Annotated in this window: 53 protein-coding genes and 2 tRNA genes (1 of these 55 cut by a window edge); 28 read left to right on the forward strand and 27 right to left on the reverse strand. The window is 55.1% G+C overall.

All coding sequences use genetic code 11. The annotated features are described in order from the left end of the window. Positions 1-35 precede the first annotated feature (35 nt). Positions 36-111: transfer RNA gene (locus FHC51_RS07190), tRNA-Phe, on the reverse strand. A gap of 172 nt (positions 112-283) precedes the next feature. Between FHC51_RS07190 and FHC51_RS07195 the strand changes: the two genes are divergently transcribed. After that, a complete protein-coding gene (locus FHC51_RS07195) occupies positions 284-1126 on the forward strand; it encodes an AraC family transcriptional regulator (protein WP_220435195.1) in 843 nt (280 codons plus the stop codon). A gap of 36 nt (positions 1127-1162) precedes the next feature. Beyond that, positions 1163-1753, forward strand: a complete 591-nt coding sequence (locus FHC51_RS07200; protein WP_220435196.1) for a LysE family translocator — start codon at positions 1163-1165, stop codon at positions 1751-1753. On the opposite strand, the gene FHC51_RS07205 is transcribed toward FHC51_RS07200, so the two are convergent. From FHC51_RS07205 to aspA, 5 genes are all read right to left on the reverse strand, one after another. After that, the gene (locus tag FHC51_RS07205) at positions 1750-2325 is read right to left on the reverse strand and encodes a transcriptional regulator (protein ID WP_103822969.1); all 576 of its coding nucleotides are present in this window, start codon (positions 2323-2325) and stop codon (positions 1750-1752) included. The two genes, FHC51_RS07200 and FHC51_RS07205, sit on opposite strands and share 4 nt — an antisense overlap. A 47-nt stretch (positions 2326-2372) precedes the next feature. Continuing rightward, positions 2373-4076 carry a protein-disulfide reductase DsbD gene (locus FHC51_RS07210; protein WP_220435197.1) on the reverse strand — a complete coding sequence of 568 codons (1704 nt, stop codon included), beginning with the start codon at positions 4074-4076 and terminating at the stop codon, positions 2373-2375. After that, positions 4052-4375 (reverse strand): divalent cation tolerance protein CutA, encoded by a 324-nt coding sequence (cutA, locus tag FHC51_RS07215; protein ID WP_103822971.1) that lies wholly within the window; start codon positions 4373-4375, stop codon positions 4052-4054. The genes FHC51_RS07210 and cutA overlap by 25 nt, the downstream gene beginning before the upstream one ends. 112 nt (positions 4376-4487) lie before the next feature. Next, on the reverse strand, positions 4488-5789 hold the full coding sequence (locus FHC51_RS07220) for an anaerobic C4-dicarboxylate transporter (protein ID WP_103791334.1): 1302 nt from the start codon (positions 5787-5789) through the stop codon (positions 4488-4490). Between the two features lie 114 nt (positions 5790-5903). Continuing rightward, positions 5904-7340 (reverse strand): aspartate ammonia-lyase, encoded by a 1437-nt coding sequence (gene aspA / locus FHC51_RS07225; protein WP_103822972.1) that lies wholly within the window; start codon positions 7338-7340, stop codon positions 5904-5906. Positions 7341-7675: 335 nt separating this feature from the next. Between aspA and FHC51_RS07230 the strand changes: the two genes are divergently transcribed. Continuing rightward, a complete protein-coding gene (locus FHC51_RS07230) occupies positions 7676-8146 on the forward strand; it encodes an FxsA family protein (RefSeq protein ID WP_220435198.1) in 471 nt (156 codons plus the stop codon). 77 nt (positions 8147-8223) lie between these two features. Here the strand turns inward: FHC51_RS07230 and yjeH are convergent, their stop codons facing one another. Further along, positions 8224-9462 carry an L-methionine/branched-chain amino acid transporter gene (yjeH, locus tag FHC51_RS07235; RefSeq protein ID WP_220435199.1) on the reverse strand — a complete coding sequence of 413 codons (1239 nt, stop codon included), beginning with the start codon at positions 9460-9462 and terminating at the stop codon, positions 8224-8226. A gap of 177 nt (positions 9463-9639) precedes the next feature. Here yjeH and FHC51_RS07240 point away from each other — a divergent pair, with 177 nt between their 5' ends. From FHC51_RS07240 to FHC51_RS07250, 3 genes are all read left to right on the forward strand, one after another. Continuing rightward, positions 9640-9933 (forward strand): co-chaperone GroES, encoded by a 294-nt coding sequence (locus tag FHC51_RS07240; protein WP_032616151.1) that lies wholly within the window; start codon positions 9640-9642, stop codon positions 9931-9933. Positions 9934-9977: 44 nt separating this feature from the next. Further along, positions 9978-11624: a chaperonin GroEL gene (groL, locus tag FHC51_RS07245; protein ID WP_103822975.1), complete on the forward strand. Its 1647-nt coding sequence runs from the start codon at positions 9978-9980 to the stop codon at positions 11622-11624. A 137-nt stretch (positions 11625-11761) separates the two neighbouring features. Further along, on the forward strand, positions 11762-12115 hold the full coding sequence (locus FHC51_RS07250; RefSeq protein ID WP_220435200.1) for a DUF4156 domain-containing protein: 354 nt from the start codon (positions 11762-11764) through the stop codon (positions 12113-12115). 85 nt (positions 12116-12200) lie between these two features. Here the strand turns inward: FHC51_RS07250 and yjeJ are convergent, their stop codons facing one another. From yjeJ to epmB, 4 genes are all read right to left on the reverse strand, one after another. Next, a complete protein-coding gene (gene yjeJ / locus FHC51_RS07255) occupies positions 12201-13058 on the reverse strand; it encodes a YjeJ family protein (protein ID WP_220435201.1) in 858 nt (285 codons plus the stop codon). A gap of 23 nt (positions 13059-13081) precedes the next feature. Continuing rightward, positions 13082-15208 (reverse strand): peptidase domain-containing ABC transporter, encoded by a 2127-nt coding sequence (locus tag FHC51_RS07260; RefSeq protein WP_220435202.1) that lies wholly within the window; start codon positions 15206-15208, stop codon positions 13082-13084. Beyond that, on the reverse strand, positions 15201-16487 hold the full coding sequence (locus tag FHC51_RS07265; RefSeq protein ID WP_220435203.1) for an HlyD family secretion protein: 1287 nt from the start codon (positions 16485-16487) through the stop codon (positions 15201-15203). Before FHC51_RS07265 ends, FHC51_RS07260 begins: the two co-directional genes overlap by 8 nt. Positions 16488-16748: 261 nt before the next feature. Next, positions 16749-17777 carry an EF-P beta-lysylation protein EpmB gene (gene epmB / locus FHC51_RS07270; RefSeq protein WP_114316099.1) on the reverse strand — a complete coding sequence of 343 codons (1029 nt, stop codon included), beginning with the start codon at positions 17775-17777 and terminating at the stop codon, positions 16749-16751. Between the two features lie 40 nt (positions 17778-17817). Here epmB and efp point away from each other — a divergent pair, with 40 nt between their 5' ends. The 3 genes from efp to ecnB all read left to right on the forward strand — a co-directional run bounded on the left by efp (position 17818) and on the right by ecnB (position 18835). Beyond that, positions 17818-18384 carry an elongation factor P gene (gene efp / locus FHC51_RS07275; protein ID WP_103822981.1) on the forward strand — a complete coding sequence of 189 codons (567 nt, stop codon included), beginning with the start codon at positions 17818-17820 and terminating at the stop codon, positions 18382-18384. A 93-nt stretch (positions 18385-18477) separates the two neighbouring features. Further along, a complete protein-coding gene (locus FHC51_RS07280; protein WP_371414038.1) occupies positions 18478-18582 on the forward strand; it encodes an entericidin A/B family lipoprotein in 105 nt (34 codons plus the stop codon). Between the two features lie 106 nt (positions 18583-18688). After that, positions 18689-18835 (forward strand): lipoprotein toxin entericidin B, encoded by a 147-nt coding sequence (gene ecnB, locus FHC51_RS07285; protein ID WP_114316097.1) that lies wholly within the window; start codon positions 18689-18691, stop codon positions 18833-18835. Between the two features lie 65 nt (positions 18836-18900). Here the strand turns inward: ecnB and FHC51_RS07290 are convergent, their stop codons facing one another. After that, positions 18901-19488, reverse strand: coding sequence for a LuxR C-terminal-related transcriptional regulator (locus FHC51_RS07290; protein WP_103822983.1), 588 nt, complete (start codon positions 19486-19488; stop codon positions 18901-18903). A 271-nt stretch (positions 19489-19759) separates the two neighbouring features. Here FHC51_RS07290 and sugE point away from each other — a divergent pair, with 271 nt between their 5' ends. Then, positions 19760-20077 (forward strand): quaternary ammonium compound efflux SMR transporter SugE, encoded by a 318-nt coding sequence (gene sugE / locus FHC51_RS07295; protein ID WP_014882209.1) that lies wholly within the window; start codon positions 19760-19762, stop codon positions 20075-20077. On the opposite strand, the gene FHC51_RS07300 is transcribed toward sugE, so the two are convergent. From FHC51_RS07300 to frdA, 5 genes are all read right to left on the reverse strand, one after another. Next, complete coding sequence (locus FHC51_RS07300) at positions 20074-20604, reverse strand: lipocalin family protein (protein ID WP_220435204.1); 531 nt, start codon at positions 20602-20604, stop codon at positions 20074-20076. The two genes, sugE and FHC51_RS07300, sit on opposite strands and share 4 nt — an antisense overlap. Positions 20605-20691: 87 nt before the next feature. Further along, positions 20692-21051 (reverse strand): fumarate reductase subunit FrdD, encoded by a 360-nt coding sequence (gene frdD, locus FHC51_RS07305; protein WP_039028426.1) that lies wholly within the window; start codon positions 21049-21051, stop codon positions 20692-20694. A 10-nt stretch (positions 21052-21061) separates the two neighbouring features. Continuing rightward, complete coding sequence (gene frdC, locus FHC51_RS07310; RefSeq protein ID WP_103822986.1) at positions 21062-21457, reverse strand: fumarate reductase subunit FrdC; 396 nt, start codon at positions 21455-21457, stop codon at positions 21062-21064. A gap of 10 nt (positions 21458-21467) precedes the next feature. After that, a complete protein-coding gene (locus tag FHC51_RS07315; RefSeq protein ID WP_103177955.1) occupies positions 21468-22202 on the reverse strand; it encodes a succinate dehydrogenase/fumarate reductase iron-sulfur subunit in 735 nt (244 codons plus the stop codon). Further along, on the reverse strand, positions 22195-23985 hold the full coding sequence (frdA, locus tag FHC51_RS07320) for a fumarate reductase (quinol) flavoprotein subunit (protein WP_220435205.1): 1791 nt from the start codon (positions 23983-23985) through the stop codon (positions 22195-22197). Before frdA ends, FHC51_RS07315 begins: the two co-directional genes overlap by 8 nt. A 309-nt stretch (positions 23986-24294) precedes the next feature. On the opposite strand from frdA, the gene epmA reads away from it, so the two are divergent. Continuing rightward, positions 24295-25272, forward strand: coding sequence for an elongation factor P--(R)-beta-lysine ligase (gene epmA / locus FHC51_RS07325; protein WP_103177957.1), 978 nt, complete (start codon positions 24295-24297; stop codon positions 25270-25272). Positions 25273-25357: 85 nt separating this feature from the next. Here the strand turns inward: epmA and mscM are convergent, their stop codons facing one another. The 3 genes from mscM to rsgA form a co-directional block, all read right to left on the reverse strand. After that, positions 25358-28681, reverse strand: coding sequence for a miniconductance mechanosensitive channel MscM (gene mscM / locus FHC51_RS07330; RefSeq protein ID WP_220435206.1), 3324 nt, complete (start codon positions 28679-28681; stop codon positions 25358-25360). A 17-nt stretch (positions 28682-28698) separates the two neighbouring features. After that, positions 28699-29667 (reverse strand): archaetidylserine decarboxylase, encoded by a 969-nt coding sequence (gene asd / locus FHC51_RS07335; RefSeq protein ID WP_220435207.1) that lies wholly within the window; start codon positions 29665-29667, stop codon positions 28699-28701. Positions 29668-29765: 98 nt separating this feature from the next. Beyond that, the gene (gene rsgA / locus FHC51_RS07340; protein ID WP_220435208.1) at positions 29766-30818 is read right to left on the reverse strand and encodes a small ribosomal subunit biogenesis GTPase RsgA; all 1053 of its coding nucleotides are present in this window, start codon (positions 30816-30818) and stop codon (positions 29766-29768) included. Between the two features lie 107 nt (positions 30819-30925). Here rsgA and orn point away from each other — a divergent pair, with 107 nt between their 5' ends. Together orn and FHC51_RS07350 are read left to right on the forward strand one after the other, a co-directional pair. Further along, the gene (orn, locus tag FHC51_RS07345) at positions 30926-31471 is read left to right on the forward strand and encodes an oligoribonuclease (protein ID WP_039028434.1); all 546 of its coding nucleotides are present in this window, start codon (positions 30926-30928) and stop codon (positions 31469-31471) included. A 189-nt stretch (positions 31472-31660) separates the two neighbouring features. Then, a tRNA-Gly gene (locus FHC51_RS07350) sits at positions 31661-31736 on the forward strand. A gap of 270 nt (positions 31737-32006) precedes the next feature. On the opposite strand, the gene queG is transcribed toward FHC51_RS07350, so the two are convergent. Further along, positions 32007-33146: a tRNA epoxyqueuosine(34) reductase QueG gene (queG, locus tag FHC51_RS07355; RefSeq protein ID WP_156237580.1), complete on the reverse strand. Its 1140-nt coding sequence runs from the start codon at positions 33144-33146 to the stop codon at positions 32007-32009. Between queG and nnr the strand changes: the two genes are divergently transcribed. The 13 genes from nnr (at position 33145) to rlmB (ending at position 48889) form a co-directional block, all read left to right on the forward strand. Further along, positions 33145-34671, forward strand: coding sequence for a bifunctional ADP-dependent NAD(P)H-hydrate dehydratase/NAD(P)H-hydrate epimerase (gene nnr, locus FHC51_RS07360; RefSeq protein ID WP_220435209.1), 1527 nt, complete (start codon positions 33145-33147; stop codon positions 34669-34671). The genes queG and nnr overlap by 2 nt on opposite strands. After that, the gene (gene tsaE, locus FHC51_RS07365; protein ID WP_103177963.1) at positions 34664-35125 is read left to right on the forward strand and encodes a tRNA (adenosine(37)-N6)-threonylcarbamoyltransferase complex ATPase subunit type 1 TsaE; all 462 of its coding nucleotides are present in this window, start codon (positions 34664-34666) and stop codon (positions 35123-35125) included. The genes nnr and tsaE overlap by 8 nt, the downstream gene beginning before the upstream one ends. Positions 35126-35141: 16 nt before the next feature. Continuing rightward, complete coding sequence (gene amiB, locus FHC51_RS07370) at positions 35142-36476, forward strand: N-acetylmuramoyl-L-alanine amidase AmiB (RefSeq protein WP_220435210.1); 1335 nt, start codon at positions 35142-35144, stop codon at positions 36474-36476. A gap of 9 nt (positions 36477-36485) precedes the next feature. Beyond that, positions 36486-38333, forward strand: coding sequence for a DNA mismatch repair endonuclease MutL (mutL, locus tag FHC51_RS07375; RefSeq protein WP_220435211.1), 1848 nt, complete (start codon positions 36486-36488; stop codon positions 38331-38333). Beyond that, positions 38326-39276 carry a tRNA (adenosine(37)-N6)-dimethylallyltransferase MiaA gene (miaA, locus tag FHC51_RS07380; RefSeq protein ID WP_103822994.1) on the forward strand — a complete coding sequence of 317 codons (951 nt, stop codon included), beginning with the start codon at positions 38326-38328 and terminating at the stop codon, positions 39274-39276. The genes mutL and miaA overlap by 8 nt, the downstream gene beginning before the upstream one ends. An 85-nt stretch (positions 39277-39361) precedes the next feature. Then, on the forward strand, positions 39362-39670 hold the full coding sequence (gene hfq, locus FHC51_RS07385; protein ID WP_032616179.1) for an RNA chaperone Hfq: 309 nt from the start codon (positions 39362-39364) through the stop codon (positions 39668-39670). Positions 39671-39747: 77 nt separating this feature from the next. Next, positions 39748-41028 carry a ribosome rescue GTPase HflX gene (gene hflX / locus FHC51_RS07390; protein WP_103177967.1) on the forward strand — a complete coding sequence of 427 codons (1281 nt, stop codon included), beginning with the start codon at positions 39748-39750 and terminating at the stop codon, positions 41026-41028. A gap of 116 nt (positions 41029-41144) precedes the next feature. Beyond that, the gene (hflK, locus tag FHC51_RS07395) at positions 41145-42398 is read left to right on the forward strand and encodes an FtsH protease activity modulator HflK (RefSeq protein ID WP_103822995.1); all 1254 of its coding nucleotides are present in this window, start codon (positions 41145-41147) and stop codon (positions 42396-42398) included. A gap of 2 nt (positions 42399-42400) precedes the next feature. Further along, a complete protein-coding gene (gene hflC, locus FHC51_RS07400; RefSeq protein WP_103822996.1) occupies positions 42401-43402 on the forward strand; it encodes a protease modulator HflC in 1002 nt (333 codons plus the stop codon). Positions 43403-43687: 285 nt separating this feature from the next. Next, complete coding sequence (locus FHC51_RS07405) at positions 43688-44986, forward strand: adenylosuccinate synthase (protein WP_039028486.1); 1299 nt, start codon at positions 43688-43690, stop codon at positions 44984-44986. A 201-nt stretch (positions 44987-45187) separates the two neighbouring features. Beyond that, positions 45188-45613, forward strand: a complete 426-nt coding sequence (gene nsrR / locus FHC51_RS07410) for a nitric oxide-sensing transcriptional repressor NsrR (RefSeq protein WP_103822997.1) — start codon at positions 45188-45190, stop codon at positions 45611-45613. A gap of 38 nt (positions 45614-45651) precedes the next feature. Beyond that, a complete protein-coding gene (gene rnr, locus FHC51_RS07415; protein ID WP_114316084.1) occupies positions 45652-48093 on the forward strand; it encodes a ribonuclease R in 2442 nt (813 codons plus the stop codon). Positions 48094-48157: 64 nt separating this feature from the next. Then, positions 48158-48889, forward strand: coding sequence for a 23S rRNA (guanosine(2251)-2'-O)-methyltransferase RlmB (rlmB, locus tag FHC51_RS07420; protein WP_103822999.1), 732 nt, complete (start codon positions 48158-48160; stop codon positions 48887-48889). Positions 48890-48980: 91 nt separating this feature from the next. Here the strand turns inward: rlmB and FHC51_RS07425 are convergent, their stop codons facing one another. Then, entirely contained in the window at positions 48981-50270 is a 1290-nt protein-coding gene (locus FHC51_RS07425; protein ID WP_220435212.1) for an MFS transporter, read from the reverse strand. A 182-nt stretch (positions 50271-50452) separates the two neighbouring features. Between FHC51_RS07425 and FHC51_RS07430 the strand changes: the two genes are divergently transcribed. Beyond that, entirely contained in the window at positions 50453-52075 is a 1623-nt protein-coding gene (locus FHC51_RS07430) for an isovaleryl-CoA dehydrogenase (RefSeq protein ID WP_220435213.1), read from the forward strand. A gap of 3 nt (positions 52076-52078) precedes the next feature. Here the strand turns inward: FHC51_RS07430 and FHC51_RS07435 are convergent, their stop codons facing one another. From FHC51_RS07435 to bsmA, 3 genes are all read right to left on the reverse strand, one after another. Beyond that, a complete protein-coding gene (locus tag FHC51_RS07435) occupies positions 52079-54004 on the reverse strand; it encodes a methyl-accepting chemotaxis protein (RefSeq protein ID WP_220435214.1) in 1926 nt (641 codons plus the stop codon). A 170-nt stretch (positions 54005-54174) separates the two neighbouring features. Further along, positions 54175-54462: a DUF1471 family protease activator YjfN gene (gene yjfN, locus FHC51_RS07440; RefSeq protein WP_304608133.1), complete on the reverse strand. Its 288-nt coding sequence runs from the start codon at positions 54460-54462 to the stop codon at positions 54175-54177. A 135-nt stretch (positions 54463-54597) separates the two neighbouring features. After that, on the reverse strand, positions 54598-54927 hold the full coding sequence (gene bsmA, locus FHC51_RS07445; RefSeq protein WP_114316081.1) for a biofilm peroxide resistance protein BsmA: 330 nt from the start codon (positions 54925-54927) through the stop codon (positions 54598-54600). A gap of 138 nt (positions 54928-55065) precedes the next feature. On the opposite strand from bsmA, the gene yjfP reads away from it, so the two are divergent. Beyond that, positions 55066-55797: an esterase gene (gene yjfP, locus FHC51_RS07450; RefSeq protein WP_220435216.1), complete on the forward strand. Its 732-nt coding sequence runs from the start codon at positions 55066-55068 to the stop codon at positions 55795-55797. Here yjfP and ulaR read toward each other — a convergent pair. Together ulaR and ulaG are read right to left on the reverse strand one after the other, a co-directional pair. After that, positions 55794-56549, reverse strand: a complete 756-nt coding sequence (gene ulaR, locus FHC51_RS07455) for an HTH-type transcriptional regulator UlaR (RefSeq protein ID WP_103177977.1) — start codon at positions 56547-56549, stop codon at positions 55794-55796. The genes yjfP and ulaR overlap by 4 nt on opposite strands. 108 nt (positions 56550-56657) lie before the next feature. Next, a protein-coding gene (gene ulaG / locus FHC51_RS07460; protein WP_103823006.1) for an L-ascorbate 6-phosphate lactonase crosses the window boundary here: on the reverse strand, positions 56658-57671 show its 3' portion. The gene runs 51 nt beyond the window's last position; the window shows 1014 of its 1065 coding nt (coding positions 52-1065); its start codon lies beyond the right edge, outside the window — the gene reads right to left on this strand; it ends in the stop codon at positions 56658-56660.

Below are 57671 nucleotides of genomic sequence, written 5' to 3' on the forward strand. Positions count from 1 at the left end.
CAAAAACCCGCCTTTTGGGCGGGTTCTTTAAATAGTGGTGCCCGGACTCGGAATCGAACCAAGGACACGGGGATTTTCAATCCCCTGCTCTACCGACTGAGCTATCCGGGCAACGAGGCGCATTAAACCGTAATCACGTACAATCGTCAACCTTATTTCGGGAATCGCTGTTCAACTGCTTAAGTTTGCGGCAATCTGTCGGTTTACGCGTCGATTTTGCACAAATCTTCCAGACAGAAAGGTCATCTCGGGCAATGCTGACAGCCAAAAAGGGGGCGCGACGGTGAAAGACTGGCTTGAGCTGCGACAGCATGCAGATACGGGAATAGAAACGATCAAGGCGCACTTTGAAGGGCATGCCTTTGATCCTCACTGGCACGACAGTTATTTGGTTGGCATCACCCTCAGCGGTACCCAGCAGTTTCATTGCCGTCGTGAACGTCATCGTAGCCATCCGGGTGATGCGTTTCTGCTTGAGCCGGGTGAGATCCACGACGGTGATGCCCCTGTTGCGGGCGGCTTCACCTATCTGACGTTCTATCTTGATGAGCGCTGGTTGGCCCAGACCCTGCATGGCCTGTATGACTCGACACCCGGCAGCTATTCGCTGCATTTCACGCAGACCCTGACCCGCGAACCGCAGCTGGTACGGACCATTGGCGACACCTTTGCGACGCTGCACACTGACGAGATGAAGATCGTCCAGCAAAGCACGATGGATAATCTGCTCTCTCAACTGACCTCCCATTGCCACTGGCGCAGAAAATTGCCCTCACAGTTGCAGAGCGCGGCGGTGGCGCACCGGGCGCGGGACTATCTCTATGCCCACCTGGGCGACAATATTGGCCTCTCCGATCTGGCCCGGGAGACGGGCACCGATCGCTTCACGCTTACCCGCTGCTTTAAGCGTGAGTTTCATCTTGCTCCCCATGCCTGGCTGATTCAGCTGCGGCTGGCAAAAGCGCGGCAGTTTCTGGCCCGCGGGGATCAGCCCGTCGATGTAGCGGCAGCGCTGGGCTTTGCCGATCAAAGCCATCTCGGGCGCTGGTTCCAGCGCGCCTATCGCATTACGCCAGCCCACTACCGGAGGTTGTGCACAAACCTTCCAGACGTTTCCAGAAAATAACGGCAATGTCAGGGCTCTTATAAAAAGGAGCTACCTGTGAATATGTTGCCGTTTCTGTTGTTTGCTTTTGTCGCCTCGATAACCCCAGGCCCCACCAATATCCTGATTCTGACCAACAGCCAGCATTACGGCGTGAAGGCGACCCTGCCTGCGCTGGTGAGTGCCTGCGCGGCAGCCAGCGCCATTGTGCTGATTTCGGGAGCCGGAGCGGGCGAGATGCTGCGGCAGTATCCGCTGGTGCGCCAGGTAATGAGCTGGGCCGGGGTATTGTGGTTAAGCTGGATGAGCTGGCAGCTTTTTTGCGCGCCTGCGGCCAATTTATCCGGGGATAACTATACCCGCTTCACCGCGCGTGCCGCGGCGCTATTGCAGATTATCAATCCCAAAACCTGGATGATGGCGCTGGCGGTTGTCAGCCTGTTTGCACCGGCGGGAGAGGGGGCATTGCGGGAGATCGCGCTGATGGCGCTCTGGTTTTTACTGATTTCGGTGGCCTGCCTGCTGGGCTGGGCATGGCTGGGGCAGGCGGTAAACAGGCTGTTTCGCACCCCTGCCGCCATGGTGCGTTTTCAGCGCCTGATGGCGCTCTGTCTCTTCATTTCCGCCTGGGCGGGGATGCTGGCTTAAGTCAGCGCCCCACCTTTACGACATTGCGCGAAATGCAGAATATCTTCCGCCAGCCGCTGGGCAGTATCGACATCGGCCTGGCTTCGATTCACCAGCATCCGGCTAAGACAGCCTTCTATGATCAGATCCATCTGCTTCGCCACCATCGCCGGGTCGTCCACTTCAAGGGTGGTCAGCAATTCATGCGTAAAGTCATGAGAGGCGCGTTTTTGCTGATCGGCCAGTTGATGGATCGGATGGTCGGGATCCGGGTAAAAGGTGCAGGCGGCAATAAACAGGCAGCCCGGATAGCGGTGATTACGCACGCATTCGGTGAGCGCGGAATAGCGCGCCATGAGTTTTTGCTCCGCCGAGAGCTCGGTGTTAAGCATCAGTTGCCTGCGCCAGGTATCCACCTGCTGGCTCAGGTAGCGCAGGGCATCGTACAGCAGCGCCTCTTTATCGGGCCAGAAACGACGTAGTTCATCCAGAGGATAATTAACACGTTCAGCAACCATCTCCAGCGAGGTGCTGGCTATCCCTTGTATTTCAAGCAACTGCAGGGTTGCGCCCAGAACATCTTCACGTTGCACGGTTTATTCCTCCGTCTACTTTCGTACTTTCCCGCTTAAAGTGTCGTTTACGGTTGGCGATTGCGCAAATGCGCACTGAACGCGGCGGCATTCATAAAGCCCGTTACCCGTTGAGCAGGCTGCTCTTCACCCTGAGCGTTGAAAAACAGGATGGTGGGCAGACCGAGTACATTCAGCGCCTTCAGCAGGGCTTTGTCCTCTGGACCGTTTGCTGTGACGTTAGCCTGCAAAAGAACGGTATCGTTCAGAGCATTTTGCACCTGTGGGTCGCTGAAAGTGTATTTTTCAAACTCCTTGCAGGCGACGCACCAGTCGGCGTAGAGGTCGAGCATCACCGGTTTACCTTGCGCCTGAGCCAGCGCGCGATGTAAGTCATCGACGTTCTTAACCGGCATAAAATTCAGGTGGGCCTGGCTTTGCGCGGCCGGTGCGCCAAATGCCCAGTCCTGTAGCGGACGCACGCTGACCAGCGCGGCGGCCAGCAGCAGAATTTGCACAATGCGGATCCACGGCTTGCGGGCACTGAGGCTGCTGATAAAGGCCCAGCTAAAGAAGGTCACGCCCAGCATCGCCCACAGACGCAGGCCCCAGACATCACCGAGCACGCGCTCGAGCAGGAAGACCGGCAGCGCCAGGATGACAAAGCCAAACGCGGTTTTGACCGTCTCCATCCACGGGCCGCTTTTCGGCAGCAGACGGTTACCGAACACCGTCACCAGAATCAGCGGCAGACCCATTCCCAGGGCATAGAGATAGAGCGTGCCACCGCCGAGCCACATATTGCCGCTCTGGGCGATGTAGAGCAGGATCGCGCTGAGTGGCGCTGTGGTGCAGGGCGAGCAGATCAGCCCGGCGATAGCGCCCATGGCAAACACGCCCCCCACGGAGCCGCCCTGCTGACGGTTGCTCATCAGCGTTAAGCGGGTTTGCAGGGAGGAAGGCAACTGCAGGCTGAAGAGACCAAACATCGACAGCGCCAGAAGGACAAAGATGTTCGACAGTCCGATCAGCACCCATGGATGCTGGAGCGCCGCCTGAAACTGCAGCCCAGCCGCCGCGACGATCAGACCGAGAGCGGTATAGGTGAGCGCCATCCCCTGCACATAGACAAACGCCAGCAACAGCGCGCGGGCGGTAGAGAGGCGCTGCTTACCGCCGAGCACGATGCCGGAGATGAGCGGGTACATGGGCAGCACACACGGCGTAAAGGCGATGCCAATGCCGATCAGCAAGGCCCAGAGGGCGGAGAAGGGCAGTTCACTGCCGGTTTTTTCTGGGGCCGTTTCCCTCTTCTCAGGAGAGACGGGAAGAGGTGCAGCAGCCGCTTTAACTTCGCTCAGCGGCACCACTTTCGTCTCTGGCGGATAGCATAGCCCGGCGTCGGCACAGCCCTGATAAGTGACCGTCAGGGTGGCGCCTTTAGCGGCCTGATCCACCGTCACGGGAACTGACAGCTGGCCCCGGTAGATTTCGCTTTTGCCGTAGAATTCATCTTCGTGGGCGACGCCCGCAGGCAGCTGGAGTTTGCCGACCTGCGCCTGAGCGGGCGTGATGCTGATCTGCTTGCGATAGAGGTAATAGCCCTCCTTCACATTCCAGTTGAGATTTAGTTCATGCTGGTTTTGCTGAAAATCGAAGATGAAAGCCTGATCGGCAGGGGTGAAGTTCGAGCGGCCGGGTGCATCAAACAACCCGGCAAAGACGGATGTGCTGCACAGCAGCAGGATTAGCGTAAGGAAGCGTTGAGCCATGAGAGATAGTCGTTATCGCCGTGGAGCACTGGCAGCACCAGCAGCTCCGGAGTCTGGTAAGGGTGATGCAATTTGAGGCAGTCGAGGAGCGCTTGCTGTTTCGCCACGCTCGATTTGAGCAGCATCTGCACTTCATACTCCTGTTCCAGTTTGCCTTCCCAGTAGTAAAGGGAGGTGGCGCCGGGGAGGATGGTCACGCAGGCGGCGAGCTTATCTGCCAGGACTTTGGCAGCCAAATCCTGAGCGGTAGCTTCATCGGGGGCGGTACAGAGTACAACAACAGTGTCAGGCGTGTTCACAGGTCGACCTCGTTATCGCAAAAAAATCACTATACCACGACGGGACGCTGCTCATTAATGAATCGGGCCGCTAAGCGGCCCGACTTTAACTCTTTTTACAACCAAAAAGGATTTACAGCACAATCCCGCCGATGATGAAGCCGAGGATCACGCACAGGGTAATGGCGATCACACCCGGGATCAGGAAGGCGTGGTTAAACACATATTTACCAATACGGGTAGAACCGGTGTCATCCATCTCGACCGCGGCCAGCAGGGTCGGATAGGTTGGTAGCACAAACAGCGCGGAGACGGCAGCAAAAGAGGCAATGGCGGTGAGTGGTGAGACGCCCAGCATCAGTGCCGCAGGCATCAGCGCCTTGGTGGTGGCTGCCTGAGAGTAGAGCAGGGTCGCGGCAAAGAACAGCACCACCGCCAGCAACCACGGATAGTTATGCAGCAGGTCGCCCGCCACGGTCTGGATATCGGTGATGTGCGCTTTTACAAAGGTATCGCCCAGCCAGGCCACGCCCAGCACACACACGCAGGCGCTCATACCGGATTTGAAGGTGCTGGCGTTGAGCACTTCGCTGGTGTCGATTTTACAGGTAATGCTAATCAGCGTGGCGATGGTCAGCATAAACACCACGATCGCTTCGTTACGCGGCAGGACCGGGTTCTTGATCAACCCAACGGTATCGCTGATGGCAGTGGCGTAGAACATCACCGCGACAATGCCGATCAGGAACAGCAGTACGGAGCGTTTAGCGTGTGGCTTCAGGATAAACGCCTGGCTGCCGCGCAGCTTCACTTCGCCTTTTGCCAGACGCTCCTGATAGACCGGATCGTCTTTCAGCTCGGCACCGAGGAAGTTACAGAACACCGCGGTGATCATCACGGCAATCAGGGTCACCGGAATACAGATCGCCAGCAGCGTCAGGTAGCTCACGCCCAGCGGCTCAAGGATACCGGCAAAGAACACCACTGCCGCCGAGATGGGCGAGGCGGTGATGGCAATCTGCGATGCGACAACGGCGATAGAGAGCGGACGGGAGGGGCGGATGCCCTGCTCTTTCGCCACTTCGGTGATCACCGGCAGGGTGGAGAATGCGGTATGGCCGGTACCGGCCAGAATGGTCATAAACCAGGTAACCAGCGGAGCAAGGAAGGTAATGTATTTTGGATGACGGCGCAGCATACGCTCCGCCAGACTCACCAGATAGTCCATACCGCCTGCAACCTGCATGGCTGCGATAGCGGCGATAACCGCCATGATGATTTCAATAACGTCAAACGGGATAGCACCTGGTTTAATCTGGAGAAAGAGAGTGAGGACAAGCACGCCGAGACCTCCGGCGAAACCGATGCCGATCCCCCCGAGTCTTGCGCCTAAGTATATCGCCAACAGGACGATGACGAGTTCTGCTCCAAACATAAGTTCCTACCTTGCTTATTAACAAGTTGATATTAAATTGTTGTGTTTTGGTAACGCCTAAAAACAAAAAAGGCACGTCAATTGACGTGCCTTCATGAAGTTTAACCTGAACTGTTATTGTTCACTTTCATCCGTATATCTTTTTGCTTTATAGGCCGGGTGCATTAAGTTTTGCGCGGAGAAGATATCATCCAGCTCGGCTTCTGTCAGCAAGCCACGCTCAAGTACGACCTCTCGTACGCTCTTACCGGTTTCCGCACAGATCTTACCGACGATGTCGCCGTTGTGATGACCGATGAACGGGTTGAGGTAAGTGACGATCCCGATGGAGTTATAGACGTAGCTTTCACATACTGCTTTGTTGGCGGTGATGCCGTTGATGCATTTTTCCAGCAGGTTGTAGCAGGCGTTGGTCAGGATATGAATGGATTCAAACATCGCCTGGCCAATCACGGGTTCCATCACGTTCAGTTGCAGCTGACCCGCCTCGGAAGCCATGGTAACGGTAATGTCGTTGCCGATGACCTTGAAGCACACCTGGTTAACCACCTCTGGCACCACCGGGTTCACTTTGGCTGGCATGATGGAGGAGCCCGCCTGCAATTCCGGCAGGTTGATTTCGTTCAGACCGGCACGTGGCCCGGAAGAGAGCAGGCGCAGGTCATTACAGATCTTGGAGAGTTTCACCGCCAGGCGTTTCAGCGCACTGTGCACCATCACATAGGCGCCGCAGTCGGAGGTGGCTTCAATCAGGTCTTCTGCTGGCACCACCGCCAGGTTGGAGACTTCGGCCAGCTTCTGCACCGCCAGCTGCTGATAGCCGTCCGGGGTATTCAGACGCGTACCAATCGCCGTTGCACCCAGGTTCACCTCAAGCAGCAGCTCAGAGGTGCGCATCAGGTTTTTGGTCTCTTCATTCAGCAGCACGTTAAATGCGTGGAACTCCTGACCGAGAGTCATTGGCACTGCATCCTGCAGCTGGGTACGACCCATTTTCAGGATGTCCTGGAATTCGACGGCCTTGTTCTGGAAACCTTCGCCCAGCTGGTTAATGGCATCAACCAGCTTCACGATGGAAGCGTATACGGCGATACGGAAACCGGTCGGATAGGCGTCGTTGGTAGACTGGCATTTATTGACGTGATCGTTCGGGTTCAGGTACTGGTACTCACCTTTCTGGTGGCCCATCAGCTCGAGGCCGATGTTTGCCAGTACCTCATTGGTATTCATGTTCACTGACGTGCCCGCGCCGCCCTGATAGACGTCTACCGGGAATTGATCCATGCACTTGCCGTTGTTCAGCACTTCATCGCAGGCGGCGATGATGGTATTGGCGATGCTTTTTGGAATGGTTTGCAGCTCTTTGTTTGCCATAGCTGCCGCTTTCTTCACCATCACCATGCCACGCACAAACTCAGGGATGTCGCTGATTTTGCTGTTGCTGATGTAGAAGTTTTCAATCGCTCTCAGAGTGTGAATACCATAATAGGCATCCGCTGGAACTTCCCTGGTACCCAACAAATCTTCTTCGATACGAATGTTGTTTAACATGTGAACCTTCTTTTCAAGCTGCCGATTGATGTACTAAACACACAGTACATATGTGGTTATGTCTATTTTCTGACCGACGATTATCCCCTGAATCGACCAGATACCTGGAATGATATGCTGATGATAGCGAATTGCCGTAACCTGGATCACTTATTATGGACCCGGCGACATGATATTTATCAATCTGTGAAATGAATCACCGCTTTAATATTTCCAGAAAAAATATCCGTGCAAACCGATTGAATTTTGACTAAACGCCTCCATTTCTGACAGACGCGAATCGCAAATTGTTACCGACAGGGGCCATAACGGCGTCTGCCACACAGGAGAAGCCAGTGCGCTGGATACCGTTAGTTGCAATCTTTCTTTATGTTTATATAGAGATTTCTATTTTTATTCAGGTCGCCCACGTGTTTGGCGTCCTGCTGACCCTGATTCTGGTCATTTTTACATCGGTGATTGGCATGTCACTGGTGCGCAACCAGGGTTTCAAAAATTTCCTGTTAATGCAGCAGAAGATGGCCGCCGGGGAGAGTCCGGCAGCGGAGATGGTCAAAAGCGTATCGCTGATTATTGGTGGGATCCTGCTGATTATTCCCGGCTTTTTCACCGACTTCCTTGGCCTGTTGCTGCTCGTTCCGCCAGTGCAAAAGCTCCTGACGCTGAAGCTGATGCCGCATCTGCGTTTTAACCGCATGCCGGGTGGTGGATTCAGCGCCGGAACGGGCGGTGGGGAGACCTTTGACGGGGAGTACCAGCGCAAGGATGACCAGCGCGACCGTCTGGATCATAAAGACGACCGTTGATGTCAGTTGCCCGGCGGCGCTGCGCTTGCACGGGCCTACGAAACCGTAGGCCGGATAAGCGAAGCGCCATCCGGCGTTTACACAACGCTCCGCTTCGGTAAAAAGACCCACAACCCCACCAGCATCACAATGGCGTAGAGACTCTTCCATCCCACCATCGCCAGCAGCAGTAAGCAGAGTATCCCACCGATTATCGCCAGCGCTTTATAGCGTCCTTTCAGCAGGCGACATCCCGCCAGCATGCATAACAGATAGATCATGATGAATATGCCGTTGGCATAGACGATAAGCGCGTCGAGGTTGATATCCAGCCAGTAGATTGCCAGCGTGCTTATCACACAGCAGCCCAGCACCGCGTTCAGGGCGTTGAGCGGTAGCTGGCGTCTGGACAGGCGGGCGAGGGGGCTTTCGGGTTTGTACAGCGCCTGGGACCACACCAGCCGGGCAAAGCTCTGGATGTAGATATTCAGGCTGGCGAAGCAGGCGAGGTAACCGATCACGCAGGCAACCCACAGCGCTTTCACGCCAAATAGCTGGACCACGATGGCGGGAAGTGAGGCCGCCGCAGCCATATCGGCACCATAGGCAGTGAAATGAAGCACCAGCACCGTACAGGCCCAGTAGACCGTACCTGCCAGCAGCAGCCCTATCATCAGCGCCCGCGGGAAATCACGTTCCGGCTGTTTAAACTCGGAGGCCAGATGCGCAAAGGCTTCAAGTCCGACAAAACACCAGAACATAACGGAAAGGGCGGCGAAAAGCTGCGAATGATCGAGATCGGTTAAGGCAGGAAAGGGGATCTGTGTCACCTGAAGATCTCCTGCCCACCAGATAGCGGCAATCAGCGCCACAATCAGCACCGCCACCAGGGTTTGCAGATTGGCGCTGGAACTGGCGCCGCGTGAACCGACCCACCAGACGATGGCCAACGTACCCAGTTCAGCCAGCAAGAGCTGCGCGTCATGCCAGCCAAACAGCGCCTGGCCAAACCCCGTCGCAATATGCAAGGCGGCAGGCAAACCCACGGGGATAACAGAGAGAAACAGCCAGCCGGTGACGCGCTCCAGACGCGGGCCAAATGCCATACCGACAAAGTGCGCCACGCCACCGGCGCTCGGGAAGTGTCGCCCGAGAAGGGCAAATACAATCGCTACCGGGAAGACCAGTACAATAAGCACCGGCCAGGCCCACAGACTGTTATCACCCGCCACCAGGGCCGCCAGCGCCGGTACGGCAAACACCCCCGTACCTAATAAAGAGGTTGAAAGTAAGCCAACACCCTGCGCGAGTCCCAGCTCCTGTTTGAGTCCACTCATTCCATTGTCCTGCCGCCATCAAAAGGGAGGCGATGGTAACACTTTCACAAATTTTTTTTCGACTACCCCTTGAAGGGGTAAAACCCCATCCCCATCTCTCAGGGCACTAGCCGGAAAACCGCTTACGGCCCGGCGTCACCCATAACTGATAATGACTTTCTCAAAGGAGAGCTATCAATGAGTATTCGTCCGTTACATGATCGTGTGATCGTCAAACGTAAAGAAGTTGAAACCAAATCTGCGGGCGGCATCGTTCTGACCGGTTCTGCAGCAGCAAAATCAACGCGTGGCGAAATCATCGCTGTCGGTAAAGGTCGCATTCTGGAAAACGGAAATGTGCAGCCGCTGGACGTTAAAGTTGGTGACATCGTCATTTTCAACGATGGCTACGGTGTGAAATCCGAGAAGATCGACAATGAAGAAGTGCTGATCATGTCCGAAAGCGACATTCTGGCAATTGTTGAAGCGTAATCCGCGAACGACACTGAACATACGAATTTAAGGGAAAGATTAAAATGGCAGCTAAAGACGTAAAATTCGGTAACGACGCTCGTGTGAAAATGCTGCGCGGCGTAAACGTACTGGCAGACGCAGTTAAAGTGACCTTGGGCCCGAAAGGCCGTAACGTGGTTCTGGATAAATCCTTCGGCGCGCCAACCATCACCAAAGATGGTGTTTCCGTAGCGCGTGAGATCGAGCTGGAAGACAAGTTCGAAAACATGGGTGCCCAGATGGTGAAAGAAGTTGCCTCTAAAGCGAACGACGCTGCAGGCGACGGCACCACCACCGCAACTGTACTGGCGCAGGCTATCATCACTGAAGGTCTGAAAGCCGTTGCTGCGGGTATGAACCCGATGGATCTGAAACGTGGTATCGACAAAGCTGTCGCGTCCGCTGTTGAAGAACTGAAAGCGCTGTCCGTACCGTGCTCTGACTCTAAAGCTATTGCTCAGGTTGGTACGATCTCCGCTAACTCCGACGAAACCGTAGGTAAACTGATCGCTGAAGCGATGGATAAAGTCGGTAAAGAAGGCGTGATCACCGTTGAAGACGGTACCGGTCTGGAAGACGAACTGGACGTGGTTGAAGGTATGCAGTTCGACCGCGGTTACTTGTCACCATACTTCATCAACAAGCCAGAAACTGGCGCTGTTGAGCTGGAAAGCCCGTTCATCCTGCTGGCTGACAAGAAAATCTCCAACATCCGCGAAATGCTGCCAGTGCTGGAAGCCGTTGCGAAAGCAGGCAAGCCGCTGGTTATCATCGCTGAAGACGTTGAAGGCGAAGCGCTGGCGACCCTGGTGGTCAACACCATGCGTGGCATCGTGAAAGTGGCTGCGGTTAAAGCACCTGGCTTCGGCGATCGTCGTAAAGCGATGCTGCAGGATATCGCAACCCTGACTGGCGGTACCGTCATCTCTGAAGAGATCGGTATGGAGCTGGAAAAAGCGACGCTGGAAGACCTGGGTCAGGCGAAACGCGTTGTTATCAACAAAGACACCACCACCATCATCGATGGCGTGGGTGAAGAAGATGCCATCCAGGGCCGTGTTGCTCAGATCCGTAAGCAGATCGAAGAAGCGACCTCTGACTACGACCGTGAAAAACTGCAGGAGCGCGTTGCTAAACTGGCAGGCGGCGTAGCCGTTATCAAAGTCGGTGCCGCTACCGAAGTTGAGATGAAAGAGAAGAAAGCCCGCGTTGACGATGCCCTGCACGCGACCCGTGCTGCGGTAGAAGAAGGCGTGGTTGCCGGTGGTGGTGTTGCTCTGGTTCGCGTTGCAGCGAAACTGGCTGGCCTGACCGCTCAGAACGAAGATCAGAACGTGGGTATCAAAGTTGCGCTGCGCGCAATGGAAGCACCACTGCGTCAGATCGTTTCCAACGCCGGTGAAGAGCCGTCTGTTGTGGCGAACATGGTGAAAGCGGGCGAAGGTAACTACGGTTACAACGCCGCTACCGAAGAGTACGGCAACATGATCGACTTCGGTATCCTGGACCCAACTAAAGTGACCCGTTCTGCTCTGCAGTACGCGGCCTCTGTTGCTGGCCTGATGATCACCACCGAGTGCATGGTCACTGACCTGCCAAAAGGCGATGCGCCTGATTTAGGTGCTGCTGGTGGTATGGGCGGCATGGGTGGTATGGGCGGCATGATGTAATCATGTTGTTCTGCACCTCGCAGAAATGAATAAACCCCCGGTCAGAAATGATCGGGGGTTTTTCTTTTGGTTATCTTTTAGGTATAAGGTTTAGACACGGGCAGCACGTGCCCAGCTTATTGAAAACGAGGAATAACATGCGCGTTAAAGTGGGTGCAGGGATCGTAGCGGCAGCGTTGCTGCTGGCGGGGTGTAGTTCCGGTAACGAACTCTCTTCTGGTGGGCAGAGCGTTCGCTTTGTAGAAGATAAGCCGGGCAGTGAATGTCAGCTGATCGGTACCGCAACCGGTAAACAAAGTAACTGGCTTTCTGGGCAGCATGGCGAAGAGGGCGGTTCAATGCGCGGCGCGGCAAACGCTCTGCGTAATCATGCAGCGGAGATGGGCGGGAACGTGATTTATGGCGTGAGCAGCCCAACCCAGGGCTTGCTGTCGAGTTTTGTCCCGACCGCCAGCGAAATGCAGGGCCAGGTTTATAAGTGCCCGAACTGATTCAACGTCGGATTATCCCTCTCCATCGGGAGAGGGATAATCCGTACAAGCCGTTAATGGAACCTGTTTTTCAGCCCGACGCAACTTACTGAGACAGTGTTCCCTGCGTCTCAAGACAGAAGTTCTGAAGCGCTTTAAGGCAGTTTACTTTCGCCAGGGTTTTTTCAGGCTGTGATGGAATAATTCTGCTAAAGGTCTGACACAGGGTATATTTCCCCTGAATCTCTTTAATCGACGGGGTTAAAAAGGCCACTCGCTGAATAATATTGTCAGCTTCCGGCGTGTTCGGCTGAGCATTAGATTTAATTACCGTGCCGGCAAGAATTTTCTTTCCGTTTTCGGTATTAAAGCAATACAAGACCGCCAGATGATGCGCAAAAAGGCTCTCTTTCCACGGCTCGTGCTTAATCTCGAGATAGCGCAAATTATCGACATTCGCTAAGTCAACGTTATAAAGCAGAATGAAATCCAGAATCGATCCCATCATCTGGAACGCTTCTTTATCATTAGAGGCTTCAATCGCTTTGACGATCGCCATCATAATAAATTCAGCCTCTAAGTCCCCAATATCGAGAGTAACAACATGCTGGTTATTGAGTGACATAATCAGCGTGAATCCTTCATCGGCAAATTTGGGTGCCATAGACATGACCAGTTTGCCGGTATCGGGTTGCATAACCTCTTGCGCAGTAATTTGAGGGATATTTTTAGTCAACGATTCAATAGTAGTCATCAACCCTGCTTTGTAACTCTCCCCTCGTTCTTTTATGCGCTGAGAAACCTTATACATACGGTTATTAAGAATGATAAGGAAATCAACGAGGGTAGACATTTGCATGAAGAGTATATGCTCGTTGTCAGTGTTATCCCTTACCTTTAAGGTCATAACGGACAGGCGTTCACCCTGTTTGATTGGTACAGTATTTATGCCTTTGATTTCCATTTTGGCGTTTTCCCTTTGAGTGATTAAACGGACTGGAAGGTCGTTTTATGGGTAGATAAATCGATAACCCGATCTGCAGAGGCAATCGTTGAAGGACGATGTGCAACAATCACGCGTGTAATGCTTAGATTCGAGATCGCCTGGTTAATGTATGATTCATTATCAAGGTCGAGGTGACTTGTCGCCTCATCCATAAATAAGATACTTGGCTTGCGGTAAAGCGCCCGGGCAATCAGTATGCGTTGCTTCTGCCCACCAGAAATTCCTAATCCTAACTCACCGATTATCGTTTCATAGCCCATCGGCATTTTCATGATTTCATTGTGAATGTTGCTGTTACGGGCGCATTGCTCAATAAAAGCTTGATCTGCATTGTCTTCAAAGCAGCTGATGTTTTCAGCTATAGAGCCAGAAAACAGGCGATCCTCCTGCAACACGCAGGATGTACTCAGGCGATAGTTATTCAGGCCAATCTTGTTAATATCGAGATTGTTAGCCAGGACATCACCCGTTGTCGGCGCAAGAAGACCGCACATAACTTTCAGTAAAGTCGTTTTGCCTACACCTGATGGGCCCACTAAAGCGACTGACTCCCCGGGGGAGATGGTGAGATCCAACTGGGAAAATATAGGTTGTGAAAAAGGATCGTACTGATAGCTGAGATTTTTAATCTCAAGTTTCACGCCTGTGTTTTCTTCAAATACGCGGCGGGTGGGCATCTCCGCTTCCGGCTCGCTAAAGGCAATTTCTGACAGTCGCTCGTTATGCAAAGATAACATGCGAACCTGCATAAAGAGATCGACGAGGCTTGAGGCTCGCTGAGAGAATTGGCCGCGATAGGCGTTAAACGCCATAAACATACCGAGGGTCATATTATTATCGATGACCATCAATGCGCCCAGCCATAAAATGACCACCTGATCGATGGTCGATATGAACGTATTAATGCCGCTAAACATCATGTCAAACCGGGTCTGCTTAATGCCAGCGTTACAGGCATCGACGTTGATATTAAGCCAGTATTTAGAGCGTCTCTCTCTTAAATTAAGCGCTTTGATTGTAGAGATGCCGTACAGGGATTCCATGAAATGGGAACTTGAACGCGCCCCTTTAATGACCTGTTCTTCAGAAACACGGCGATAAAAACGATAAGTGCCTAAACGCATAATGGCATAGCAGGCTGTAAAACCTACCACCACCCATACCAACCAGCCACCATATAGCGTCAGCATGATGAGCAGCCCGATAGTCATGATTGAATCAATAACCCCGGTGACGATACTGTTCGTAAAGGTCGAACGAATCACATCCAGCGAGGAGAATCGAGACTGGATATCCCCCAAATGCCGCTTTTCAAAAAATGAGAGCGGCAGGCTGGTAAGGTGATCAAACAGCGTCGTTTTCCACTGGATATTGGTTAAGGTGTTTAGCGTGAGCGACGTCCACGCGCGCAACATGCTAATGAAGGTACGAAATAACGTAAAGGATACCAGTCCAATACAAATGACGGATAATAAGCTCTGGTCATGCGCCATAATCACATGGTCGGTAACCAGTTGTGTACCGACTGGTAATAAAAGACCGATAGCTTCAATAACTACAGAAAAGGCAAACAGCTTAAGTAAGGTGCTTTTGAGACCAACAATATTTCTCATCAAATCCAGCAAGCGTAATTGCGTTTTCGCTTTTTCTTGCCGGAAAGAGTGATCGGGCCACAGTTCGAGGGCCACGCCGGTGAAATAGTTGGACATCTCCTGCATGCCGATGACGCGTTTGCCCAGCGCGGGATCGTGAACAACGAAACTCGATTTTTTTACTTGCGTCAAAACGACAAAGTGATTCATTCCCCAGTGGAGAATACAGGGTAACTTCAGTTGCCGAATTTCATCCAGATCGAGGGAAAGCGCACGGTTTTTCAGACCTGCACGTTCCGCTGTGTGGCTTAAGGATAGCAGCGTCGTGCCCTGGCTCGGGCTGCCGAAGCGCTGGCGAAAATTAAACAAATCGATATTCAGGCCATAAAAACCGGCTACCATTGCCAGGCATGCGATACCGCATTCTGACGCTTCTGCCTGCAAAATAACGGGGGTTTTATTTCGCAAAGAAAAGTTCAGCTGTTCTGTAATCGTTTTAAATAGGGCCTTAGTCATTGATTGGTCCACTTACGCTCTGGGCAATTTTATAAAATGGAGTAAACATCCACATGTAAAGCGGACGCTCTTCAAGGAAAACAATCGCCTGTGCTTTTAAGCCATTGGACAATTCAAGTTTCTTTCCGTTGTAGATGAAGCTCGTATGTTTTATTTTTACTATTGCTTTATAAAGCGCGAACTCCTGTTGATTGGCCCCTGTTGTAACGTTAGTGTACTCAGCCATTTCCTGCCGAGAAGCGGGTACAGAGGAGATAGACATAATTTCTCCCGGAAACTGACCAAACTTATCGGAAGGAAATGCGTCATAGCGAATATTAACCGTATCCCCGGGTTTGACGTAGGGGATACTGTTATTAGGCAACCAGAGTATTAAATAATACTCGATATTTCCGGTGGGTTTAATTTGTGCAAGGCTGCTGCCTTTATCAACCATCTGACCCACCGTTACGGCTACGGATTCAATCTTGCCTGCTGCTGTGGCTTTGATAACCGCATTACCGTTGGCGTTTGATTCCACGGCTTGATTTTTGAAATCATTTATCTGGTTTTTTTGACTGGAGATCTGATTATCAAAATCGGCAGCTTTAATCACAATATCACTTTTTAATTGAGTGAGTTGCGATTCGAGATGCATTTTCTGGCTAATAAGGGACTGATAGGTACCCTGTTGCTGGAAATAGAGAGAGTGCTGGTAATTATATTGATCTTTGGTAATCAGCCCTTGCTTAAGATAGGAGTCATAGCTGGACAGGTTATCCTTCATCTTTTTCAGGCCTGTGCTAGCGTTGGCAAGCATCACTTTCGTCTCTTTGAGCGAGCTCTCATATTGCTTAACCTGGGTATCAAGGGCTTCGAGCGTCTCTTTTTTATTAATTAAGGTCTTATTGATAATCTCTTCGGCATTAAGGATTTTTTCTGAGATGGCGGCATTCATCGCATCGGTTACATTGCCAATAACCGTCGTACGTGAAACATCCAGTTCGTAAAGCGGTGTGCCTTTAACGACAATGTCTCCGGCTTCCACATGCTTTTTAACGACAAATCCTTGTTGGGGAGCGTAAACGTTTATTGAGTGAGGATGCGTAATCACTTCTCCGCGGACGTCAATACGCTGGGTATAGCTGCAAAAAGTGAGCGTTGAGATCAGTATGACTAAAAATGCAAAGGCCAGCAGGCTTATAAGCCATGCAGGCATTCCTGCCAACAATAATGCTTTTCCTTTCCAGTGATTTTTCTTATATTCAATCGCTTCCTTGCGATACAAACTATTTCCCATGTATTTTCACTTGTTATTAGCGTGGACGGTCCCGGCAGAGGATTCTGCATGATGTTAAACAAAAGTAAAGTGAAATTGAATACAATAGTTTATAAGAAAACATACAGATAATCTTCTGTATTTTCTGTTATAATAACAAGAATTATTCGTAGTATTTATATTTAACTAATCTACTAACATTAATATTTATCTATATTACAACGGGCATAGCTCAAAAATTAAAATCGAAATTGCCTGCTTCCTGTGAAACAGGCAATTTAATTAATGCTGCTTTAATCCCAGATCCAGCGGCGTCTTGCTCGGTTCACCGCCAATCTCACGCGCCAGTTTAGGCACCATATAACCTGACACCAGGGTAAGCAATTCACGCATTATGGCGCGCGCTTCCTCATCATCGACCATAAAGTGCGCAGCACCCTGCACTTTATCCAGCACATGGATGTAATAGGGCATCACCCCGGCATCAAACAGAGCATTACTCAGATCGGCTAACGTCGCAGCACTGTTATTCACGCCACGCAGCAGAACGCTTTGATTGAGTAATGTCACGCCTGCCCGACGCAACCTCGACATGGCATCCCGAAACGCATCGTCAATCTCGTTGGCATGGTTGATATGGTTCACTAACAGGATCTGGAGTGAAGAACGCCCCAGCCGGTGAGTCAGCTCATCGGTAATACGTGCCGGGATAACAATCGGTAAACGACTATGAATGCGTAGCCGTTTAATGTGCGGGATCGCTTCCAGTTGTGTAATTAACCAGTCCAGCTCGTGATCCTTCGCCATCAAAGGGTCGCCGCCGGAGAAGATGATCTCATCCAGTTCCGGATGAGAGGCGATGTAATCAAGCGCCGTCTGCCAGTTACGCTTGTTCCCCTGGTTATCGGCATAGGGGAAGTGGCGACGGAAACAGTACCGGCAATTTACCGCGCAACCGCCCTTAACCAGCAACAGTGCGCGATTACGGTACTTGTGCAGCAAACCGGGCACCACGCTGTTCTGCTCTTCAAGGGGATCGGTGCTAAAACCGGGGGCGGTGATAAACTCATCCTGCGCAGTAAGCACCTGTTTTAAGAGCGGATCGTCAGGGTTGCCTTTTTCCATGCGTGCAACAAAAGCGCGGGGAACACGCAGCGCAAACAGGCGCTTCGCTTCCCGTCCGGCAAGGAGTTTTTCGTCAGCGTCTACATTTAAAAGACGTAGCAGTTCATCAGGACTGGTGATTACATCGGCAAGTTGCAATAACCAATCTTCTCTGGATGGGGTGTTTAGGGTTACAATATGCGCCATTTTGTGGCTTAGCTACCAGTTAACAATTTCAGAGGGCCTTATGGCGACTTACTATAGCAACGATTTTCGTGCCGGTCTTAAAATCATGATGGATGGCGAACCGTACGCGGTTGAAGCCAGTGAATTCGTGAAACCAGGTAAAGGCCAGGCATTCGCACGCGTTAAGCTGCGCCGCCTGCTGACCGGTACCCGTATCGAGAAAACCTTCAAATCCACCGACTCTGCTGAAGGTGCAGACGTTGTTGATATGAACCTCACCTACCTGTACAACGACGGTGAATTCTATCACTTCATGAACAACTCTACTTTCGAACAGCTCTCTGCTGATGAGAAAGCTGTCGGTGACAGCGCTAAATGGCTGCTGGATCAGGCGGAGTGCATCGTGACCCTGTGGAACGGCCAGCCTATCGCTGTGACCCCACCAAACTTCGTTGAGCTGGAAATCGTTGAAACCGATCCAGGTCTGAAGGGTGACACCGCAGGTACCGGCGGCAAGCCAGCTAAGCTGTCTACCGGCGCTGTGGTTAAAGTTCCACTGTTCGTCCAGACTGGCGAAGTGATCAAAGTTGACACTCGCTCTGGTGAATACGTTTCTCGCGTGAAGTAATTCATTCCGGGATGCAGGGCGCAGCGGTCTGCTGCGCCTTACCATTCTAAAGAAGGGTCATGGAAGATGTCGCGTACACTCAAAATTATCCTGATGACAATGATTGTCAGCGCTCTGCTTTCCGGCTGCAACACCGCTCGTGGTGTCGGGGAAGATATCAGAAGCCTGGGTAATGCTATTTCGCACGCCGCCTCCTGATACTTTCTACTTTTCCTAAAAATTCTTCCTTTTCCGTCACTCGCCGGGATCCTGGCTATGCTTATGTAGCTGTACAAAATAACTTTGCCTAAAAAAGGAAGACATTATGCTTAAGAAAACATGTGTAGCGATCTTTTCTGTCCTGGTGCTTTCATCTGTATTAACCGCCTGTAATACCACTCGCGGCGTCGGTGAGGATATCTCCTCTGGCGGCAACGCGATTTCTGGTGCGGCAACTAAAGCACAGAACTAAAGCACAGGCGTAATTTTGGGCGGTACGGTGCTGAATATCGAATCGCCGTACCCTCAGTTTACCGCTCAGGGCAGTGACAGAAACGGCGAGTACCGGGTATCCATGTGCAACTTCATGCGAATATTGCGCTTGTAGGTATAAACCGTTTTTCCATGAATCCTCAGTTTGCTGGCAATGATGTGGTTGCTGGCGCCATCCATCCACAACATCAACACCTTCTCCTCCTGGCGCGTCAATAATGGCGTCGCGGCAGGCCCTGGCCCACTGACTTCCTGTGCGGCTAATGCGGCGTTAATCGTCTGGGCCAGTACGTCCAGCGGGGCCGTTTTAGACAACGACGCCCACAAAGGAAAGGTATCCATAAAGGCTGACATTTCAGGGTGTTCATCGGAATGAAGCGAAATGAAAGGCACAGTTTTACTGGCGTTTATCACCGAAGAGAGCTGCTGGATATGCTGAATGTCTGACGTAAACCCTTGAAAATCGGCGATAACCAGCGTCGGCTTCCACTGCAGGATATGCTCTCTGGCAAGAAAGAGATTGTTAAGGCCCGTCACCAGCACGGGTGAAGGAAATAGCCCTGAATGATTGATCCACATTTCCAGGCCCTTACGGGTATAATGACACCGGTCAATCAAGAGAATTTTGAACATTTTATTTCGCAATCGGCAAAGTATAGTCGCTTCCTGCTATCAGGAAGTGCCCCATCATAAAGAAGTCGGATGAGTAATAAATGACTGAATTTCGCTGCGAATTGCGTCTATTTCCTGGCTTTAATGTCTCAACTATTGAATAAAACAAACGAGTTGAAAAAAGAATTCAAGCTCTTCACAATAGGAAATTCTTATCCCTTACAGGACGACCTGTAAGCGTTTCTTTCATCGGGGACGGCCCCAGACTGTTATTTAAGTTAAGGAGCCTGAAATGTCCTGGATCATCCTTTTTATTGCCGGTTTACTCGAAGTCGTATGGGCCATCGGCCTGAAATATACCCACGGCTTTACGCGTCTCACCCCCAGCGTGATTACCGTCTCCGCCATGATTGTGAGCATCGTGCTGCTCTCCTGGGCGATGCGTTCGCTGCCTGTGGGAACGGCTTATGCCGTATGGACGGGGATCGGTGCGGTAGGGGCGGCCATTACTGGGATTTTACTGCTGGGCGAGTCTGCGAGCCTGGCGCGTATTGCCAGTCTCGCATTGATTGTTGCCGGTATTATCGGGCTGAAGCTCAGCACCCATTAATGGGTCTGCTCAACCCAGATAAGCTTACTGACATCAAATCCCTGACGCGTTGCGGAATCCAGTAACGCTTGTTTCATCTCATCTGAAATCGTCGGTGTGCGGGAGAGGATCCACAGATAGTCGCGATCTGGCCCGCACACCAGCGCATGCCGGTAATCTTTATCCAGCGCAATCACGTTATAGCCGCCATAAAAAGGACCTATGAAGGAGACTTTCAGCGCTGCGGTATCAGACGCGCCGGTAAAGTACGCCTTGCCCGTCACCTTCTGCCACATGCCGCGTGCAGGATTGTAGCCCCGGTTGATCACCTGGATGCCCCCGTCTTGCATCAGGCTGTAATTCGCCGTCACTTTTTCCAGTCCACGTTCAAAACGGTGGTCAAAGCGGGCAATTTCATGCCAGGTACCAAGGAATCGCTGGACTTCAAAAGGACGAACAACCGTCACGCCCCGGGGTGGGGTAGGGGAGCTACAGGCAACAACCAGAAACGCAACGGTAACTGCGGCGATGACAGGCAGGATGCGCATAAGAATATCCTTACAGGATTTTTGTTAAGTGTAGAACCTGTCAGGAATTTTGCTCTCCCACCGGCAGGCGGGAGAGCGGGGGAGAGATCACATAAAGACCACGGCAACCAGCGTGACGACGCTCAGAATAGCCGCCAGACCGTAGAACACCCATTTACCGTTAGGCACGTGGATCTTCAGGTCATGCATGGCGTGATGGATACGGTGCAAACCGCACCACAGCGGCAGAACAATCATCAGGAAGATGAATACCCGACCAATAAAGCTGTGGGCAAAGGCCAGCACCCGCTCGTAGCTCAGCGCATCGCCAGGATAGAGCCCCAGCGGCAGCATAATGCCCACCAGCAGAATAATGACCGGCGCGATAATGGCGCACCACATGCCGCCTGCCCCAAAAAGACCCCAGAAGACGGGTTCATCAGAGCGTTTTGGATTTGGATTAATCACAGTGGTCTCCTTACCAGAACAGGGCTACGCCAAGAATCACCACGGTTACCACCGCAGTCACCACCCAGAGTCCCTTAATGACTGGCTCTGGCCCAAGTTTTTCGTTTTTCACGATAATATTTGCCGCTTTTGGCGCCAGCTCAAACCAGGTTTTGGTATGCAACAGCGCCGCCGCCAGCACGATGATATTCAGGATCACCACAATCGGATTCTGCAGGAACCCGACGAAACCGGCCCAGGTTTCCGGACCGTGTTTAAGAGCAAACAGGCCGTACATCAACTCAATGCTGAACCACACCGCCGGTACTGCTGTGCCTTCACGCAGCATATAGAAGCGATAAAACGGCAGATTTTTCCACCAGGTGGACGGCATCGGCCGTACATATGCTTTGCGTTTAGTCGTCATCATGCACTCCTTAGCGTGGTTTCAGGGTGGCGATAAGAAAGTCTTTCGAACTTTCCACCTTGCCCTGTTGGATCGCGGCGGCCGGATCGACATGCTTCGGACAGACTTCCGAGCAGTAGCCGACAAAGGTACAGGTCCATACGCCGTTCTGGCCGTTCAGCTGCGTCATACGTTCTTTCTTACCGTGATCGCGGCTGTCTTCGTTGTAGCGGTGCGCCAGGGTAATGGCTGCTGGCCCGATAAACTCAGGATTCAGGCCAAACTGCGGGCAGGCGGCATAGCACAGACCGCAGTTGATACAGCCGGAGAACTGATGGTATTTGGCCATCTGCGCCGGGGTCTGTTTGTTAGGCCCTTGATCCGGTGTGCGCGGGTTACCAATGATGTATGGCTTAATGGCTTCCAGGCTTTCGATAAAGTGGGTCATGTCGACCACCAGATCGCGCTCAATCGGGAAGTTCCCCAGAGCTTCGACTTTCATGCCCTTCGGGTATTCACGCAGGAAGGTTTTACAGGCCAGCTTAGGCACCTTGTTGACCATCATGCCGCAGGAGCCGCAAATGGCCATACGGCAGGACCAGCGGTAGCTCAGGTCCGGCGCCAGATTGTCTTTGATATAACCCAGCGCATCCAGCAGGGAGGTCTGTTCATCGTAAGGCACTTCATAGAAAGCACTGTGCGGGGCGCTATCCACTTCCGGGTTATAACGCACCACTTCGACTTTCAGGGTTTGCATCTCAGCCATTCGCCGTCTCCTTCTTATCGGCTGCTTCCGCTTCTGCACCGTAAACGCGTTTCGCTGGTGGCAGCGTGGTGATTTTCACGTCGCTGTAGTCCAGACGGGTCGTGCCGTCCGCATCGCGATAAGCGAGGGTGTGCTTGAGGAAGTTCACGTCGTCACGCTCGGTGCAGCCTTCGTCCAGACGCTGATGCGCGCCGCGCGACTCTTTACGCGCCATGGCGGAGTGCGCCATACATTCGGCAACATTCAGCCCGTGGCCCAGCTCAATGGTGTAGAGCAGATCGGTGTTGAAGACGCTGGAGGTATCCGTCACCCGCACGCGTTTGAAGCGCTCCTGCAACTCAGCCAGCTTATCGATGGTTTTCTGCATCAACTCCGGCGTACGGTAAATACCGCAGCCCTCTTCCATAGAGAGCCCCATCTCATCGCGGATCTTCGCCCAGTTTTCGCTGCCTTCCTGATTCACCAGATTTTTCAGGCGCTGCTCGACATCGGCTGCCTGCGCATCGAGCGCGGCGTCGTTCGCCTCACCAGCGGCAGCGGCGCGCGCAACGGCCTGCTCACCGGCCAGACGGCCAAACACCACCAGTTCCGCCAGCGAGTTTGAACCGAGACGGTTAGCCCCGTGCAGGCCAACGGAGGAGCATTCGCCCACTGCAAACAGGCCCTGAATGCGGGTTTCACACTGCTGATCGGTTTCGATACCGCCCATGGTGTAGTGCGCGGTTGGACGCACAGGAATCGGATCTTTAACCGGGTCGACGCCGACATAGGCTTTGGACAGTTCACAGATGAACGGCAGACGTTCCAGCAGCTTTTTCTCACCCAGGTGGCGCAGATCGAGGTAGACCACATCGCCGCGCGGGGTAGGGATGGTGTTGCCTTTGCGCCACTCATGCCAGAAAGCCTGGGACACTTTATCGCGCGGACCAAGCTCCATATATTTGTTCTTCGGCTCGCCCAGCGGCGTTTCCGGGCCCATGCCGTAATCCTGCAGATAGCGATAGCCGTTCTTATTGACCAGAATACCGCCTTCACCGCGGCAGCCTTCAGTCATCAGAATACCGGAACCCGGCAGGCCGGTTGGGTGATACTGCACGAACTCCATATCGCGCAGCGGAACGCCGTGCTGTAGCGCCATGCCCATCCCGTCGCCGGTCACAATGCCGCCGTTGGTGTTGTAACGGTAAACACGCCCGGCCCCGCCGGTCGCCATCACCACAGCATTGGCGCGGATCTGAACCAGCGTACCTTCCATCATGTTCATCGCCACCAGGCCGCGAGCCTGGCCGTCATCGACCAGAATATCGAGGACGAAATGTTCATCGAAGCGCTGGATCTGGGGAAACTGGAGTGACGTCTGGAACAGGGTGTGGAGCATATGGAAGCCCGTTTTATCGGCGGCAAACCAGGTACGCTCAATTTTCATGCCGCCAAAGCGACGCACGTTGACGCTGCCGTCATCCCGGCGGCTCCACGGACAACCCCACTGCTCAAGCTGGGTCATTTCCGTCGGGCAATGATGGACGAAATAATCAACGACATCCTGCTCGCATAGCCAGTCGCCGCCGGCCACCGTGTCGTGGAAGTGATAATCAAAGCTGTCATGATCCTGCGCGACGGCGGCGGATCCCCCTTCGGCGGCAACCGTATGGCTACGCATTGGGTATACTTTTGAAATCAGGGCGATTTTAGCGTTCGGATTAGCCTGGGCTGCAGCTATCGCTGCGCGTAATCCTGCTCCGCCAGCGCCTATAATGGCAAGATCGGCTTGAAAGGTATGCACGACATTCCTCCAGATTTTTGATATTCGCATCACGACTACCCTGGGGTAGTGCAGGGCCCCGGAGGGCGAATGCGAAAGCGATTCCACTGCTCCTTTATGGGTAACGCAGTATAGCCGTAGGGAAAGAAGGGAAATTTGACGTGTTCGATTTTTTTGCGGTTATTTCCCTTCATTTATCACTGCAATTGATGAATTGCGTCACGTAATTATTGGAAGTTATGAAAACCCTAAAATTCACTGGGCAAAATTTGTCTCCGCCCTGGGTTGCGAGTAGACTTCGTCCCCTTGTCTGAAATCGGAGAAATTCTCATGAGCGAAACGGCCACCTGGCAGCCGAGCGCATCCATCCCCAATCTGTTAAAACGCGCAGCGATTATGGCGGAGATCCGCCGCTTCTTTGCCGACCGCGGAGTGCTGGAGGTGGAAACGCCCTGCATGAGTCAGGCGACGGTCACGGATATTCATCTGGTGCCGTTTGAAACCCGTTTTGTTGGCCCTGGTCACTCACAGGGGATGAATCTTTATCTGATGACCAGCCCGGAATACCACATGAAACGCCTGCTGGCAGCCGGGTGTGGCCCGGTGTACCAACTGTGCCGCAGTTTCCGCAATGAAGAGATGGGGCGTCATCACAACCCGGAATTCACCATGCTGGAGTGGTACCGTCCGCACTATGACATGTACCGCCTGATGAACGAGGTGGACGACCTGCTGCAACAGGTGCTGGAGTGCCCGGAAGCCGAAACGCTCTCTTATCAGCAGGCTTTCCAGCGTCATCTGGAGATTGATCCGCTCTCGGCTGACAAAACGCAACTGCGTGAAGCGGCAGCAAAACTGGATCTCAGCAACATTGCCGATACTGAAGAAGATCGCGATACGCTGCTGCAGATGCTCTTTACCTTTGGTGTTGAGCCGCAGATTGGTAAAGATCGCCCGACCTTCGTCTATCACTTCCCGGCAAGCCAGGCGTCACTGGCGCAAATCAGCACGGAAGATCACCGCGTGGCGGAGCGCTTCGAGGTTTACTTTAAAGGTATTGAACTGGCGAATGGTTTCCATGAGCTGACCGATGCCCGGGAGCAGCAACAGCGTTTCGAACAGGATAACCGCAAGCGTGCCGCACGCGGCCTGCCGCAACAGCCTATCGACCACAACTTACTGGGTGCGTTAAAAGCGGGCCTGCCGGACTGCTCAGGCGTGGCGCTGGGCGTTGATCGTCTGGTGATGCTGGCGCTGGGCGCCGAGCAACTGGGTGATGTGATTGCGTTTACCGTTGATCGCGCCTGAGATTTTGTTTGCCCGGCGGCGCTGCGCTTGCACGGGCCTACGGATTTTGTAGGCCGGGTAAGCGTAGCGCCACCCGGCATTTGCACTACAAACTCCCCGCCGGGCGCTGCTTCGCCGCCGACGTCAACGTTCTTCCCGTCTTACGGCCGTCCAGCGTTTCCAGGCGCATCTGGAACGGTGGGAACGGCATATCGATACCGTGTTCACGGAAGCCCGCCAGAATCAGCTGGTGGATCTCATGACGCAGCGGCATACGATGGCCCATTTCCGCCGCGTAAATACGCAGTTCGAAAATCTGGATCCCCTGCTGTAAATCCACCAGGAACACTTCCGGCTCCGGGGTGCTGATCACCAGCGAGCAGCGCTCGGCCGCCGTGTAGAGGATCTGCGTTACCTCTTCGCTGTTGGCATCCGACGGTGCCGGCACGGTCAGGACCACACGCGTGACGGAGTCAGAGAGCGACCAGTTAATAAACTGCTCGGTGATAAACGCCTTGTTTGGCACGATGATCTCTTTGCGGTCCCAGTCGCTGATGGTGGTAGCGCGGGTGTTGATTTTGGTGATGCTGCCGGTCAGATCGCGGATCGTCACGGTATCGCCAATACGAATCGGCTTTTCAAACAGGATGATCAGGCCGGAGATAAAGTTGGCGAAGATCTCCTGCAAACCAAACCCGAGCCCCACCCCGAGCGCAGCAACCAGCCACTGCAACTTCGACCACTCAATGCCGATCATCGAGAAGCCCACCAGCCCGCCAAAGAGCATCAGCAGGTATTTGGTGATGGTGGTGATGGCGTATCCGGTTCCTGGGGTCAAATCCAGATGCTGCAACAGGGCCAGCTCCAGCAGCGCCGGGAAGTTCCGGATCAGCTGGGTGGTGATGATGAAGACCAGAATGGCAATCAGGACTGCGCCGAGTGTAATCGGCTCCAGGCTCTCCACGCCTTGTACCGTCGAGGTCACATCCCAGAGGGTGATGTTCTCCAGGAAGCCAAACGCCGAATGAATTTCCGACCATAGGAAGATAACGGAGAGCAGGGCGATCAGCATCAGGATGGATCGTACCAGCCGCAGTGACTGGGTACTGATGGCATCCAGATCCAGCTCCGTTTCATCGACTTCCACTACTCCTTCGGTGCTGAGCATATGGGCTGGCTCTTCTTCGCCGCGCGCCCGCTGGGCAAGGATTTCGGCCCGGCGGTTTTTCGCCCGGTCGAAGGCCAGGCGACGGCGCTGGATCAGCATCCAGCGGCGGATCACGTGGTAGACCACCAGCAGCAGGAACCAGATCGCTACCGACGTCTCGAGGCGCGCCAGCAGCGCCTGAGCGGTGGCCAGATAGCCGACGGCGGCCGCGAGGATCGCCGCCAGCGGAGCGCCGAGCAGCAGATTCCACAGCATATGGTTGACCATGTTATCGCCGCTACCCTCTTTGTCGAGATAGAGCGGGATCCCGGCCTTCTTCAGGCTCAGCGTCACCACCGCCAGCGCACCGCAAATCAGCATAAAGCAGAGGCGACCCAACGAGCCGGAAAACTCCCGATCGTTGAGGTTATCAAACATGATCAGCGCCATAATCAACGGCACGATAAGCCCAATGCTCATCAGGTAGTAGCGCATGGCCCGCGCCACGCGATTACGCGGCCAGCCAAAGTGGGCAACAAACAGCCCGTTCGGGCGCGCGAAGGTGGCGCAGATCATCACCACCCATAGCAGCGGCACGGTAGCCGTCACCCCGAAACCTATCGCCACCGCCAGCGGGTATGGCCAGGCTTCGCGCAGGCCATAACCCAGGGTCATCCACAGCACCGGCAGCGGTGAGGCAACCAGAATGGACCAGAAAACCGTGCGCAGCGTGAGCCAGAAATGATCCTGCGTCACCTTGCCTACACGGGCGCTGGAGCGGTCAAGGAAGCGGGTGAAGTGGCGACGCGAATAAATGCTGAATCCGACCAGGATCAGCGCCCCCAGCAGCGGGAAAATCGTCTCCTTGCTGGTGAGCATCATAATGCTGGCTTTGCCAAGCTGGCTGAAGGTATCCAGCGAAATCAAGCGGCGCAGATCCTGAACAATATCAATCGGCCAGGAGAAGGAGACGGGGCGCACGTCCGAGGTCCAGAACAGATAGCGGTGGGTCGCCTCGTTGACCTCTTTTAACGCATCTTCCAGCTGGCTGTTCGACACTTTCAGTTTGGTCAGTTCGAGCAGCAGCGTATCGCCGCCCTGCAGCAGAGAGTTCAGCAGCTCGCGCTGCGTTCTCAGCTGGGCTTCCAGAATCCGGTTTTGTTCGGCGGTCAACGGCTTGCCATCCGGCTGGTGGATCTGGCGCAACTGGGGCTGCTTATTCAGTTGATCTTCAAAGCGCAGACGCTGTACGCGCAGCTGTGCCATTTCGGTATCCAGCTGCTGCGGTTTTGGCATCTCGGGCAGACGGGCAACCTGAGCGCGCAGCGCCTCGCCCAGCAGATTCGACGACCCCAGCCACTGGGACTGTTCGCGAAGGGTATTCAGCGCCTGGCGCACCTGCAGGGTCTGACTGGTTGCCTGGCGTTGCTGCGAGGCCACCAGATCCATACGCTGCGCCTGCTGGTTAAGCGCGGCCGAAAGCTCCCGGTTGACTTTGAATTGCTCCACGATGCCGGACGGCAGGTTCTCGCTGTTCTCCGCCAGCATCTCGGTGCTTTCCAGCGCCCGCTCAGCTTCACGCTGGCGCTGGCTATTGAGCTGATTGCGCAGCGCCTGAAGATAAGCGTCCAGCTGCTCACCCTGCTTTTTCGCCAGCTCAGAGCGCATACGCGCCAGCTCCTGACGGTTGTTAGCCGAGAGTTGCGCCAGCTCCAGTTCATCCACCAGGGCTTTTAATCTGGCGGATTCCGCCTGCATGCCAAGATTCTGTGCCTGGTTAAGGGGGGTATTGCCGGTTTGCGTTCCGGCCCGGCGTTCAACCTCATTGAGCTGGCGGCGAGCGTCGGTTTGCTGCTGTGGCAGCTGGTTCAGCGAGTCGGCGATATCCCGGGCACGCTCCTGCTCCTGCTGCGCCTGGCGGGTTTTTTCCAGTAGCTGGCTGCTGACCTGCAGGATTTCCTGGTTGAGCGCGTCAGAGGTTAAGCCCGCGGGCACCTGACGCGGCTCTTCACGGATATCGCTCAGCTGTGCGCGAAGGGTTTGAGAAAGTTTGGGGAAATTATCGATAACCTGCTGATACTGCGTAGCACGCTCAAGGGAGCCTTTACGCTCCTCAAGGGCGTTCAGCGCAGCCTGGAGCACCTCTACGGCTTCTGGCTGGGCGGGTTTTGCCGCCTTTGCCTGCTCCAGTTCTTGCGTGATTTGTTTGGTATCGGGGGCCGTCGCTGCGTAGGCCCCCATACTGAGGCACCAGGCCATCAGAAAAGTGATAATCAGGCGCACGTCAGTTTACCTTTTGCTTAGCTTACGTCTTTTTTATCGTCGACCAGTGGGCTGGCTTCGTGTTCGGCGGCAATCTCTTCCGCTGGCAGTGGCGCAGGCTCTGCATCCGTGGTGACGAAGGGCTCTGTTGATACCGCCAGCGGCTGGCCGAGCTTGGTCACGGACAGGCTTTCAAGCTGCTCTACCAGCTTCACTTTACCCGGCGCAAACAGGTTGATAACGGTGGAGCCGAGCTTGAAGCGGCCCATCTCCTGACCTTTAAGCAGCGCCACGGAACCTTCGCTTTCGCCCGCAGGCCACGTCCAGCGTTTGATGATCCCTTCACGCGGCGGCGTAATGGTGCCCGCCCAGACCGTTTCGATGCTGCCGACAATGGTCGCACCCACCAGAATCTGCGCCATCGGGCCAAACTCGGTGTCGAACAGGCAAATAACGCGCTCGTTACGGGCAAACAGGTTCGGTACGTTTTGCGCGGTGAGGTGGTTAACCGAGAAGAGATCGCCCGGCACGTAGATCATCTCGCGCAGGATACCGTTGCACGGCATATGCACGCGGTGGTAGTCGCGTGGCGACAGGTAGGTGGTAGCAAACGTACCGTTGCGGAATAGATCCGCCATCAGGTAGTTACCGGCCAGCAGGGCTTCCAGGCTGTAGTTGTGGCCTTTAGCCTGCAAAATTTTGTCGTTTTCGATAGCACCCAACTGGCTGATCACGCCGTCGGCAGGCATTACCAGCACGTTTGGGTCAGTGTTCAGAGGGCGTACTTCATCGCGCAGCGGACGCACGAAAAAATCGTTGAAGGTGCGGTAGCTGGCGGTGTCCGGCTTCTGCGCTTCCTGCATATCGACCTTGTAATATTTCACGAACAGATCGATTACCAGCTTAGTCAGCCAGCCCGCTCGTTTGCTTGCGCCCCAGCCCGCCAGGCGAGTGAGCCACAGTTTCGGCAGAATGTATTGAAGCGAAAGTTTAAATGAGTTTAACAAGGTAGCCTCCAGGCCATTGTTTTGTCGTTCCTGAGCCGGCTGTTAAACAGCCGGAACCTGAAAAAAGGGGACGATTTTAGCGACGCTTAGCTTAGTTGTCAGTCATCAGATTCAGAAAAGCTTTTACGCGTTTTTACCTGAGCCATGCTTTCGAGAATGCGGTGGTAGTTTTCAAAACGGGTTTCCGCAATTTCACCGTTTTCGACCGCTTCACGAATGGCGCAGCCCGGGTCGTTGTCATGCTTACAGTCGCGATATTTACACGCGCCTAAGTAGTCGTGGAATTCGACAAAACCGTTAAAGATTTGTTCCGGTTCAAGATGCCAAAGACCAAATTCACGCACGCCGGGGGAGTCGATCACATCGCCGCCGTGCGGGAAGTGATAGAGGCGCGAAGCGGTAGTCGTGTGCTGGCCAAGACCGGAGGTGTCGGAGACATCGTTAGTCAGGATCGCCTGCGGCAAGCCAAGCAGATTATTCAGCAGGCTGGATTTGCCCACCCCGGATTGGCCCGCAAAAATGCTGATGCGATCGGTCAACGCCTCTTCAAGCGGCTTCAGGCCATCCTGAGTACGGCTTGAGACCATCAGTACGCGATAGCCAATCTTGCGATAGATATCCATCTGCTCGTTAACAAATGCGGTGCCTTCGGCGTCGAGCAGATCAATCTTATTCAGGACGATCAGCGGCTCAACCTGCAGGGTTTCACACGCAACGAGATAACGGTCGATAATGTTCAGCGACAGTTCGGGCAGAATGGCCGAGACAATGACAATCTGATCGATATTGGCGGCAATCGGTTTTACGCCGTCGTAAAAGTCGGGGCGGGTTAATACCGACGAGCGCTCGTGCACGGCTTCGACGATACCTTTCACCGTCACGCCTTCAGCAGCGGCTTTGCCGGGGCGCCATACCACGCGGTCACCTGTTACCAGCGAGCGGATGGTGCGACGAATGTTGCAGCGGTGAACGTCGCCGTCGGCAGACTCCACATCAGCATGCATACCGAAGCGGCTAATCACGATGCCTTCCGCGGGCTCGCCAAACAGGTTGTCGTCGTAGTCGACCTTCTCTGAAGTGGTTTTAAGGCGGCGCTGATGGTTGGCTTTAACGCGGCGCTGCTGCCCTTTGGAGAGTTTATTTTTACTCAATCGTGCTGGCTCCTGGTCGCCCATATTGGGCAAAACCTCTATGATACACACTAATTAATAGTAGTTAACCTGCCACGGCCGGTTATGCGAGAAGGGTGGAAAATAACATGAGTGCAGATGAAAACAATCTGATTTGGATCGATCTGGAGATGACCGGGCTCGATCCCGAGCGCGATCGCATTATTGAGATCGCCACGCTGGTCACTGACGCGAACCTGAATATCCTGGCGGAAGGGCCGACCATTGCCGTGCACCAGTCCGACGAACAGCTGGCGCTGATGGATGACTGGAACGTGCGCACCCACACCGGCAGCGGGCTGGTGGATCGCGTGAAAGCCAGCACCCAGGGCGACCGCGAAGCCGAGCTGGCGACAATCGAATTTCTGAAGCAGTGGGTACCGCAGGGAAAATCACCGATTTGTGGCAACAGCATCGGCCAGGATCGCCGCTTCCTGTTTAAGTACATGCCGGAGCTCGAAGCGTATTTCCACTACCGTTACCTGGACGTCAGCACCCTGAAAGAGCTGGCGCGTCGCTGGAAGCCGGAAATTCTCGACGGCTTTAAGAAGCAGGGCACCCACCAGGCCATGGATGACATCCGTGAGTCGGTGGCGGAGCTGGCCTACTACCGCGAACATTTTATTAATTTATAAGCGATCTTTCCGGCAGGCGTGCGCCTGCCGGGGCATAACGCTTTAAATCTGCACAATGTGACGAATATTGCAGCACTTGAACTAAATTTATAAAAAAACGCTTTTTGGGGGGTTGCAGCAGAAAGGATTTCTCGTATAATGCGCCTCCCGTAACGACAGAGAATTCATCGTTACGACAGCACAGATTTTGCGGGAATAGCTCAGTTGGTAGAGCACGACCTTGCCAAGGTCGGGGTCGCGAGTTCGAGTCTCGTTTCCCGCTCCAAATTTTTTCTCCTCCTCCAGATATCCACCGCGGAAAGCCCCGCCGGGGACGACTTGTTTCATTTCTGACAAACTCTTCTTAACAGACTTATCCACAGGTTAATCTCTTTTTACCGAATATTCGGAAACTTCGCCTGATGAATAGTAACGTTTTAATGTCTTGAAATTTATAAAGAAAATTTCATTTCAAAATGTTAGCTCGATCACTTGACCAATAGCCAGAACCAGTCTCTCTCTGCCTTTTGATTTTTATTCACAGGCTGTGGAAACATCATGCATCTCTCGGAAGCCCCTTTTCAACGACCCTTACCAGCCTGAGTTTCTGCGGAGATTGCACCTCAACCACGCAGGCATTTCGTTTGGCGATCTGCTGCGCAACCGCCCACTCTATGTGTTCATCGAGAAGTGGGTGCTCACCTCGGCGACTTTCCAGCGCCCGGAGATTGGCTTCATCCCAGGGGGCATTTCCCAGCGCAACGGCGATATTACGCAGCCAGCGGATGTGACCAATACGGCGAATCGCCGATCCTTCCGTCACTTTCAGGAACCAGGCTTCGCTCCAGGCAAACAGCTCTGTCAGCGGCGGCGCGTGCAACGCCTTGCGCGGGCTGAAGTCGTCCTCTTCCGTTAGCTGTGAATAACGATTCCACGGGCAGATCAGCTGACAATCATCGCAGCCGTAAATGCGATTACCGATTAACGGCCGAAACTCTTCCGGGATCGCCCCTTCCAGTTCAATGGTCAGGTAGGAGATGCAACGGCGGGCATCGACGGTATAAGGCTCGACAATGGCACCGGTAGGGCAGATGGTCATACAGGCCACACAGCGGCCGCAGCCTTCTTCGACCGGCTTATCCACCGGCAACGGAATATCCACCAGCAGTTCCCCCAGGAAGAAGAACGACCCGGCATCGCGGCTGAGGATAAGTGAGTGCTTACCTGTCCAGCCGAGCCCGGCTTTTTCCGCCAGCGGGCGCTCAAGAACAGGCGCAGAATCGACAAAAGGTCTAAAATTCAGCGTGGCGCACTGCTCCTGAATCCTTTCCCCAAGCTTTTTGAGCCGGTTACGCAACAGTTTATGATAGTCACGCCCCAGGGCATAACGACTGACATACCCCAGAGAGGGGTTCTTCAGCGTACTGGCAAAAGCGGCTCCGGTGGGAAGGTAGTTCATACGCACGCTGATCACGCGCAGGGTTCCCGGCAACAGTTCATGCGGGCGGGCGCGCATCATGCCGTGACGCGCCATCCACTCCATCTCGCCGTGGTATTGATTATCCAGCCATGCCTGCAGTTTGGGCTCGCTGGCAGAGAGATCGGTATCGGTGATACCCACGTGTTGAAAACCAAGCTCAGCGCCCCACTGTTTAATGTTTTGCGCTAACTGATTGAGATCGAGGGGCTGTGACATGACGGACCATACTGTGAAGAAAAACCCCGCAAGTATACCACACTCTGTCTGGCCCGCGGACGACCTGCGGCGCGCCGAAAAAGAGGCGGCAGACAGTCTGGGTATAACCCTTTATGAACTGATGCGACGTGCGGGTGAGGCAGCGTTCACCATTGCCCGTACCGCTTATCCGCAATCCCGCCACTGGCTCATCCTGTGCGGTCATGGCAATAACGGTGGCGATGGCTATGTCGTCGCCCGACTGGCGCTTGCCGCGGGCATTACCGTCACGCTGCTGGCGACAGAGAGTGACAAACCGCTTCCGGAAGAAGCCACAAACGCGCGGCAAGCCTGGCTGGATGCGGCGGGGATTATCCACGCTGCGGATACCCCTTGGCCGGAAGGCATCGACCTGATTGTTGACGGCCTTCTTGGAACAGGTTTGCGCAGCGCGCCTCGCGACGAGGTTGCCGGATTGATCGCCCACGCTAACCAGCATGCGGCGCCCATCGTTGCGCTGGATATTCCCTCCGGGTTGGTTGCTCAGACGGGGACCACGCCAGGCGCGGTCATAAATGCCGACCATACGGTGACGTTTATTGCTCTTAAACCGGGCCTGTTGACCGGTAAAGCGCGCGATGTGGTGGGCTCGCTGCATCATCACGCGCTTGGCCTGGAGGGCTGGCTCGCCGGGCAGGAGACCGCCATCACCCGCTTTGATGCCTCGCATCTGGCGCAGTGGTTGCCGCCACGCCGTCCAACCTCCCATAAGGGCGATCATGGCCGGCTGGTGATTATCGGCGGCGACCATGGCACAGCGGGCGCTATTCGCATGACCGGCGAAGCAGCACTGCGCACGGGGGCTGGGCTGGTGCGCGTCCTGACCCGCCGCGAAAATATTGCCCCGATCGTTACCGCCCGGCCTGAACTGATGGTGCATGAACTGACGCCGAAGGTGCTGGATGACAGTCTGCAATGGGCCGATGTGGTGGTGATTGGCCCCGGTCTCGGTCAGGAGCCGTGGGGGAAAGAGGCACTACGCAAGGTCGAAAACTTTCGCCATGCGATGCTATGGGACGCTGACGCGCTGAACCTTCTGGCAATCAACCCGGATAAACGTCACAATCGCATCCTGACGCCGCACCCCGGCGAGGCCGCGCGGCTGCTTAACTGCAGCGTTGCAGAAATTGAAAGCGATCGCTTACATTCTGCCCAGCGTCTGGTAAAACGTTACGGTGGTGTTGTCGTCCTGAAAGGCGCCGGTACCGTCGTCGCCAGCGAGAGCGGAGAGGCAGGCATCGTGGATGTCGGCAATGCCGGAATGGCGAGCGGCGGAATGGGCGACGTGCTTTCCGGTATGATTGGCGCGTTGCTTGGACAGAAACTGGCGCTTTATGATGCCGCCTGCGCAGGCTGCGTCGCGCATGGTGCAGCTGCCGATCGGCTGGCTGACCACTATGGCACGCGCGGCATGCTGGCAACCGATCTTTTTGACACGCTAAGGCGTGTCGTTAACCCGAAAATAACTGACGTAGAAAATGATTAATCGCGTGATCCCTTTACCCGACGAACAAGCAACTTTAGATCTCGGCCAGCGCGTGGCGCAGGCCTGCGAGGGCGCAACCGTCATCTATCTGTATGGCGACCTGGGCGCGGGTAAGACCACCTTTAGCCGGGGCTTCTTACAGGCGCTGGGACATCAGGGTAATGTGAAAAGCCCGACCTACACGCTGGTCGAGCCCTACACCCTGGAAAACCTGATGGTCTACCACTTCGATCTTTATCGGCTTGCCGATCCTGAAGAGCTGGAATTTATGGGGATCCGTGACTACTTTGCCAACGATGCCATTTGCCTGGTCGAGTGGCCGCAGCAGGGTACCGGTGTGTTACCTGAACCCGATGTTGAAATTCACCTGGAGTATCAGGCGCAAGGGCGTGAGGCCCGCGTGACTGCTCTCTCCGCATCAGGAAATTCGATACTGGCGCGTTTAGCCGGTTAAGTTAAGAGATAACGGGATGATTAATCGCGTTAAAAGTTGGCTGATAGCTGCAACGGTGCTGTTTTGCGCACAGGCCGGGGCGGCAACCTTGTCCGATATTCAGGTTTCCAACGGAGACACTCAGGCCCGGATCACCTTCAGCTTTATGGGCGATCCTGAGTATGCGTTTTCCCAGGACGATAAGCGCAGCGTCGCGCTGGATATTAAACAGACCGGCGTTATCAAGGGGCTGCCGTTACAGTTCAGTGGCAACAACCTGGTGCGCAGCATTCGTTCCGGTACGCCAAAAGACGCGCAGTCCCTGCGTCTGGTGGTTGATTTAACGCAAAACGGCAAGACCCGGGCGGTAAAGCAACAAAACGGCGCGAGCTATATGGTGGTCTTTACCATCAACGCCGATGCACCACCGCCACCTCCGCCGCCACCGGTCGTGGTGAAGCGGGTGGAAGAGCCTGTCGTTGCGCCGCGCCCTTCGGAGCCCGCACGAAATCCGTTTAAATCCGGCAGCGATCGTATTACCAGCGTCACCAGCAGCAACACGGTGACCCGTCCCGCGATGCAGGCGCGCCCGGCAAGCGGCGATAAAGTTATTATCGCCATCGATGCTGGACACGGTGGTGATGACCCTGGCGCCATCGGGCCGGGTGGGACGCGTGAGAAAAACGTGACCATCGCCATTGCCCGTAAGCTGCGGACGCTGCTGAACGACGATCCGATGTTTAAAGGCGTCTTAACCCGTGACGGTGACTATTTTATCTCGGTCATGGGCCGTTCTGACGTGGCGCGTCAGCAGAATGCCAATTTCCTGGTCTCTGTGCATGCCGATGCGGCTCCCAACCGCAACGCGACGGGGGCATCTGTATGGGTACTTTCTAACCGTCGCGCCAACAGCGAAATGGCAAACTGGCTTGAGGAACATGAAAAGCAATCCGAGCTGTTAGGCGGGGCGGGTGACGTGCTGGCGAACAGCCAGTCGGATCCCTACCTGAGCCAGGCGGTACTGGATTTACAGTTCGGCCATTCCCAGCGTGTCGGGTATGATGTAGCGACTAACGTCCTGAATCAGCTGCAAAGTGTCGGTTCTCTGCATAAGCGCCGCCCGGAACATGCCAGCCTCGGCGTGCTGCGTTCGCCGGATATTCCGTCCATTCTTGTGGAGACGGGCTTCATCAGTAATAACGGTGAAGAGCGCCTGCTGGCCAGCGACAGCTACCAGCAGCAGATTGCCGAAGCGATTTATAAAGGCCTGCGTAAGTACTTTGATGCGCATCCGCTCCAGTCTGCCCCACAGGGTGGCGCGGGGCAGACCGCCAGCGCCATGTTACCGGGCGAGTCAACCTCGACCAATTAAGGAGCTATCATGCCGATTCAGGTTCTGCCGCCGCAGCTTGCGAACCAAATCGCCGCCGGTGAGGTGGTAGAACGACCTGCCTCGGTAGTGAAAGAGCTGGTGGAAAACAGCCTTGATGCGGGCGCCACCCGCATCGATATCGATATCGAACGCGGCGGAGCGAAGCTCATTCGGATCCGTGATAACGGCTGCGGCATCAAAAAAGAGGAGCTGGCGCTGGCGCTGGCTCGTCACGCAACCAGCAAAATCGCCTCCCTCGACGATCTCGAAGCCATTATCAGCCTCGGTTTTCGCGGCGAAGCGCTGGCCAGTATCAGCTCCGTCTCCCGCTTAACGCTCACCTCCCGCACGGCAGAACAGCAGGAAGCCTGGCAGGCTTATGCCGAAGGCCGGGATATGGACGTGACGGTCAAACCTGCCGCGCATCCGGTGGGCACCACGCTGGAAGTGCTGGATCTCTTCTACAACACCCCCGCGCGGCGCAAGTTTATGCGCACCGAGAAAACCGAATTTGGCCATATCGACGAGATTATTCGCCGCATCGCCCTGGCGCGCTTCGATGTCACCATCAATCTGAGTCATAACGGCAAGATGATGCGCCAGTATCGCGCCGTGGCGCAGGGCGGGCAGAAGGAGCGCCGGTTGGGTGCCATCTGCGGCACGCCGTTTCTCGAAAAGGCGCTGGCCATTGAGTGGCAGCATGGCGATCTGACCCTGCGCGGCTGGGTGGCCGATCCGAAAGCGAGCAGCGCGGCTTTTGCAGAGATCCAGTATTGCTACGTGAACGGACGCATGATGCGTGACCGTCTCATCAACCATGCGATCCGCCAGGCGTGCGAAGATAAACTCGGTGCCGGCGAACAACCTGCATTTGTGCTCTATCTGGAGATCGACCCGCATCAGGTGGATGTCAATGTCCATCCGGCGAAGCATGAGGTGCGTTTTCACCAGTCCCGGCTGGTGCATGACTTCATCTACCAGGGGGTGCTGAGCGTATTGCAGCAGCAGGCCGAGCCAAACCTGCCGCTGAGTAACGTGGAGCCTGCGCCGCGTCCCATCCCGGAAAACCGTATTGCGGCGGGCAAAAACCAGTTTGCTGAACCGGCTGTGGCGCGGGAACCTGCCGCACCGCGTTTCTCGTCTGGCGGCTCAGCTCCCCGGACGTCCGGGGCGAATTATCCACATGCCCAGCCAGGCTACCAGAAGCAGGCGGGCGCGGTGTATCGCACCTTGCTGGACACCCCGGCTCCGGCACAAAAAACGGCTGAGGCCGCTCCCGCAGCCCCCGCCCTGATGGGCCATAACCAGAGTTTTGGTCGGGTGCTGACCATCATAGCACCCGATGCCGCGCTGCTTGAGCAGGACGGTCATCTGGCGCTGTTATCCCTGCCGGTTGCCGAACGCTGGCTTAAACAGGCGCAGCTGGCGCCCGGTCCTCATCAGGCCTGCGCCCAGCCGCTGTTGATCCCGGTGCGGATTAAAATCTCGCCGCAGGAGACGCAGGTGGTGCAGCGTCATCAGGCTGCCCTTGCTGAAATGGGGATCGAAATGGTGCTGGAATCGCATCATGTGACGCTTCGGGCTGTGCCTTTACCCTTACGCCAACAAAATTTACAAAACTTGATTCCTGAACTGATAGGCTACCTGGCGCAGCAGACAACGTTTGATGCCGCCAATACTGCACAGTGGATCGCCCGCCAGCTGGCCAGCGATCATCCGACGTGGAGTATGGCGCAGGCTATCACCGTGCTGGCGGAGGTCGAGCGCCTCTGCCCGCAGCTGGTGAAAGCGCCGCCGGGTGGTTTATTACAACCTGTTGATCTACAAACGGCTAAGGCCGCCCTGAAAAATGAGTGATGTAAGCAATACCCGCCTGCCTAAGGCGATATTTTTGATGGGGCCAACGGCCTCGGGTAAAACCGCGTTAGCCATTGAGTTACGTAAAGTTTTGCCAGTAGAGTTGATTAGCGTTGATTCCGCCCTTATTTATCAGGGGATGGATATTGGTACGGCAAAGCCTAACGCAGACGAGTTACGCGCGGCGCCGCACCGATTGCTGGATATCCTTGACCCGGCGCAGGCCTATTCGGCGGCTGATTTCCGTCGCGATGCGCTGGCGCATATGGCTGAGATCACAGCAGCAGGACGTATCCCGCTGCTGGTGGGCGGAACAATGCTCTATTTCAAAGCGTTACTGGAAGGGTTGTCGCCGTTACCTTCGGCAGATCCGGCCATTAGAGCAAAAATTGAGCATCAGGCAGCAGAGCAGGGATGGGGTGTACTGCATGCGCAGCTGGCAGAAATTGATCCGGTTGCGGCAGCACGTATTCATCCAAATGATCCGCAAAGGCTTTCCCGGGCACTGGAAGTTTTTTTCATTTCGGGTAAAACTTTAACGGAACTGACGCAAACGTCAGGAGAGGCTCTGCCGTATCAGGTGCATCAGTTCGCCATCGCCCCGGCGAGCCGTGAACTGCTCCATCAGCGAATTGAGCAGCGTTTTCATCAGATGTTGGCTTCAGATTTTGAAGCAGAAGTGCGGGCGCTATTTGCCCGTGGAGATTTGCATACGGATATGCCTTCCATTCGTTGTGTGGGTTATCGCCAGATGTGGTCATACATTGAAGGTGAGATTTCGCATGATGAAATGGTTTATCGAGGTATTTGCGCCACGAGACAGTTAGCGAAGCGCCAGATTACCTGGTTGCGCGGTTGGGAGGGAGTTCACTGGTTAGACAGTGAAAAACCGCAACAGGCGTTACACGATGTATTACAGGTTGTTGGTGATATCGCAGACTGAATGTGTACAATTAAGCCGTATCGTGCGCAATTTTTCAGAATCGCAAGGTTCTAAGTACAAAACAAGCATATAAGGAAAAGATAGAATGGCTAAGGGGCAATCTTTACAAGATCCGTTCTTGAACGCACTGCGTCGGGAACGTGTTCCAGTTTCTATTTATTTGGTGAATGGTATTAAGCTGCAAGGTCAGATTGAGTCTTTCGATCAGTTCGTGATCCTGTTGAAAAACACGGTCAGCCAGATGGTTTATAAGCACGCGATTTCTACTGTTGTTCCGTCTCGCCCGGTATCTCATCACAGCAATAACGCTGGCGGCGGTTCCAGTAACTACCATCATGGCAGCAACGCGCAGGGTTCTTCTGCGCCTGCGCAGGACAGCGAAGAGACCGAATAAGGTTACTGGCTGTTATTTCCATATCGGGGAGCCAGGTTTTCTGCGTTCCCCGCTGATCTTTTTTGAGAGGTTTACGCTTGTTTGACCGTTACGATGCCGGTGAGCAGGCGGTGCTGGTACACATCTATTTTTCGCAAGACAAAGATATGGAAGATCTCCAGGAGTTTGAATCTCTGGTCTCTTCCGCCGGTGTCGAAGCAATGCAGGTGATTACCGGTAGCCGTAAAGCGCCGCACCCAAAGTTTTTTGTTGGTGAAGGTAAAGCAGTAGAGATTGCGGATGCCGTTAAAGCGACTGGCGCATCGGTCGTGCTGTTTGATCACGCCCTGACACCGGCCCAGGAACGCAACCTGGAACGTCTGTGCGAATGTCGTGTTATCGATCGGACGGGTTTGATTTTAGACATTTTTGCCCAACGTGCACGTACCCATGAAGGGAAATTGCAGGTTGAGCTGGCGCAGTTGCGCCATCTGGCGACGCGCCTGGTGCGTGGCTGGACACACCTTGAACGACAAAAGGGCGGGATTGGTTTGCGCGGCCCGGGTGAAACCCAGCTCGAAACCGACCGTCGCTTGCTGCGTGGCCGTATTACCCAGATCCTCTCACGGCTGGAAAAAGTTGAGAAGCAACGTGAGCAGGGGCGCCGCTCCCGACAGAAAGCAGACATCCCGACGGTGTCGCTGGTCGGTTATACCAACGCCGGTAAATCCACCCTGTTTAACCAGATTACTGAGGCCCAGGTTTACGCTGCAGACCAGCTGTTTGCGACCCTGGATCCGACGCTGCGCCGCATTGATGTAACGGACGTCGGTGAAACCGTGCTGGCGGATACCGTTGGGTTTATCCGTCATCTGCCGCACGATCTGGTGGCCGCGTTTAAAGCCACCCTGCAGGAGACCCGTCAGGCGACATTGCTGTTGCATGTTATCGACGCTGCGGATGTACGCGTACAGGAAAATATTGATGCAGTGAATATCGTGCTGGAAGAGATTGATGCCCACGAGATCCCGACGCTGCTGGTGATGAACAAGATCGATATGCTGGACAATTTCGAACCGCGTATCGACAGGGATGAAGAGAACATACCGATTCGGGTCTGGCTTTCTGCGCAGACCGGTGTCGGTGTACCACTGCTTTTCCAGGCTTTAACAGAACGTCTTTCCGGTGAAGTGGCTCAGCACACGCTGCGTCTGCCACCCGAGGAAGGCCGACTGCGCAGCCGTTTTTATCAGCTTCAGGCGATAGAAAAAGAGTGGATGGAGGATGACGGCAGCGTGGGGTTGCAGGTGCGTATGCCAATCGTCGACTGGCGTCGCCTCTGTAAACAAGAACCTGCGCTGGTCGACTACGTCGTCTGACCGGAAAGGAGATGCCTGAAGGATTTTGCCCTTTGGGATACCCGAACCGCTGCGAATGCTCCGGCATGCCAGGCGTTTGAGGGTATATCACCGCATAACAAATATGGAGCACATACATGGCGTGGAATCAGCCCGGTAATAACGGACAAGACCGCGACCCGTGGGGGAGCAGCAATAATCAAGGCGGCAACTCCGGGGGAAATGGCAACAAAGGTGGTCGCGAGCAGGGGCCACCCGATCTGGATGATATCTTCCGCAAGCTGAGCAAAAAGCTGGGCGGACTCGGCGGTGGTAAAGGCACTGGCGGTGGTACTGGCCAGGGGCCGCGTCCTCATATGGGCGGTCGTGTGGTGGGCATTGTTGCCGCAGCGGCGGTGATTATCTGGGCTGCCAGCGGGTTCTACACAATCAAAGAAGCAGAGCGCGGTGTTGTCACCCGTTTCGGCAAATTCAGCCATCTGGTTGAGCCGGGCCTGAACTGGAAGCCGACCTTTATCGATGACGTCACGGCGGTGAACGTTGAATCGGTACGCGAACTGGCGGCATCCGGCGTGATGCTGACGTCAGACGAAAACGTGGTGCGCGTTGAGATGAACGTGCAGTATCGCGTGACCGATCCTGAACGTTACCTCTTTAGCGTGACCAGCGCCGATGACAGCCTGCGTCAGGCGACCGACAGCGCCCTGCGTGGCGTGATCGGTAAATACACCATGGACCGCATTCTGACCGAAGGTCGTACCGTTATTCGTAGCGATACCCAGCGTGAGCTGGAAGAGACCATTCGTCCGTATAACATGGGTATCACCCTGCTGGACGTCAACTTCCAGGCTGCTCGTCCGCCGGAAGAGGTCAAAGCGGCGTTTGACGATGCGATTGCTGCCCGTGAAAACGAACAGCAGTACATCCGTGAGGCAGAAGCCTACACCAACGAAGTTCAGCCGCGTGCGAACGGTCAGGCACAGCGTATTCTGGAAGAGGCGCGAGCCTATAAGACCCAGACCGTGCTGGAAGCCCAGGGTGAGGTGGCTCGCTTTGCGAAAATTCTGCCGGAATATAAAGCTGCGCCGGAAATTACCCGTGAACGTCTCTATATCGAAACCATGGAGAAAGTGCTGAGCCACACCCGTAAGGTACTGGTCAATGACAGCAAAGGTGGCAACCTGATGGTTCTGCCGCTGGATCAGATGCTGAAAGGCACCAGTGCCGCGGGCGCAAAGAATGACAGCGGGGCGAATAACCTGCTGCGTCTGCCACCTGCGTCTACCGGTAACGCCAGCGCAAACACCCGCTCTTCTTCAAGCGATGGTGACATCATGGACCAACGCCGCGCCAACGCGCAGCGTAACGACTACCAGCGTCAGGGGGAATAACGATGCGTAAGTCAGTAATTGCGATCATTATTATCGTGCTGGTTGTGCTTTACACCTCAATTTTTGTGGTTAAAGAGGGCGAGCGTGGGATTAAATTCCAGTTCAGCAGCGTCGTGCGTGACAGCGACAAGCGTCCGGTCATTTATGAGCCAGGCCTGCACTTCAAAGTGCCGTTTATTCAGTCTGTGAAAACGCTTGATGCGCGTATCCAGACGATGGATAACCAGGCCGACCGTTTCGTGACCAAAGAGAAAAAAGACCTGATCGTTGACTCCTATATCAAGTGGCGTATCAGCGACTTCAGCCGTTACTTCCTGGCAACCGGCGGCGGCGACGTCTCTCAGGCCGAAGTGCTGCTGAAACGTAAGTTCTCTGACCGTCTGCGTTCTGAAATTGGTCGTCTGGATGTGCGCGACATCGTAACCGACTCCCGCGGTCGTCTGACCTCTGAAGTACGCGATGCGCTGAACTCCGGTTCCGCCGGCACGGAAGATGAAGTGACAACCCCGGCGGCTGACGATGCCATCGCCAAAGCGGCTGAACGCGTTCAGGCTGAAACCAACGGTAAAGTGGCGGTGATCAACCCGAACAGTATGGCGGCATTGGGTATCGAAGTCGTTGACGTGCGTATCAAGCAGATCAACCTGCCGACGGAAGTCTCTGAGGCGATCTACAACCGTATGCGTGCCGAGCGTGAAGCGGTAGCCCGTCGTCATCGTTCACAGGGTCAGGAAGAGGCTGAAAAGCTGCGTGCAACCGCAGACTATGAAGTGACCAAAACCCTGGCAGAAGCGGAGCGTCAGGGCCGTATCCTGCGCGGTGAAGGCGATGCCGAAGCGGCGAAGCTGTTTGCGGATGCCTTCAGCCAGGATCCAGACTTCTATGCCTTTATCCGTAGCCTGCGTGCCTATGAGAGCAGCTTCCAGAGCAATCAGGACGTTATGGTTCTCAGCCCGGACAGCGATTTCTTCCGCTATATGAAGTCACCGGAAGCCAGTCGCTGATTTCACGGCTTCAAAAAGCGAATGGCGCCCCTCAGGGGCGCCATTTTTTTGTTCGTTACAGCCGATTTACTGGAGATGAACGAAAAGCGCTAATCCCTTCGGCATAGCGGTAAGTGAAATTGCCGCACCGCTTGTGATGAGAATTGGCCCATCACACAAGATATTGAGGTAATCGTTTAACTGGCGAGGAAGGCATCAATTTCGCCGAAATTTGTATACAAAAAAAGCTGAACATCATCAAAACCGATGGTAGAATCCATTTTTAAGCAATCGGTGATTTTGAAAATGGGTAACAACGTCGTCGTACTGGGCACCCAATGGGGTGACGAAGGTAAAGGGAAGATCGTCGATCTTCTGACTGAGCGTGCTAAATTTGTTGTACGCTATCAGGGTGGTCACAACGCAGGCCATACTCTCGTAATCAACGGTGAAAAAACCGTCCTCCATCTTATTCCATCAGGCATTCTTCGTGACAATGTGACCAGCATCATCGGTAACGGTGTTGTGCTGTCTCCTGCTGCGCTGATGAAAGAGATGAAAGGCCTGGAAGACCGTGGCATCCCGGTTCGCGAGCGTCTGCTGCTCTCAGAAGCCTGTCCGCTGATCCTCGACTACCACGTTGCGCTGGATCTGGCGCGTGAAAAAGCACGCGGCGCGAAAGCAATCGGCACCACCGGCCGTGGTATCGGCCCGGCTTACGAAGATAAAGTCGCTCGTCGCGGTCTGCGCGTTGGCGACCTGTTCGATAAAGCCACCTTTGCTGAAAAACTGAAAGAAGTGATGGAATATCACAACTTCCAGCTGGTGAATTTCTACAAAGTTGACGCCGTTGACTACCAGAAAGTGCTGGATGACGTCATGGCGATCGCTGACATCCTGACTGGTATGGTTGTTGATGTCTCCGATCTGCTGGACCAGGCGCGCAAGCGTGGCGATTTCGTCATGTTCGAAGGTGCGCAGGGTACACTGCTGGATATCGACCACGGTACCTATCCGTACGTAACCTCTTCCAACACCACCGCAGGTGGTGTGGCAACTGGCTCTGGCCTGGGTCCGCGTTATGTGGATTACGTTCTGGGTATCATCAAGGCTTACTCCACTCGCGTGGGTGCGGGTCCGTTCCCGACCGAACTGTTTGATGAAACCGGCGAGTTCCTGTGCAAGCAAGGTAACGAGTTTGGCGCGACCACCGGTCGTCGTCGTCGTACCGGCTGGCTGGATGCGGTTGCTGTGCGCCGTGCGGTGCAGATCAACTCCCTGTCTGGCTTCTGCCTGACCAAGCTGGACGTCCTGGACGGTCTGAAAGAAGTGAAAATCTGTGTTGCCTACCGTATGCCGGATGGCCGTGAAGTGACCACCACTCCGCTGGCTGCTGACGACTGGCAGGGCATTGAGCCGATCTACGAAACCATGCCGGGCTGGTCTGAAACCACCTTCGGCGTGAAAGAGCGTAGCGGTCTGCCACAGGCAGCGCTGGATTACATCCAGCGTATTGAAGAGCTGACCGGTGTGCCGATTGATATTATCTCTACCGGCCCTGATCGTTCTGAAACCATGATCCTGCGCGACCCGTTCGACGCATAATGATGGTTTCGCCCGGCGGCGCTACGCTTGCCGGGCCTGCAATACCCATCACAGGCCGGAAAGCCATGCGCATCCGGCTTTTTCATTCTCCTTTCCCCCTTTCAGTTTAAATAAATTCGCCGTTGACTATCTGGCTGGTTTATCATCATTAATGAATATCTCTGCGGATATACCGCGTTTTACCCTTTTCCTGAGGTTGATGTGCAGTTAACAAGTTTCACCGATTACGGATTGCGTGCGCTGATTTACATGGCGTCGTTACCCGCTGGACAGATGACCAGTATCTCTGAGGTGACAGAGGTCTACGGTGTGTCCCGTAATCATATGGTCAAAATAATCAATCAACTTAGCCGAGCCGGATACGTTGCTGCCGTCCGCGGGAAAAATGGCGGCATCCGCCTCGGTAAACCGGCACAGAGTATTCGTGTTGGTGATGTGGTGCGCGAACTGGAGCCATTGTCTCTGGTGAACTGCAGCAGCGAGTTCTGCCACATTACCCCCGCCTGTCGACTGAAACAGGCGCTTTCAAAGGCTGTGCAAAGTTTTCTCATGGAGCTGGATAACTACACGCTGGCCGATTTGGTTGAAGAGAATCAACCGCTGTATAAATTATTGCTGGTGGAATGAAGAAAACGTCCACCGGAGATGACAACGGAGGAACCGCTATGTCACAAGATCCTTTCCAGGAACGCGAAGCCGAAAAATACGCGAACCCTATCCCCAGCCGCGAGTTCATCATTGAACACCTCACAAAACGCGAAAAACCTGCCAACCGTGAAGAACTTGCCGTTGAACTGAACATTGAAGGCGAAGAGCAAATTGAAGCCCTTCGCCGCCGCCTTCGCGCGATGGAGCGCGACGGACAACTCGTCTTTACCCGCCGTCAATGCTATGCCCTACCGGAGCGTCTCGATCTGCTGAAAGGCATGGTGATTGGCCACCGTGATGGTTACGGCTTCTTGCGCGTCGAAGGCCGCAAAGATGACCTCTACCTCTCATCTGAACAGATGAAAATGTGCATTCACGGCGACCAGATCCTGGCCCAGCCGCTGGGTGCAGACCGCAAAGGGCGTCGTGAAGCGCGCGTTGTGCGTGTGCTGGTGCCAAAAACCAGCCAGATCGTGGGCCGCTACTTCACCGATGCTGGTGTGGGTTTTGTGGTGCCGGATGACAGTCGCCTGAGCTTTGACATCCTCATTCCGCCTGAAGAGGTAATGGGCGCGCGGATGGGCTTTGTGGTGGTGGTTGAGCTGACTCAGCGTCCAACCCGTCGTACCAAAGCGGTCGGGAAGATTGTGGAAGTGCTGGGCGATAACATGGGCACCGGCATGGCCGTGGATATGGCACTACGCACCCATGAAATCCCCCACGTCTGGCCAAAAGCCGTTGAAGAACAGGTTGAAGGACTGAAAGAGCAGGTGCCGGAATCGGCAAAAGCGGGCCGCGTGGATCTGCGCAGCCTGCCGCTGGTCACCATTGATGGCGAAGACGCCCGTGACTTTGATGACGCCGTCTACTGTGAGAAAAAACGCGGCGGCGGCTGGCGTCTGTGGGTGGCGATTGCGGATGTGAGCTATTACGTTCGTACTGGCACCCCACTGGATGGCGAAGCGCGTAACCGTGGCACCTCGGTCTACTTCCCGTCCCAGGTTGTACCGATGTTGCCGGAAGTGCTCTCCAACGGCCTGTGTTCGCTTAACCCGCAGGTTGACCGTCTCTGCATGGTTTGTGAAATGACCATCTCCAGTAAGGGGCGTTTAACCGGCTACAAATTCTATGAAGCGGTGATGAGTTCACATGCGCGCCTGACCTATACCAAAGTGTGGCATATGCTGCAGGGTGATCGGGATCTGCGTGAACAGTACGCTCCGCTGGTGAAGCACATCGAAGAGCTGCATAACCTCTATAAAGTGCTGGAGCAGGCGCGTGAAGAGCGCGGCGGGATCTCATTTGAGAGCGAAGAGGCGAAGTTCATCTTTAACGCTGAGCGTCGCATTGAGCGTATCGAACAGACCCAGCGTAACGATGCCCACAAGCTGATTGAAGAGTGCATGATCCTGGCGAACATCTCCGCGGCACGCTTCGTTGAGAAAGCCAAAGAGCCCGCGCTGTTCCGTATCCACGATAAACCGACCACCGAAGCCATTACCTCTTTCCGTACCGTACTGGCGGAGCTGGGTCTTGAGCTGCCGGGGGGCAACAAGCCGGAGCCGCGCGATTACGCCGAGCTGCTGGAATCGATTAGCGATCGCCCTGACGCGGAAATGCTGCAAACCATGCTGCTGCGTTCTATGAAGCAGGCGATTTACGATCCTGAGAACCGCGGCCACTTTGGTCTGGCGTTGCAGTCTTATGCGCACTTTACCTCGCCGATCCGCCGTTATCCGGATCTGTCACTGCACCGTGCCATTAAGTATCTGCTGGCACATGAGCAGGGCCACAAAGGCAACACGACCGAAACCGGGGGTTATCACTACTCCATGGAAGAGGTGCTGCAGCTGGGCCAACACTGTTCCATGACCGAACGCCGCGCTGATGAAGCGACGCGTGACGTGGCGGACTGGCTGAAGTGCGACTTCATGCTGGATCAGGTAGGTAACGTCTTTAAAGGCGTGATTGCCAGCGTCACCGGCTTTGGCTTCTTTGTACGCCTTGATGAACTCTTTATCGATGGTCTGGTGCATGTCTCATCCCTGGACAACGACTACTACCGTTACGATCAGGTTGGGCAGCGTCTGACCGGCGAGTCCAGCGGCCAGACCTACCGTCTGGGCGATCGCGTGGAAGTGAAGGTCGAAGCCGTCAACATGGACGAGCGTAAGATTGATTTCAGCCTGATCTCCAGCGAACGCGCGCCACGTAACGTGGGTAAAACCGCGCGGGATAATGCGAAGAGAGGGGCCGCCGGAAAAACCAGCGGCAAACGCCGTCAGGCCGGTAAGCGGGTAAACTTCGAGCCGGACAGCGCCTTCCGTGGCGAGAAAAAACAGAAGTCGAAGGCCGCGAAGAAAGAGGCCAGAGCAGCCAAAAAACCGTCGGCCAAAACCCAAAAAATAGCTGCGGCGACCAAAGCGAAGCGCGCGGCAAAGAAAAAAGTGGCGGAGTAATTCTCCCCTGACCTTGATCCTCTCCCGAAAGGGAGAGGTGAACAGTAATTAATGAGAACCATCAATGAGTGAAATGATTTACGGCATCCACGCGGTGCAGGCCCTGCTGGAGCGCGCACCGGAGCGTTTTCAGGAAGTCTTTATTCTGAAAGGGCGTGAAGATAAACGCCTGATGCCGCTGATCCATGCCCTGGAAGCGCAGGGCGTGGTGATCCAGCTGGCGAACCGTCAGTACCTGGATGAGAAAAGCGAAGGGGCAGTGCATCAGGGCATCATCGCCCGCGTGAAGCCGGGCCGCCAGTATCAGGAGAACGATCTGCCGGATCTGATCGCCGCGCTGGAAAACCCGTTCTTCCTGATCCTCGACGGCGTGACCGATCCGCACAACCTTGGTGCTTGCCTGCGTAGCGCCGATGCGGCGGGTGTCCATGCGGTGATCGTGCCGAAAGATCGCTCCGCGCAGCTCAACGCGACGGCCAAAAAAGTGGCCTGCGGCGCGGCGGAGAACGTGCCGCTGATCCGCGTGACCAACCTGGCGCGCACCATGCGTCAGTTACAGGAAGAGAATATCTGGATCGTCGGTACTGCAGGTGAAGCAGACCACACCCTGTTCCAGAGCAAAATGACCGGTCGTCTGGCGCTGGTGATGGGTGCCGAAGGTGAAGGCATGCGTCGTCTGACGCGCGAGCATTGCGACGAGCTGATCAGCATTCCGATGGCGGGCAGCGTCTCGTCCCTGAACGTTTCTGTAGCAACCGGCATCTGCCTGTTCGAAGCGGTACGCCAGCGCGGGTAGTCTGTTGTGCCCGGTGGCGCTGCGCTTACCGGGCCTACGGTCCGTGCTGTTGTAGGCCGGGTAAGGCGAAGCCGCCACCCGGCAGTATCACTCACTCCTCCAGCGACCGTAAATGGTCATCCTTCTTAAGCGTCATCAGCGCCCCAATACTTACCACTGCCGTGACCATCACGTAATACGCCGGAATATCCAGGTTCCCCGTCTCTTTTATCAGCCCGGTAATGATTAGCCCCGCACAGCCCGAGAAGATGGCGTTCGACAGCGAATAGGCCAGCCCCAGTCCGGTATAGCGCACCCTTGTCGGGAACATCTCTGACAGCATGGCCGGGCCTGGGCCTGCCAGCATCCCCACCAGGCCACCGGCAATCAGCACCACTATCGCTTTCACCGCCAGGGTGCTGGACTCCGCCTGCAAAATTTTCAGTAGCGGCAGGGCGAGGATCAGCAGCAGCGCGGCGGCGATAACCATCACCGTCCGGCGTCCGATGCGGTCGCTGAGGATCCCCGATGGGATAATGGTCAGCGCAAAACCGATATTGGAGATCACCGCAATCAGCAGCGCCTGGTTAAAGCCGGTATGCAGAGCCGATTGCAGGTAGGCGGGCATGATCACCAGATAGGTATACCCTGCGGCAGACCACACCATCACCCGGCCAATTCCCATCCCGATGGCTTTCAGCGTGTCGCTGGTGCGCGCCTTCACGGCCACCGGTTTGGTTTGTTGCTTCACGAAGCTGGGCGTCTCTTCCATGCTCACCCGCAGCCACAGGGCCACCGCCCCCAGCGGCAGGGCGATAAAGAAGGGAATGCGCCAGCCCCAGTCGTGCAGGGCTTCTGGCGTCAGCAGCGCGGAGAGCAGCGCCACGATGCCCGCGCCGGCCAGCAGGCCCAGCGCTACGGTAAAGGACTGCCAGGCGCCGTAGAGCCCGCGTTTACCACGCGGGGCGAACTCGGTCATCAGCGACACCGCGCCGCCATACTCTCCCCCGGCGAAAAGTCCCTGCAGGATCCGCAGGCCGGTGATGATGAGCGGGGCGGCAATGCCGATGCTGGCATAGACCGGCACGATGCCGATTGCCGCGGTTGTCAGGGTCATCATCACCAGCACGATAATGAGCGTGGGTTTGCGGCCGATGCGATCGCCAATCCGGCCAAATATGATGGCCCCCAGCGGACGAAAGAAGAAGGCGATAGCGAAAGAGGCATAGGTGAGGATCAGGCTGGTCAGTCCCGCTTCACCGCTGAGCTGAAAGAAGTTTTTCGCAATCACGGTGGCGAGAAAACCGTATACCGCAAATTCGTACCATTCGATGAAATTACCAATTGAGCCAGCAATTAAAGCGCGCTTATGGGCATCCGGCGCCCGTTGAGTGGTTTGCATCGTCATCTCTCCATGAGGGTAAGAATAAATTATTCACCATAACAAACGATAAGAAATTTATTATTCGTTCATTGTGTGACCAGATTCACGCTTGAGGGTGGCGATATCGTGCGCCCGCTGTTGTGCAGCGCCTGCCCGGTTTGTCCATACTTATTCCATTGCCATAGAAGGAGGGATACGTTATGCACTGGCAGACGCACACTGTTTTTAATCAGCCTGCGCCACTCACCAACAGCAACCTGTTTCTTTCCGATCGCGCGCTGTGTGAAGCGGTCAATCGTGAAGGTGCCGACTGGGACGCTGAGCTGCTCGCCAGCATCGGTCAACAGCTGGGTACGGCAGAATCCCTGGAGCTTGGCCGCCTGGCCAACGCCAATCCCCCTGAACTGCTGCGCTATGATGCCAGCGGAACCCGGCTGGATGACGTGCGCTTCCATCCCGCCTGGCACCTGCTGATGCAGGGGCTTTGTGCCAACCGGGTCCATAACCTGGCGTGGGAAGAGGAGGCGCGAAAAGGGGCATTCGTGGCCCGGGCGGCACGGTTTATCCTCCATGCGCAAGTTGAGGCCGGCACGCTTTGCCCCATCACCATGACCCACGCCGCCACGCCGCTTTTGCAGCAGGCGCTACCGCGCGCGTTTCATGACTGGCTTACGCCGTTACTGAGCGACCGGTATGACTCCCATCTGGCGCCGGGCAATCAGAAGCGGGGTCTGTTAATTGGCATGGGGATGACGGAGAAGCAGGGCGGATCGGATGTTCTCAGCAACACCACCCGGGCAGAACGCTGCAGCGACGGCAGCTACCGGCTGGTGGGCCATAAGTGGTTTTTCTCGGTGCCGCAAAGCGATGCCCATCTGGTGCTGGCGCAGGCCAAAGGTGGCCTGTCATGCTTCTTCGTTCCCCGTTTTCTGCCTGATGGTCTGCGCAATGCCGTGCATCTGGAGCGCCTGAAAGAGAAGCTGGGCAACCGCTCGAACGCCAGCAGCGAAGCCGAGTTTCTCGATGCGACCGGCTGGCTGCTGGGCGAAGAGGGGGAAGGGGTGCGCCAGATCCTGAAGATGGGCGGCCTCACCCGTTTCGACTGCGCGCTCGGCAGCCACGGCCTGATGCGCCGGGCCTTCTCGGTGGCGCTGTACCACGCCCACCAGCGGCAGACCTTTGGCAAAAACCTGATCGACCAGCCGCTGATGCGCGATGTGTTAAGCCGCATGGCGCTCCAGCTGGAGGGGCAGACGTCGCTGCTGTTCCGCCTCGCCCGGGCCTGGGATCGTCGCGACAACGAACACGAAGCCCTGTGGGCGAGGCTGTTTACTCCGGCCGCGAAACTGGCGATCTGTAAAGCGGGGATCCCATTCGTTGCGGAAGCGATGGAGGTTCTTGGCGGCATTGGCTATTGCGAAGAGAGCGAGCTGCCGCGCCTGTACCGCGAGATGCCGGTTAACAGCATCTGGGAAGGTTCAGGCAATATCATGGGGCTGGACGTGCTGCGGGTGCTGGCGAAACAGCCTGGCGTAGTCGATCTGCTGGCGGCGGATTTTGCCGAGGTTAAAGGTCAGGATCGTCATTTCGATCGCAGCTGGCGCCAGCTCCAGCAAAAACTGCGTAAACCGCAGGAGGCGCAGGGCAGGGAGATCGCCCGGCAGATTTACCTGCTGGGCGCGGGGGCGCAGATGCTGCGCCATGCTTCTCCGCCGCTGGCGCAGGCCTGGTGCCGTGAGATGCTCGACGCCCGTGGCCGATCGTTGCTCAGCGAGCAGGTCCAGGACGACCTGCTGCTGCGCGCCACGGGCGGCGTAGCCTGAACCTTACAGGCGGAACAGGCTGACCAGCTCGGTCAGGTGCGAACCCTTCTCCCGCAGGGTTTGCGCCGTCTGTTCGCTGCGTGAGACACGGTCGGCGTTGATATGCGACGCTTCGCCGATATGGGTCATCGCCAGGTTCACCTGACCGATACCCGCCGACTGCTCGTGGGAGGCATGGTTAATCTCGGTTACCAGCGCCTTGATGTTATCGATGTGCGCGATGATGCTCTCCATCGCCTGGCGGGTCTGCTCCGACAGGGCGTGGCCTTCGCTCACCTTGCTGAGCGTATCGCCAATCAGCTGCTCAATCTCCTTCACCGCGTTGGCGCTGCGCGCTGCGAGGGCGCGGACCTCCTGGGCTACCACGGCGAAGCCTTTACCGTGCTCGCCTGCCCGGGCGGCTTCGACGGCGGCGTTGAGCGCCAGAATATTGGTCTGGAAGGCGATACCTTCAATCACCCGGGTGATGGCTTCGATACGTTTTGATGCTTCGCGAATATCATCCATGGTGGAGACAGCATTGCTGACGGTCTCCCCGCCCTGATGCACCGCCCGGGAGGTTTCACCGACCAGCTGCTGGGTCTGCTCCATATTGGCGGCGTTCTGCTGCACGGTGGCCGCCAGCTGCTCCATACTGGCGGACGTCTCCTCCACGCTGCTGGCCTGCTTGTTGATCTGCTCGGAGATCTCGCCGGTATCCGCTGCCAGGGCGTTGGTCCCCAGATGAATATCGCCCGCAGCTTCCCGCACCTGCAGCACGATTTTTTGCAGCCCGCCGCCAATGCCGTTGATGGCACCGATCAACTGACCCACCTCATCCTGACGGGTAGCAGGCAGGGTGGCGCGCAGATCGCCTGCGGCATACTGTTCGGCCAGGCCAATCACATCGCGCAGCGGGCGCGTGAGCCAGCGGCGGATAATAAACACGAACAGCATGGCAAAGAGTGCGGAAAGCGCCACGCCCGCCAGCAGGAAGCGGTCGCGCATGCTGGTCACATCAGCCAGCAGTACGGTTTTATCCACCTCGCCCACAATCGTCCAGTTCCAGCCCGGTAGCGGTGTCCAGGCCATGATCAACGTGCGACCATCGGCGCTCTGGCGTTCCAGGGTGCCGGATTGATCCCCCAGCAGCTGTTGCTGAACGGTGTTATCCCACTTCGGCAGCTCTCCCTCTTCTGCGCTATGGAACAGGTACTGGCCGTGGTTCTTGCCGTTACTGCGGTTCAGCACAAAGAAGTGACCGCTCTCGCCCAGACGGCGGCTAAGGATCTTCTCGCGCATGACGTTCCAGGAGTGGGTGATGTCGACGCCGACGAAGATAATGGCAATCACCTGACCGCCCGCATCTTTTACCGGCTGGTACTGGGTGATATAGCGCTTACCGAACAGCAGGGCTAGGCCGCGGTACACCTCACCTTTGGTGACCACTTCCCATGCCGGGCTGGCATGATCGAGTACCGTACCGATGGCCCGGTCGCCGTTTTCTTTACGCAGCGAGGTCGCCACGCGGACAAAATCGTCGCCACTACGGACAAAGAGCGTAGAGATCGCGCCGGTGCGATTCAGAAAATCATCGGGGGTAGTGTTGTTCTCATGGAGTTCCGTATCGCCGCCTTTCAGCAGGGGGACGCTCTGGCCGTTGATGACGCGGGTCTGGCTGGCATCAATACTCAGCGGCTGCGGCAAAAAGGTGGTGAACAGGCGGGTGTAACTTTCTACCTCTTCGGTGAGGCTGGTATTGAACATCTGCACCATATCCACCACGCCGGTGGACTGGTTATGAAGGTCTTCTACGGCCAGCGATTCAAGTTTTTGACTGGCGTTGTAGCTCAGGAGAAAAGTGAAAAGTAAAAAGAGAGTGGCGACACTCAAGCCGGTAAGCAGCGATAGCTTTGTGCCCAGACCTGCACGGCGGAAAAAGTTGATCATAAATTGCTCATTGTTAAAAAGGTATCGCTTTTCAACGGCAGAGCGGGGATAACATTTATTGGCTTTATGTAACAAGATGTTACAAAGATATCTCAGGGGAGTTATGGCAAGGATAATAGAATTGTAAAGATTAAAAAGCCACTCTTTTTTAGTGGCTTTTATTGACGGTTTCAGACGTAAAGAATGGCCTGCGCTCGCCAGCGATCGACATGGCTATCTTCCTGCATTTTTATGATGCGATACCACGAGGCACCCTGCTCATCGGCTTTCAGCGCAATCATGCGCTCTACGTCCTGCGGACTCCCTGAGATATCACTCACGGAGATCAATCCAATTTCATTTAAACCCGTCACACAATCAGCGCTGGCAAATTCAGCTGACTGTGCTGCCGTACTCACCAGACCGGCTGAGAGTAACAGTGTGGTCAAAGCAAGAGATCGTTTCATCGTCAGCTCCATTTTACGTGTCCCCGGTATCCGCCGGGCAATCCTTCGCTAATAAACTCATTTCCATTGTCACTGGCTGGAGTTTATTGTGGACAGGAAAACGTCTATGGACGCAAAGCAGTGTAAATGTCGTTTAAATACCGCGCGTTATTTACGGTATAAAATGGCTTGCGAATACCATTGTCCCGTCACGATGGTTTCATCGATAAGGACGATGACGTAATAATCTGCTTTCGCGGCGACAGCTTTTGCTTTAATGGCCTCTGCCGCATCATCGGGAGAGCCTCGCTCGAGTGCGGTCACGGTACCCATTCGCTGTAATCCTTCCGTTTGATTACGACGTATCTCCTGGGGGTGATCGGCGACCGGTGGCGCAGGCTGCGGCGTACCTTGCAATACGCTACATCCGCCCAACAACACCATCAGCGTTAAAGCAGCAACCTTTCGCATAAACCTGTCTCGTTTCCTGATAGCCATAGTGTAGATCTCTGTTGATTTGACATTGGGGGAATGTTCCCAAATTGTTAGCTATAGCGTAAATTTCGAATGAAAATTGTGTGAAAGCGTAAGCCAGTTCTCAACATTATGATTCACCCATAAGTATGAGGCCCAATTATGATTGAACTTGAAGTACAGCAGCTTGGCGACCATGAGATTGTACATGCTGTTCCCGCAGGAAAGGGGGCTAAGCCGTTGCCAGTTGTTATTTTTTATCATGGTTTTACCTCATCAAAACTGGTCTACAGCTATTTTGCGGTGGCGCTGGCGCAAGCTGGTTTTCGGGTGGTGATGCCGGATGCGCCCGATCACGGGGCCCGTTTTAACGGTGATGAGCAGGCCCGCCTGGGACAGTTCTGGCCGATCCTGCATGGCAACCTCATCGAGTTTGCCGCGCTGCGGGATACTTTGTATCAGGCCGGGCTGGTGGCGGATGAACGCCTTGCGGTCGCCGGGGCCTCGATGGGCGGGATGACCGCGCTGGGCATTATGGCGCGCTATCCGGAGGTCAAATGTGTGGCAAGCCTGATGGGCTCGGGCTACTTTACCTCGCTGGCCCGTACGCTGTTTCCGCCGCAGCAACCCGAGTCATTCGCGTCGATGGTCGCACCGCTTGCTGACTGGGAGGTAACGACCGCGCTACCGCGTCTGGCTGACCGCCCGCTGCTGCTGTGGCATGGTGAGGAGGATGATGTGGTGCCCGCCGGGGAGACGTTCCGCCTGCAACAGGCGTTGCAGCAGGAAGGGCTGGATAAAAATCTGACCTGTCTGTGGGAGGCGGGAGTCAAACACCGTATTACGCCGGGCGCGCTCGACGCCACGGTCGCGTTTTTCCGCCAGCACCTTTAAACGCGCAGGATCTTCACGCCCTGATCTTCCAGTTTCTGGAGGATCTGTGGGTTAGCGTTTTTACCGGTGATCACCATGTCTATCTGCTCGGCACGGCTGAAGAGCATGCCCGCTCGTTCCCCGACCTTGCTGCTGTCGACCAGGACCACCAGCTTGCCGACCACGTTCAGCATCTTCTGCTCCGCCATCGCCGTCAGCATGTCGGTTTTATACAGCCCTTCGGCGGTGAGCCCTTTGCCGCTGGTAAACATCCAGTGGCCGGCATAGAGCGTGTTCTCGCTGTCCTGCGGGCTTAGGGTGATGGACTGGCTCTTGTTGTACTGTCCGCCCATGATCACCACGCTTTCGTGCTCCTGGTCGATCAGGTAGTTGGCCAGCGGCAGGTAGTTGGTGATGATCTGCACCGGTTTGCCGCACATCTCGCGGCCCAACAGAAAGGCGGTGGAACCGCAGTTAATCACCACGCTTTCGCCAGGATTAACCAGTTGGGAGGCGGCTCTGGCAATACGTACTTTCTCGTCGTGGTTCTGCGCCTGATGAATATTCATCGGCGACCAGCGTGGGCGCTGCTGGCTGATCCCTTCCGCGCCGTTACGCACCTTTTTCAGCTTACCGCTCTCATCAAGTTTGTTGATATCCCGGCGTGCCGTGGCGGGAGAAACGCCCAGCCGGGCAATCACCTGTTCAACGGTAACAAACCCCGTTTGCGCCAGGAGTTCCAGTAAGATTTGATGACGTTGTGCTTCTGTCATGAGCTATTCCGAAATAAATTGATTTTAAAAGATGATATTTGAAATAGCCTGAAATTACTAAGCAAAAGTTGGAATCGCCAGGCGCAGCGCCTGGCGATGAGGGGCCAATTACAGGAAAGATTTGAACGGCAGATCCGGCTCAATGGTAAAGCAGTCGTCAAAGCCGCGCGGGTAGTGATATTCGAAATTATCCTTATCCAGCGGCCAGGTAAACTTGCCGCCCACCTGCCAGATAAAGGGCTTAAAGCCATATTTCAGCCGATCTTTTTTCATCTCCCACAGCACGCGGATCTCCTGCGGATCGGCCTGGAAGTTTGACCAGATATCATGGTGGAACGGAATCACCACCTGGGTATTCAACGCTTCAGCCATGCGCAGAATGTCAGCGCTGGTCATCTTATCGGTGATGCCGCGTGGGTTTTCGCCATAGGAGCCCAGCGCCACGTCGATATGGTGCTCGTTACCGTGTTTGGCATAGTAGTTGGAGTAGTGTGAGTCACCGCTGTGGTACAGCGTACCGCCCGGGGTTTTGAACAGGTAGTTCACCGCACGTTGGTCCATGCCGTCCGGTAACACACCCGCTGCCTTTTGATCGGCTGGCAGAGTAATCAGCGCTGTACGGTCAAACGCATCGAGGGCATGAATTTCAATGTCTTTGATTTTCACCACATCGCCCGGTTTCACTACGATGCAGCGCTCTTTTGGCACGCCCCAACCGATCCACAAATCGACGCAGGTCTGCGGCCCAATGAAAGGCACGTCATCCGCACAGTTCTGCATGACTGCCGCCGCGACGTTAACGTCGATGTGATCGTTGTGATCGTGGGTCGAGAGGACGGCATCTATCTGACGAATCGCAAAAGGATCAAGGACAAATGGCGTGGTACGCAGGTTTGGCTGCAGCTTCTCGACGCCCGCCATACGCTGCATCTGATGACCTTTTTTCATCAGCGGGTTGCCGTGGCTCTGTTTGCCAGTGCCGCACCAGAAATCGACGCAAACATTAGCCCCGCCCTGAGATTTCAGCCAGATGCCGGTACAACCCAGCCACCACATCGCAAATGTGCCCGGCGCGACTTGCTCCTGCTCGATCTCCTCATTCAGCCAACTCCCCCATTCCGG

Source organism: Leclercia sp. EC_58 (genome assembly GCF_019584355.1).
Lineage (GTDB): Bacteria > Pseudomonadota > Gammaproteobacteria > Enterobacterales > Enterobacteriaceae > Enterobacter.

Bases quoted from the DNA above. Each gene is read 5' to 3' on its own strand.
- FHC51_RS07210 (WP_220435197.1), bottom strand. From the start codon at position 4,076: ATGGCTCAACGCTTCCTTACGCTAATCCTGCTGCTGTGCAGCACATCC.
- FHC51_RS07220 (WP_103791334.1), bottom strand. From the start codon at position 5,789: ATGTTTGGAGCAGAACTCGTCATCGTCCTGTTGGCGATATACTTAGGC.
- aspA (WP_103822972.1), bottom strand. From the start codon at position 7,340: ATGTTAAACAACATTCGTATCGAAGAAGATTTGTTGGGTACCAGGGAA.
- yjeH (WP_220435199.1), bottom strand. From the start codon at position 9,462: ATGAGTGGACTCAAACAGGAGCTGGGACTCGCGCAGGGTGTTGGCTTA.
- FHC51_RS07240 (WP_032616151.1), top strand. From the start codon at position 9,640: ATGAGTATTCGTCCGTTACATGATCGTGTGATCGTCAAACGTAAAGAA.
- groL (WP_103822975.1), top strand. From the start codon at position 9,978: ATGGCAGCTAAAGACGTAAAATTCGGTAACGACGCTCGTGTGAAAATG.
- FHC51_RS07250 (WP_220435200.1), top strand. From the start codon at position 11,762: ATGCGCGTTAAAGTGGGTGCAGGGATCGTAGCGGCAGCGTTGCTGCTG.
- yjeJ (WP_220435201.1), bottom strand. From the start codon at position 13,058: ATGGAAATCAAAGGCATAAATACTGTACCAATCAAACAGGGTGAACGC.
- FHC51_RS07260 (WP_220435202.1), bottom strand. From the start codon at position 15,208: ATGACTAAGGCCCTATTTAAAACGATTACAGAACAGCTGAACTTTTCT.
- FHC51_RS07265 (WP_220435203.1), bottom strand. From the start codon at position 16,487: ATGGGAAATAGTTTGTATCGCAAGGAAGCGATTGAATATAAGAAAAAT.
- epmB (WP_114316099.1), bottom strand. From the start codon at position 17,777: ATGGCGCATATTGTAACCCTAAACACCCCATCCAGAGAAGATTGGTTA.
- efp (WP_103822981.1), top strand. From the start codon at position 17,818: ATGGCGACTTACTATAGCAACGATTTTCGTGCCGGTCTTAAAATCATG.
- FHC51_RS07280 (WP_371414038.1), top strand. From the start codon at position 18,478: ATGACAATGATTGTCAGCGCTCTGCTTTCCGGCTGCAACACCGCTCGT.
- ecnB (WP_114316097.1), top strand. From the start codon at position 18,689: ATGCTTAAGAAAACATGTGTAGCGATCTTTTCTGTCCTGGTGCTTTCA.
- FHC51_RS07290 (WP_103822983.1), bottom strand. From the start codon at position 19,488: ATGTTCAAAATTCTCTTGATTGACCGGTGTCATTATACCCGTAAGGGC.
- sugE (WP_014882209.1), top strand. From the start codon at position 19,760: ATGTCCTGGATCATCCTTTTTATTGCCGGTTTACTCGAAGTCGTATGG.
- FHC51_RS07300 (WP_220435204.1), bottom strand. From the start codon at position 20,604: ATGCGCATCCTGCCTGTCATCGCCGCAGTTACCGTTGCGTTTCTGGTT.
- frdC (WP_103822986.1), bottom strand. From the start codon at position 21,457: ATGACGACTAAACGCAAAGCATATGTACGGCCGATGCCGTCCACCTGG.
- FHC51_RS07315 (WP_103177955.1), bottom strand. From the start codon at position 22,202: ATGGCTGAGATGCAAACCCTGAAAGTCGAAGTGGTGCGTTATAACCCG.
- epmA (WP_103177957.1), top strand. From the start codon at position 24,295: ATGAGCGAAACGGCCACCTGGCAGCCGAGCGCATCCATCCCCAATCTG.
- orn (WP_039028434.1), top strand. From the start codon at position 30,926: ATGAGTGCAGATGAAAACAATCTGATTTGGATCGATCTGGAGATGACC.
- nnr (WP_220435209.1), top strand. From the start codon at position 33,145: ATGACGGACCATACTGTGAAGAAAAACCCCGCAAGTATACCACACTCT.
- queG (WP_156237580.1), bottom strand. From the start codon at position 33,146: ATGTCACAGCCCCTCGATCTCAATCAGTTAGCGCAAAACATTAAACAG.
- tsaE (WP_103177963.1), top strand. From the start codon at position 34,664: ATGATTAATCGCGTGATCCCTTTACCCGACGAACAAGCAACTTTAGAT.
- amiB (WP_220435210.1), top strand. From the start codon at position 35,142: ATGATTAATCGCGTTAAAAGTTGGCTGATAGCTGCAACGGTGCTGTTT.
- mutL (WP_220435211.1), top strand. From the start codon at position 36,486: ATGCCGATTCAGGTTCTGCCGCCGCAGCTTGCGAACCAAATCGCCGCC.
- miaA (WP_103822994.1), top strand. From the start codon at position 38,326: ATGAGTGATGTAAGCAATACCCGCCTGCCTAAGGCGATATTTTTGATG.
- hfq (WP_032616179.1), top strand. From the start codon at position 39,362: ATGGCTAAGGGGCAATCTTTACAAGATCCGTTCTTGAACGCACTGCGT.
- hflK (WP_103822995.1), top strand. From the start codon at position 41,145: ATGGCGTGGAATCAGCCCGGTAATAACGGACAAGACCGCGACCCGTGG.
- hflC (WP_103822996.1), top strand. From the start codon at position 42,401: ATGCGTAAGTCAGTAATTGCGATCATTATTATCGTGCTGGTTGTGCTT.
- FHC51_RS07405 (WP_039028486.1), top strand. From the start codon at position 43,688: ATGGGTAACAACGTCGTCGTACTGGGCACCCAATGGGGTGACGAAGGT.
- rnr (WP_114316084.1), top strand. From the start codon at position 45,652: ATGTCACAAGATCCTTTCCAGGAACGCGAAGCCGAAAAATACGCGAAC.
- rlmB (WP_103822999.1), top strand. From the start codon at position 48,158: ATGAGTGAAATGATTTACGGCATCCACGCGGTGCAGGCCCTGCTGGAG.
- FHC51_RS07425 (WP_220435212.1), bottom strand. From the start codon at position 50,270: ATGCAAACCACTCAACGGGCGCCGGATGCCCATAAGCGCGCTTTAATT.
- FHC51_RS07430 (WP_220435213.1), top strand. From the start codon at position 50,453: ATGCACTGGCAGACGCACACTGTTTTTAATCAGCCTGCGCCACTCACC.
- FHC51_RS07435 (WP_220435214.1), bottom strand. From the start codon at position 54,004: ATGATCAACTTTTTCCGCCGTGCAGGTCTGGGCACAAAGCTATCGCTG.
- yjfN (WP_304608133.1), bottom strand. From the start codon at position 54,462: ATGGAGCTGACGATGAAACGATCTCTTGCTTTGACCACACTGTTACTC.
- bsmA (WP_114316081.1), bottom strand. From the start codon at position 54,927: ATGGCTATCAGGAAACGAGACAGGTTTATGCGAAAGGTTGCTGCTTTA.
- yjfP (WP_220435216.1), top strand. From the start codon at position 55,066: ATGATTGAACTTGAAGTACAGCAGCTTGGCGACCATGAGATTGTACAT.
- ulaR (WP_103177977.1), bottom strand. From the start codon at position 56,549: ATGACAGAAGCACAACGTCATCAAATCTTACTGGAACTCCTGGCGCAA.